The organism is Aromatoleum anaerobium, from assembly GCF_012910705.2.
Lineage (GTDB): Bacteria > Pseudomonadota > Gammaproteobacteria > Burkholderiales > Rhodocyclaceae > Aromatoleum > Aromatoleum anaerobium.
Map to the genome: position 1 here is coordinate 746,276 of NZ_WTVG02000040.1, position 57,671 is coordinate 803,946.

General features: G+C 65.2%; 51 protein-coding genes and 6 tRNA genes (2 of these 57 running past the window's edge). 9 read left to right on the top strand and 48 right to left on the bottom strand.

The features are described from left to right. The 16 genes from GO606_RS18995 to GO606_RS19070 all read right to left on the bottom strand — a co-directional run. A protein-coding gene (locus GO606_RS18995) for a 3-hydroxybutyryl-CoA dehydrogenase (RefSeq protein WP_169120758.1) crosses the window boundary here: on the bottom strand, positions 1-366 show its start. It extends 486 nt beyond the left edge of the window; only the first 366 of its 852 coding nucleotides appear in the window; its start codon is at positions 364-366; its stop codon lies off the left edge, out of view. Positions 367-657: 291 nt separating this feature from the next. Then, positions 658-996: a group II intron maturase-specific domain-containing protein gene (locus tag GO606_RS19000; RefSeq protein WP_169120970.1), complete on the bottom strand. Its 339-nt coding sequence runs from the start codon at positions 994-996 to the stop codon at positions 658-660. Continuing rightward, positions 993-1,478 carry a reverse transcriptase family protein gene (locus GO606_RS19005; protein ID WP_211166488.1) on the bottom strand — a complete coding sequence of 162 codons (486 nt, stop codon included), beginning with the start codon at positions 1,476-1,478 and terminating at the stop codon, positions 993-995. The genes GO606_RS19000 and GO606_RS19005 overlap by 4 nt, the downstream gene beginning before the upstream one ends. 414 nt (positions 1,479-1,892) lie before the next feature. Continuing rightward, positions 1,893-1,969: transfer RNA gene (locus tag GO606_RS19010), tRNA-Asp, on the bottom strand. 66 nt (positions 1,970-2,035) lie between these two features. Beyond that, positions 2,036-2,111 (bottom strand) — tRNA-Glu (locus GO606_RS19015). Positions 2,112-2,129: 18 nt separating this feature from the next. Continuing rightward, positions 2,130-2,205, bottom strand: a tRNA-Ala gene (locus tag GO606_RS19020). Between the two features lie 113 nt (positions 2,206-2,318). Continuing rightward, a tRNA-Asp gene (locus tag GO606_RS19025) sits at positions 2,319-2,395 on the bottom strand. Between the two features lie 66 nt (positions 2,396-2,461). Beyond that, positions 2,462-2,537, bottom strand: a tRNA-Glu gene (locus tag GO606_RS19030). Positions 2,538-2,555: 18 nt separating this feature from the next. After that, positions 2,556-2,631, bottom strand: a tRNA-Ala gene (locus GO606_RS19035). Between the two features lie 73 nt (positions 2,632-2,704). Next, on the bottom strand, positions 2,705-4,111 hold the full coding sequence (locus GO606_RS19040) for an FAD-binding oxidoreductase (protein WP_169119672.1): 1,407 nt from the start codon (positions 4,109-4,111) through the stop codon (positions 2,705-2,707). 16 nt (positions 4,112-4,127) lie between these two features. After that, the gene (gene rssA / locus GO606_RS19045; RefSeq protein WP_169119657.1) at positions 4,128-5,072 is read right to left on the bottom strand and encodes a patatin-like phospholipase RssA; all 945 of its coding nucleotides are present in this window, start codon (positions 5,070-5,072) and stop codon (positions 4,128-4,130) included. A gap of 15 nt (positions 5,073-5,087) precedes the next feature. Then, a complete protein-coding gene (gene rimO / locus GO606_RS19050; RefSeq protein ID WP_169119658.1) occupies positions 5,088-6,419 on the bottom strand; it encodes a 30S ribosomal protein S12 methylthiotransferase RimO in 1,332 nt (443 codons plus the stop codon). Between the two features lie 55 nt (positions 6,420-6,474). Then, on the bottom strand, positions 6,475-7,107 hold the full coding sequence (phaR, locus tag GO606_RS19055) for a polyhydroxyalkanoate synthesis repressor PhaR (RefSeq protein ID WP_169119659.1): 633 nt from the start codon (positions 7,105-7,107) through the stop codon (positions 6,475-6,477). Between the two features lie 121 nt (positions 7,108-7,228). Beyond that, positions 7,229-7,969, bottom strand: coding sequence for a beta-ketoacyl-ACP reductase (gene phbB, locus GO606_RS19060; protein ID WP_169119660.1), 741 nt, complete (start codon positions 7,967-7,969; stop codon positions 7,229-7,231). Between the two features lie 299 nt (positions 7,970-8,268). Then, positions 8,269-9,009 carry an acetoacetyl-CoA reductase gene (phbB, locus tag GO606_RS19065; protein WP_169119661.1) on the bottom strand — a complete coding sequence of 247 codons (741 nt, stop codon included), beginning with the start codon at positions 9,007-9,009 and terminating at the stop codon, positions 8,269-8,271. A 105-nt stretch (positions 9,010-9,114) separates the two neighbouring features. Next, positions 9,115-10,857, bottom strand: a complete 1,743-nt coding sequence (locus tag GO606_RS19070) for a PHA/PHB synthase family protein (RefSeq protein ID WP_169119662.1) — start codon at positions 10,855-10,857, stop codon at positions 9,115-9,117. A 128-nt stretch (positions 10,858-10,985) separates the two neighbouring features. Between GO606_RS19070 and GO606_RS19075 the strand changes: the two genes are divergently transcribed. Further along, complete coding sequence (locus GO606_RS19075) at positions 10,986-11,210, top strand: hypothetical protein (protein ID WP_169119663.1); 225 nt, start codon at positions 10,986-10,988, stop codon at positions 11,208-11,210. Between the two features lie 19 nt (positions 11,211-11,229). Here the strand turns inward: GO606_RS19075 and pgeF are convergent, their stop codons facing one another. Together pgeF and rluD are read right to left on the bottom strand one after the other, a co-directional pair. After that, the gene (gene pgeF, locus GO606_RS19080) at positions 11,230-11,970 is read right to left on the bottom strand and encodes a peptidoglycan editing factor PgeF (RefSeq protein ID WP_169119664.1); all 741 of its coding nucleotides are present in this window, start codon (positions 11,968-11,970) and stop codon (positions 11,230-11,232) included. Beyond that, positions 11,967-12,929: a 23S rRNA pseudouridine(1911/1915/1917) synthase RluD gene (gene rluD, locus GO606_RS19085; protein WP_246979745.1), complete on the bottom strand. Its 963-nt coding sequence runs from the start codon at positions 12,927-12,929 to the stop codon at positions 11,967-11,969. Before rluD ends, pgeF begins: the two co-directional genes overlap by 4 nt. Positions 12,930-12,942: 13 nt before the next feature. Between rluD and GO606_RS19090 the strand changes: the two genes are divergently transcribed. Then, the gene (locus GO606_RS19090) at positions 12,943-13,740 is read left to right on the top strand and encodes an outer membrane protein assembly factor BamD (protein WP_169119666.1); all 798 of its coding nucleotides are present in this window, start codon (positions 12,943-12,945) and stop codon (positions 13,738-13,740) included. Positions 13,741-13,795: 55 nt separating this feature from the next. On the opposite strand, the gene GO606_RS19095 is transcribed toward GO606_RS19090, so the two are convergent. The 13 genes from GO606_RS19095 to GO606_RS19155 all read right to left on the bottom strand — a co-directional run bounded on the left by GO606_RS19095 (position 13,796) and on the right by GO606_RS19155 (position 33,885). Next, the gene (locus GO606_RS19095; protein WP_169119667.1) at positions 13,796-15,241 is read right to left on the bottom strand and encodes a mannose-1-phosphate guanylyltransferase/mannose-6-phosphate isomerase; all 1,446 of its coding nucleotides are present in this window, start codon (positions 15,239-15,241) and stop codon (positions 13,796-13,798) included. 217 nt (positions 15,242-15,458) lie between these two features. After that, positions 15,459-17,501 carry a sigma-54-dependent Fis family transcriptional regulator gene (locus tag GO606_RS19100; RefSeq protein WP_211166749.1) on the bottom strand — a complete coding sequence of 681 codons (2,043 nt, stop codon included), beginning with the start codon at positions 17,499-17,501 and terminating at the stop codon, positions 15,459-15,461. Positions 17,502-17,914: 413 nt separating this feature from the next. Beyond that, on the bottom strand, positions 17,915-18,562 hold the full coding sequence (locus GO606_RS19105; protein WP_169119668.1) for a CoA transferase subunit B: 648 nt from the start codon (positions 18,560-18,562) through the stop codon (positions 17,915-17,917). Between the two features lie 2 nt (positions 18,563-18,564). Then, positions 18,565-19,263: a CoA transferase subunit A gene (locus GO606_RS19110; RefSeq protein ID WP_169119669.1), complete on the bottom strand. Its 699-nt coding sequence runs from the start codon at positions 19,261-19,263 to the stop codon at positions 18,565-18,567. A gap of 19 nt (positions 19,264-19,282) precedes the next feature. Then, complete coding sequence (locus GO606_RS19115) at positions 19,283-21,277, bottom strand: AMP-binding protein (protein ID WP_169119670.1); 1,995 nt, start codon at positions 21,275-21,277, stop codon at positions 19,283-19,285. A gap of 147 nt (positions 21,278-21,424) precedes the next feature. After that, on the bottom strand, positions 21,425-22,753 hold the full coding sequence (locus GO606_RS19120; protein WP_246979747.1) for a DUF1329 domain-containing protein: 1,329 nt from the start codon (positions 22,751-22,753) through the stop codon (positions 21,425-21,427). 16 nt (positions 22,754-22,769) lie between these two features. After that, a complete protein-coding gene (locus GO606_RS19125) occupies positions 22,770-24,236 on the bottom strand; it encodes a DUF1302 family protein (RefSeq protein WP_246979749.1) in 1,467 nt (488 codons plus the stop codon). 180 nt (positions 24,237-24,416) lie between these two features. Beyond that, a complete protein-coding gene (locus tag GO606_RS19130) occupies positions 24,417-26,792 on the bottom strand; it encodes an efflux RND transporter permease subunit (protein ID WP_169116821.1) in 2,376 nt (791 codons plus the stop codon). A gap of 10 nt (positions 26,793-26,802) precedes the next feature. Continuing rightward, the gene (locus GO606_RS19135) at positions 26,803-27,822 is read right to left on the bottom strand and encodes a WD40/YVTN/BNR-like repeat-containing protein (RefSeq protein ID WP_169116820.1); all 1,020 of its coding nucleotides are present in this window, start codon (positions 27,820-27,822) and stop codon (positions 26,803-26,805) included. Between the two features lie 198 nt (positions 27,823-28,020). After that, the gene (locus GO606_RS19140; RefSeq protein WP_169116819.1) at positions 28,021-28,527 is read right to left on the bottom strand and encodes an acetone carboxylase subunit gamma; all 507 of its coding nucleotides are present in this window, start codon (positions 28,525-28,527) and stop codon (positions 28,021-28,023) included. 86 nt (positions 28,528-28,613) lie between these two features. After that, positions 28,614-30,941: a hydantoinase B/oxoprolinase family protein gene (locus tag GO606_RS19145; protein WP_169116818.1), complete on the bottom strand. Its 2,328-nt coding sequence runs from the start codon at positions 30,939-30,941 to the stop codon at positions 28,614-28,616. A 12-nt stretch (positions 30,942-30,953) separates the two neighbouring features. Beyond that, positions 30,954-33,104, bottom strand: a complete 2,151-nt coding sequence (locus GO606_RS19150) for a hydantoinase/oxoprolinase family protein (RefSeq protein ID WP_169116817.1) — start codon at positions 33,102-33,104, stop codon at positions 30,954-30,956. Positions 33,105-33,711: 607 nt separating this feature from the next. Continuing rightward, positions 33,712-33,885, bottom strand: coding sequence for a hypothetical protein (locus tag GO606_RS19155; RefSeq protein ID WP_169116816.1), 174 nt, complete (start codon positions 33,883-33,885; stop codon positions 33,712-33,714). Between the two features lie 364 nt (positions 33,886-34,249). Here GO606_RS19155 and GO606_RS19160 point away from each other — a divergent pair, with 364 nt between their 5' ends. Next, entirely contained in the window at positions 34,250-35,593 is a 1,344-nt protein-coding gene (locus tag GO606_RS19160; RefSeq protein ID WP_169116815.1) for a sigma-54 dependent transcriptional regulator, read from the top strand. A gap of 48 nt (positions 35,594-35,641) precedes the next feature. Next, a complete protein-coding gene (locus tag GO606_RS19165; RefSeq protein ID WP_169116814.1) occupies positions 35,642-36,967 on the top strand; it encodes an acetate kinase in 1,326 nt (441 codons plus the stop codon). 42 nt (positions 36,968-37,009) lie between these two features. On the opposite strand, the gene GO606_RS19170 is transcribed toward GO606_RS19165, so the two are convergent. The 4 genes from GO606_RS19170 to GO606_RS19185 all read right to left on the bottom strand — a co-directional run bounded on the left by GO606_RS19170 (position 37,010) and on the right by GO606_RS19185 (position 40,510). Then, positions 37,010-37,984, bottom strand: a complete 975-nt coding sequence (locus GO606_RS19170) for a hypothetical protein (protein ID WP_169116813.1) — start codon at positions 37,982-37,984, stop codon at positions 37,010-37,012. A 45-nt stretch (positions 37,985-38,029) separates the two neighbouring features. Then, on the bottom strand, positions 38,030-38,722 hold the full coding sequence (locus GO606_RS19175; protein ID WP_169116812.1) for a C39 family peptidase: 693 nt from the start codon (positions 38,720-38,722) through the stop codon (positions 38,030-38,032). A 10-nt stretch (positions 38,723-38,732) separates the two neighbouring features. Further along, positions 38,733-39,119, bottom strand: coding sequence for a hypothetical protein (locus tag GO606_RS19180; RefSeq protein ID WP_169116811.1), 387 nt, complete (start codon positions 39,117-39,119; stop codon positions 38,733-38,735). A gap of 65 nt (positions 39,120-39,184) precedes the next feature. Then, positions 39,185-40,510 carry a hypothetical protein gene (locus tag GO606_RS19185; protein ID WP_246979865.1) on the bottom strand — a complete coding sequence of 442 codons (1,326 nt, stop codon included), beginning with the start codon at positions 40,508-40,510 and terminating at the stop codon, positions 39,185-39,187. Between the two features lie 507 nt (positions 40,511-41,017). Here GO606_RS19185 and cysK point away from each other — a divergent pair. Beyond that, on the top strand, positions 41,018-41,995 hold the full coding sequence (cysK, locus tag GO606_RS19190) for a cysteine synthase A (RefSeq protein ID WP_169116810.1): 978 nt from the start codon (positions 41,018-41,020) through the stop codon (positions 41,993-41,995). A gap of 187 nt (positions 41,996-42,182) precedes the next feature. Then, entirely contained in the window at positions 42,183-43,262 is a 1,080-nt protein-coding gene (gene tal / locus GO606_RS19195; protein WP_169116809.1) for a transaldolase, read from the top strand. Here the strand turns inward: tal and GO606_RS19200 are convergent. The 12 genes from GO606_RS19200 to flhD form a co-directional block, all read right to left on the bottom strand. Next, positions 43,252-43,584, bottom strand: a complete 333-nt coding sequence (locus tag GO606_RS19200; RefSeq protein ID WP_169116808.1) for a DUF3135 domain-containing protein — start codon at positions 43,582-43,584, stop codon at positions 43,252-43,254. The genes tal and GO606_RS19200 overlap by 11 nt on opposite strands. A 121-nt stretch (positions 43,585-43,705) precedes the next feature. Further along, a complete protein-coding gene (locus GO606_RS19205; protein ID WP_211166442.1) occupies positions 43,706-45,592 on the bottom strand; it encodes a chemotaxis protein CheA in 1,887 nt (628 codons plus the stop codon). A 105-nt stretch (positions 45,593-45,697) separates the two neighbouring features. Further along, positions 45,698-46,546: a protein phosphatase CheZ gene (gene cheZ / locus GO606_RS19210; protein ID WP_169116807.1), complete on the bottom strand. Its 849-nt coding sequence runs from the start codon at positions 46,544-46,546 to the stop codon at positions 45,698-45,700. Positions 46,547-46,579: 33 nt separating this feature from the next. Further along, entirely contained in the window at positions 46,580-46,981 is a 402-nt protein-coding gene (gene cheY, locus GO606_RS19215; RefSeq protein WP_169116806.1) for a chemotaxis response regulator CheY, read from the bottom strand. A gap of 35 nt (positions 46,982-47,016) precedes the next feature. Then, positions 47,017-47,967, bottom strand: coding sequence for a chemotaxis protein (locus tag GO606_RS19220; RefSeq protein ID WP_169116805.1), 951 nt, complete (start codon positions 47,965-47,967; stop codon positions 47,017-47,019). 14 nt (positions 47,968-47,981) lie between these two features. Then, complete coding sequence (locus GO606_RS19225) at positions 47,982-48,950, bottom strand: chemotaxis protein (RefSeq protein WP_169116804.1); 969 nt, start codon at positions 48,948-48,950, stop codon at positions 47,982-47,984. A gap of 108 nt (positions 48,951-49,058) precedes the next feature. Further along, positions 49,059-49,685: a chemotaxis protein CheB gene (locus tag GO606_RS19230; RefSeq protein ID WP_244857148.1), complete on the bottom strand. Its 627-nt coding sequence runs from the start codon at positions 49,683-49,685 to the stop codon at positions 49,059-49,061. Further along, positions 49,669-50,496: a CheR family methyltransferase gene (locus GO606_RS19235; protein ID WP_169116802.1), complete on the bottom strand. Its 828-nt coding sequence runs from the start codon at positions 50,494-50,496 to the stop codon at positions 49,669-49,671. The genes GO606_RS19230 and GO606_RS19235 overlap by 17 nt, the downstream gene beginning before the upstream one ends. A 17-nt stretch (positions 50,497-50,513) precedes the next feature. Next, positions 50,514-51,524: a flagellar motor protein MotB gene (gene motB, locus GO606_RS19240; RefSeq protein WP_169116801.1), complete on the bottom strand. Its 1,011-nt coding sequence runs from the start codon at positions 51,522-51,524 to the stop codon at positions 50,514-50,516. Positions 51,525-51,594: 70 nt separating this feature from the next. Further along, positions 51,595-52,449, bottom strand: a complete 855-nt coding sequence (motA, locus tag GO606_RS19245) for a flagellar motor stator protein MotA (protein ID WP_169116800.1) — start codon at positions 52,447-52,449, stop codon at positions 51,595-51,597. A 151-nt stretch (positions 52,450-52,600) separates the two neighbouring features. Beyond that, positions 52,601-53,146 carry a flagellar transcriptional regulator FlhC gene (gene flhC, locus GO606_RS19250; RefSeq protein ID WP_169116799.1) on the bottom strand — a complete coding sequence of 182 codons (546 nt, stop codon included), beginning with the start codon at positions 53,144-53,146 and terminating at the stop codon, positions 52,601-52,603. A gap of 20 nt (positions 53,147-53,166) precedes the next feature. Then, positions 53,167-53,487, bottom strand: a complete 321-nt coding sequence (gene flhD / locus GO606_RS19255; RefSeq protein ID WP_169116798.1) for a flagellar transcriptional regulator FlhD — start codon at positions 53,485-53,487, stop codon at positions 53,167-53,169. Between the two features lie 261 nt (positions 53,488-53,748). On the opposite strand from flhD, the gene GO606_RS19260 reads away from it, so the two are divergent. The 3 genes from GO606_RS19260 to guaD all read left to right on the top strand — a co-directional run bounded on the left by GO606_RS19260 (position 53,749) and on the right by guaD (position 56,467). Next, the gene (locus tag GO606_RS19260) at positions 53,749-54,300 is read left to right on the top strand and encodes an NUDIX hydrolase (protein WP_169116797.1); all 552 of its coding nucleotides are present in this window, start codon (positions 53,749-53,751) and stop codon (positions 54,298-54,300) included. 202 nt (positions 54,301-54,502) lie between these two features. Further along, positions 54,503-55,075, top strand: a complete 573-nt coding sequence (locus GO606_RS19265) for an HNH endonuclease (protein ID WP_246979752.1) — start codon at positions 54,503-54,505, stop codon at positions 55,073-55,075. 90 nt (positions 55,076-55,165) lie between these two features. After that, positions 55,166-56,467: a guanine deaminase gene (guaD, locus tag GO606_RS19270; protein ID WP_169116796.1), complete on the top strand. Its 1,302-nt coding sequence runs from the start codon at positions 55,166-55,168 to the stop codon at positions 56,465-56,467. Between the two features lie 162 nt (positions 56,468-56,629). Here the strand turns inward: guaD and GO606_RS19275 are convergent, their stop codons facing one another. Further along, a protein-coding gene (locus GO606_RS19275) for an acetoacetate--CoA ligase (RefSeq protein ID WP_169116795.1) crosses the window boundary here: on the bottom strand, positions 56,630-57,671 show its 3' portion. It continues 959 nt past the right edge of the window; 1,042 of the gene's 2,001 nt are visible here — the last part of the coding sequence; its start codon lies off the right edge, out of view — the gene reads right to left on this strand; its stop codon occupies positions 56,630-56,632.

Genomic DNA, 57,671 nt, shown 5'->3' on the forward strand with positions numbered 1-57,671 from the left:
CGAGATCGATGACGTATTGCTCGCGATGATCGCTTCGGGTTTTGCAATGGCGTCGAGTTGCTCGAAGATTTTCAGCTTCAGTGCGAGGTTTTCGGTTGCCGCCTCGATGATGAGGTCGCAGTCGCTCATCGCGCCAAGCTCCGTCGATCCGCTCACCCGCGCAATCGCCTCAGCCTTCTGCGCTTCGGTCATCTTGTCTTTCTTGACGAGCCGATCGAGGCTGCTGCTCAGGGTCGCCAGACCGCGCTGCAACGCGGCTTCCGCGACGTCGCTCATCACGACGTCGAATCCTGCCACCGCGAACGCCTGGGTTATGCCGTTTCCCATCGTTCCGGCACCGACGATCCCGATTTTCTTCATATTCATTGTATGTCCCGCTCCTGTCGTTTAACGAACACATCGGCATTGCCATCGAGGATCCCGTACCGAAGCGTATGGGAAAACTCTAGCGCAATTTACCTTGCTGATGCCAGCGCCGCGAACGCCCGCCATCGCAGCCATCCCTTACTCACGGCGGCCCGTACCCAATTCTGGATGATCGCTTTCCGATGACACTCGCTTGACGGGATCGGGATAGGGGCGGCCAGAGTACCTGACCGTTCCCCTCCCACACCACCCGGCATGCGGGTCCGCACCGGGCGGTTCGAGCAGTTGAGGTCATGAGAGCCGGGGTACGCCGAGCCGGTCGAAGTAGGCAATCGGCATCACACGATTGAGCGCGAGGCGGCTGTTATGCCACCATCGGCGACTGTTTGCGGCGATCCGCTGAGCGTCCGTCTTCGAGGCGCCCAGCGCCAACAACTCCCGATACATCGTTGTCCCCCGACGCCAGTGCTTGAGCTGCAGCGCACGCAGCCGATGACGTAACCACTCGTCGAGTTCGCGGAACACCTTGGGCGTCTGCGCAAGCTGGAAGTATGTCTTCCAGCCCGGCATGTAAGTCCGCAGTCGTTCGGCGACCTCCGGCAGGCTGCGCCCGCCCGAGCGTCGCGTCATTTCTCGGATGCGTTGCTTGAAGGTTTCCAAAGCCTTTCTTGCGACGGCGCATTTGATTCGATCACCCGCACTGCGCCACAGCTCGTAGCCCAGAAACTTGCGATCGTCGGTATCCCCAACTCACGCACCCCGCTACCGGGCTTCGGGATCTGGACGCGCCGCACGGCTTGAGGCCGGTAACTGCCGTCCAGTAACGCTTCCCGAAGCCGGGGCCAGTGCGTCTTCAGGTACGCCGCCGTCTCGGCGATCGACAACCCATCCACCCCGGCACTGCCGCGATTGGCTTTGACGCGTTTCCACGCCAGCACCATGTTCTCTCTCGCGAGCGCCTGCGCGAGCAGGTCGTCTCGCCCTGAGCCTTCGGTTTCATGCCGCGCCGGACGTGCTTCATCACGCATCGCTTCGGGTCTGGCTTCACCTCGCCCTCCCGCGTTGCGCCCCGGTTGCCCGGGCTTCTGATGCACTGCACTTCCGAGCGACATGGCCTTCGGCCCTCCTACTCGTTCGGCCCTTCGCCCCGTACCGGCAGCTAATACGGCCTTTGCTGACTTCTCGCTCCGGCTTGTCACCGTCGGCCTTTCAGCCACAAGGCGAGATCTCCCCAGGTAAGAACGCACTCCTTCGCTGCACAACCGCCGGATCTACGCCACTTCGCCTTGATCACGAGAGCTTCGCGGTTTTCGGCCCGCTCGCCCTGCTCGGCAGCGCCTTTTATCCGATTCTTGTCCATCGGCTCGCAGCTTCGATCCACGCTTCCTTCCCACACTCGGTCGCCCTCATGCAGTTGCGCTTCACTTCGTTCGCTGTGATCAACTTACGGCGGGACTTGCACCCGCAAGAGTGCGCCCATGCTGGGCGCACCGAAAAAAAGGGAGCCCGAAGGCTCCCTTGTCTGTTGGCGGAGTGGACGGGGCTCGAACCCGCGACCCCCGGCGTGACAGGCCGGTATTCTAACCAACTGAACTACCACTCCGCGCTGACCTGCTACCGGCAGTTTCCTGCCGGTTTGCGCGTCGCCTCACGGCGACCCACGTCGTTTTGGCGTCCCCACGGGGATTCGAACCCCGGTTACCGCCGTGAAAGGGCGATGTCCTAGGCCTCTAGACGATGGGGACATCGTCGCTTTCTTCGGTTGGTGGAGGTAAGCGGGATCGAACCGCTGACCTCTTGCATGCCATGCAAGCGCTCTCCCAGCTGAGCTATACCCCCACGACAGAGCAGAGAACTATAGCGCTCGATTGAACGCACTGCAAGCACAGCTTGTTCGCCGGTCAGAATCGACTGCACCAGCGAACGACACACCAACACAGCTGCTATGAAACTGGCGGAGTGGACGGGACTCGAACCCGCGACCCCCGGCGTGACAGGCCGGTATTCTAACCAACTGAACTACCACTCCGCGCTGACCTGCTACCGGCAGTATCCTGCCGGTTTGCGCGCCGCCTCACGGCGACCCGCCTTGTTCTGGCGTCCCCACGGGGATTCGAACCCCGGTTACCGCCGTGAAAGGGCGATGTCCTAGGCCTCTAGACGATGGGGACATCGTCGCTTTCTCCGGTTGGTGGAGGTAAGCGGGATCGAACCGCTGACCTCTTGCATGCCATGCAAGCGCTCTCCCAGCTGAGCTATACCCCCTGACCCGAAAGAGCGCGCATTATAGGGCTACCCAATCACACTGTAAACCCCGAATTGCGATTATCTTTGCATCTCACAAAACCTTGCCGGGATTCATCAATCCGCGCGGATCGATGCTTTCCTTTATCGCCCGCATCAACTCCAGTTCGACTTCCGATTTGTAGCGCCGGACCTCGATGCGCTTGAGCTGACCGAGGCCGTGCTCCGCGGATATCGAGCCCCCGAGCTGGTCGACGACATCGTGAACGATGCGATTGACTTCCTCTGTTCTGGCGATGAAATGGGCGTTTTCCTGCGCGTCCGGCTTCGACAAGTTGTAGTGGAGGTTCCCGTCGCCAATGTGGCCGAAGGCAATGATGCGCGCATCCGGCCATACCGCCAGAAGGGCAGCGTCGGCCCGTTCGAGAAATTCCGGAATCCTGCTTACCGGAACCGAGATGTCGTGCTTGATGCTGACGCCTTCCAGCCGTTGCGCCTCGGAGACGTTTTCGCGCAACGCCCAGAGGGTTTCGGCCTGCGCCAGGCTCGAGGCGACCGCAGCATCGAGTACCAGTCCCGCATCCATCGATTCGGCCAGCGTCCGCTCGAGCATTTCGTCCAGCGGCGCATCGGCAAAAGCGTCCATCAACTCCACGAGCACAGCCCATGCGCCCGGGTCGGCAAGTGGCGGCCGGGCGCCGGAAAAGTGCTTCAATACCAGGTCGAGCGCCGGGCGGCCGACGATTTCGAACGCCGTCACCCGATCGCCGCCTGCATTCCTCAGCCGGGCGAGAAGCGTCACGGCTGCTGCCGGATCAGGTATCGCGACCCAGGCGGTGGCACGGCTGCGCATGCGGGGAAAGAGCTTCAGTGCCGCCGCGGTGACGATACCGAGCGTGCCCTCCGCACCGATGAACAATTGCTTCAGGTCATAGCCGGTGTTGTCCTTGCGCAATGTCCTCAGCCCGTCCCATACGCGGCCGTCGGGCAGGACGACTTCGACGCCAAGCACCAGGTCTCGCATGTTGCCGTAACGCAGGACATGGACGCCGCCGGCGTTCGTGGATAAATTCCCGCCGATCTCGCAACTCCCCTCCGAAGCGAGCGACAGCGGGAAAAGCCGATCGACCGATGTCGCCTCCTGCTGGACGGCCGCAAGGGTGCAGCCCGCCTCGGCGATCAACGCATTGTTGGCGGGATCGACCGCGCGAATGCGATTCATGCGTGACAGATTGATCACCACCGTCTGCCCGTCCGGCAATGGGGTGGCACCGCCGCACAGGCCGGTATTTCCGCCTTGCGGGACCATCGCCACGTCCGCCGCCGCACAGGCGCGTACGACTGCCGCAACTTCGGCCGTCCCGGCGGGCTTGACGACCGCCAGCGCGGTTCCCGTATAGCGCCCGCGCCAGTCGGTGAGGTGGGGCGCCATCGACTCAGGGTCGGTGAGCACATGCGGCGCCCCGACGGCCCCCGCAAGCGTGCGTAGCAACTCGTTCATATCGGGCAACTCCGGTTCAACCATGCCCCAGGCAGTATCGCAACGTCGGCAGCATCCGTTCGACCGCCGCCTCTCCTTCGGCAATGGCCTCCGCAGCGCGATGAAAATCCATCGGCCCCAAGTGGCCCAGGCGCGGAGAGATCTGCACATCGGCCGGCTCGCCGGCAAGCCGGCTGCGCGCGATACGAACCTGCATGATGTTGATGCTGCTCGTGAGGACGGTCAGAAGCGAGGGCAGGTTTGCCTCACGCAACGGATTCTGACCGTTTCCCGGCTCACCGTTCCCGCCGCTGGCGAAAAAGCCCAGGCGTCCGAACAGGCGCTCCGTCCAGCCGATACCGGTTTCGGCCTCGGCCGGCACCGGACGCCAGGATTTTCCGATCATGTCCGACCCCAGATCGACCGCGATCACGACATCGGCTCCCATCGCGCGGCACAGGGAAACCGGCACCGGGTTGACGAGGCCGCCGTCGACGAGAAGGCGGCCATTGTGGATGACCGGTGTGAACAGCCCGGGAAGCGCGATCGAGGCGCGCACGGCGGCCGAAACGCTTCCTTCCCGCAGCCAGATCTCCCGCCCGGTTTCCAGTTCGGTGGCGACGCACGCAAAGGAGCGCTGGAGTTCGGAAAAATCCCGATCGACGAAATTGCGTTCGAAAAACTGGATGAGTTTCTGTCCGCGGATCAGCCCGCCCCTCAGGCTGACGTCGAGCAGCGAAACGACGTCTTGCCATTTCAGGGACTGCGCCCATTCGGCGAGCTTCGTGAGGTCCCCCGCTGCCATCGCCGCGCCGACGAACGCTCCGATCGAACATCCGCAGATCACCTGGGGCTCGATTCCTTCGCGAGCCAGCGCCTGCAGGACGCCCAGGTGGGCCCAGCCTCGCGCCGCACCGCTGCCCAGAGCCAGGCCGATGACCGGGCTGCTGCGGGGCACGCACGGGAGCGCCGTTTCGTACATGGCGCTAGCGGGACATCACGGGAGCGGCCTGGCGTAAAGATCGTGCACGTCGCAGTCGGTGACGCGCACCTTCGCGAATTCGCCGGGTACCAGCCCGTCGCCATCCGGGATGATGACCAGCCCGTCCACTTCGGGGGCATCGCTGCCCGAACGGGCAACCGCGCCTTCATCGTCGACTTCCTCGACGAGCACGGTGATGTCGCGCCCGATCCAGCGTTCGAGGCGCTGCGTCGAGATGTCTTCCTGGAAATCCATCAGACGCATCCGCCGTTCCTCGCGAACCTCATCCGGCACCGGGTCGGCCAGCAGATTGGCCGCGGCGCCTTCGACAGGCGAATACGCGAATGCACCGACGCGATCGAGCTGCGCCTCTTCGAGGAAATGGAGCAGCTGCTCGAAATCTTCATCGGTTTCACCGGGGAAGCCGGTGATGAACGTCGAGCGGATCGTCAGATCGGGACAAATGCTGCGCCACTTGCGGATTCGTTCCAGGACGTTTTCGACATTCCCGGGGCGCTTCATCGCCTTGAGGATGCGCGGACTCGCGTGCTGGAACGGCACATCCAGATACGGCAGGATCTTGCCTTCGGCCATCAGTGGAATCAGTTCGTCGACGCTCGGATACGGATAGACGTAGTGCATCCGCACCCATACCCCGAGCTCGCCGAGCGCCTTCGCCAGGTCGATCAGTCTGGTCTTGAGCGGACGGCCGTTCCAGAAGCCGGTGCGATATTTCAGGTCGACACCATAAGCGCTGGTGTCCTGCGAGATCACGAGGAGTTCCTTCACGCCCGAATCGACGAGCGATTCGGCCTCGCGCATGACGTCGTGGATCGGACGGCTGACGAGGTCGCCGCGCATCGACGGAATGATGCAGAAGCTGCAGCGATGGTTGCAGCCCTCGGATATCTTGAGGTAAGCGTAATGCGCCGGGGTCAGCCGGATTCCCTGAGGCGGAATGAGATCGGTAAAAGGATCGTGCGGCTTGGGCAAATGCTGGTGCACGGCCTTCATTACCGCGTCGGTGGCATGCGGGCCCGTCACCGCCAGCACCTGGGGGTGGGCCGCAAGGATGACATCGTCCCTGGCGCCGAGGCATCCCGTCACGATAACCTTGCCGTTTTCGGCGAGCGCCTCGCCGATTGCGTCGAGCGACTCCTCGACTGCTGCATCGATGAAACCGCAGGTATTGACAACGACAATATCCGCGTCATCGTAGCTGCCGGAAATGTCGTAGCCTTCTGCACGCAAGCGGGTCAGGATATGTTCGGAATCGACCGTGGCCTTGGGGCAGCCGAGGGACACGAAGCCGACGCGCGGTACGCTGTGGGGTTTCTGCTGGGTCATGCTCTCTGTTGGAACCCTCTGCGACACACCTTCGTGGCCGCGGGCGGGGTTCTCCTTATTTCTGGGTGGCGCGGCCGCCCTTGCCCGTGGTGTTTTCTGCCGGTGCATCGGTACCGATGGCCGTTTTCCCAGCCGTCTCGTCCTTGCCCGCAGGGGTGTAATTGGGGAACGGGAATCCGGTGAAGATGTTGCGGGTCTGGCTCTCGATCTGTTCCTGCATCTGGGAGAACATCTTCTTGCTCTGCTCGACGTAGGTGCCCATCACGCTTTGCAGCGCAGGGCCCTGGAAATTCAGGAACTGCGCCCACAGGTCCTGGCTGATCGGACTGTTCTCGCCATAGATGGCCTGCGCCTGTTCCTGCAGCTTTCCCTGCATTTCGGTAAAGGCCTTGATGTTGTTCTCAAGGTACTTCCCCATCATTCCCTGCGTTGCGTTGCCGTAGAAGCGGATCATGTGGGCAAGAAGATCGCTGGTGAACATCGGCGCGCCGCCGGCTTCTTCTTCGAGGATGATCTGGAGCAGGATGCTGCGCGTCAGGTCCTCAGTGGTTTTTGCGTCGACTACCTGGAATTCTTCGCGGCTGAGCACCAATTCCTTGACGTCCGCCAGGGTGATGTACGAACTGGTCCGGGTGTCGTACAAACGGCGATTCGGGTACTTCTTGATCAGGCGCGCTTGCTCGGCCATATTCGCTTTTCTCCTCGACGGCGGTCGATTCCGCTCTGTAAAAAATTATACCGCGCCGCCAAAAGAAAAACCCCGCCATTCGGCGGGGGTTCGCAATCGTCGACAGGCTGCGGATGCTGCATCAGCACATGTGGAGGCCGCCGTTGATGTTGATCGTCGCGCCGGTGACATAGCCGGCCAGGTCGGAAGACAGGTAGGAGCACAGGGCGCCGATTTCTTCCGGCTTGCCCAGGCGCTTCATCGGGACGCTGTCGATGATGCCCTGGCGGATGTCTTCGCGAATCGCCATCACCATCTCGGTGCCGACATAGCCCGGCGCGATCGCATTGACGGTCACGCCCTTCGTCGCGAGTTCCGCGGCCAGCGCTTTTGTGAAGCCGAGCACGCCCGCCTTGGCGGTCGAGTAGTTGGCCTGGCCGGCCTGGCCCTTTATGCCGTTCACCGAAGAAATATTGATGATCCGGCCGTAGCCCCGTTCTGCCATCTTCGGCGAGATGTGATGGGTGACGTTGAAGAGGCTGTTGAGATTGGTGTTGATGACCGCATCCCACTGCGCCTTTTCCATCTTCGGAAAGAACTTGTCGCGCGTGATGCCGGCGTTGTTCACCAGCACGTCGATCGCTCCGACGTCAGCCTCGATCTTCGCAACCATCAGCCGACAGGATTCGTAATCGGACACGTCGCCTTCGGCGGCGATGAAATCGAAACCGAGTTCCTTCTGCCGTCCCAGCCACTCATCCTTCTGCGGGAAACCCGGCAGACAATTGGCCACAACCTTCATTCCGTCCTTTGCCAGCGCCTGGCAGATCGCGGTACCCAGGCCGCCCATGGCGCCGGTGACGAGTGCGACTTTCTGGTTCATTTGCAATCCTCTTGCTGCAATTGGGTGTTGAGGAATCACAGGCAGTCGCGCCTTCGCCGGCTGCCCCGCTCTTCGGTTGGCTGACAGGCGGCACCCGAGACGCGGGTACCACGAGCGGGGAGATTATAAGCACATTTGTTGCACGATGCTGCAATGCAATAAGCAAAAACGGCGTGCTCCTGCTGCCGGAACACGCCGTCATCGCGTCTTGCGGATGTTGCTCAAGAAAACGCCGGGCCACCCCAAGTTATCTTGTCCCCCTCGGGGGGCGGAAACGGCAAAGCCGTTTCCTGGGGCGCTCAGAACATGTGCTGACCACCGTTGATCGAGATATTGGCACCGGTGACGAACGCCGCTTCCTCGGACGACAGGTAGGCCACCAGCCCCGCGATTTCTTCCGGCTTGCCCAGGCGCGCCACCGGAATCTGCGGCAGGATCTTGGTGTCGAGAATCTCCTGCGGGATCGCCATCACCATCTTGGTGCCGATGTAGCCGGGCGAGATCGTGTTGACGGTCACGCCGGAACGAGCCACTTCCAGTGCCAGCGCCTTCGTGAAGCCGTGCATCCCGGCCTTGGCCGCAGAGTAGTTGGTCTGGCCGAACGCACCCTTCTGGCCATTCACCGACGACACGTTGATGACCCGGCCCCACTTGCGCTCGACCATTCCGTCCATGACCTGCTTGGTCATGTTGAACACGCTGTCGAGGTTGGTCGAGATCACCGCATCCCAGTCCGCCTTGGTCATCTTGCGGAACGTCATGTCGCGGGTGATACCGGCGTTATTTACCAGCACGTCCACCGGGCCGACCTCCTTCGTCACAATTTCGACGCAGGTCCTGGCCGAATCGAAATCCGACACGTCGCAGGGAAAGGCGCGAAAACCGTAACCCATGTTGTTCATCGTCTGCAGCCACTCGCCGGCTTTGGCGTTACCCGGCGAATGCGTGGTCACCACCCTGTAGCCCAGCGCCGCGAGCTTGATGCAGACCGCTTCGCCCAGGCCACCCATACCTCCCGTTACCAGTGCAACTCTCGCCATGTTCTAACTCCTCTCCCGTTTCGTCTCTCGAAGGGTCTGTAACAATGCCCGGCAGCGCCCCCCGTAACCGCTGCCGCGAGCTGATTCTTCTTGTCGGCTATCGTGTCAGGCCTTTTCCTTCACGTACCGGCCCGGCGCCGGTTCGATCGGCTTGTAGGTCGCATTGCCGAGGCGCCCGCGTGCCGCAACCTGCTTGCCGCCGCGCAGCTTCAGCCACTCGATCCAGTGCAGCCACCAGCTGCCCTTGCGTTCAGCGGCACCTTCCAGCCATTCGTCGGGGTCGGCGACGGCGGAAGGATTGACCCAGAAGCTGCGGCGATTCTTCGAGGCGGGATTGATGGCTCCGGCGATATGCCCGCTCGCGCCCAACACGAAAGTCGTATCGCCTCCGAGCAGACCGCGCGACAGGTATGCGCCTTTCCACGGCACGATGTGGTCCTCGCGAGTCGCGAGCAGGTAGGCCGGCACATCGAGCTTGCCCAGATCGACCTTGACTCCGAGGACTTTGAGCTTGCCCGGCACCCGGAGGTTGTTTTCGAGGTACATGTTGCGCAGGTACCACGTCAGGAACGGTCCCGGCAGGTTCGTACTGTCCGAATTCCAGTACAGCAGGTCGAAGGGCGGCGGCGTGTTGCCCTTCAGATAGTTGCCCACGACGTACTGCCAGATCAGGTCGTTGGCACGCAGCGAAGAAAAGACGTTGGCAAGTTCCTGCCCCTTGAGCAGCCCGCCCTTGCCGATCGCCGCTTCGCGCGCGGCGACGCTCGCTTCGTCGACGAGACAGGCGAGTTCCCCGGCGTCGGCGAAATCGAGCAGCGTCGTCATCAGCGTCACGCTCTCGACCGGCTCCTCGCCGCGGCCGCGCGCGACCGCCAGGGCTGCCGACAAAATCGTGCCGCCGACGCAGAAGCCGAGCACGTTGGGCTTTTTGACGCGGGTCACCGCGCGCACAACGTCGAGCGAGGTCAGCACGCCCTTGTCGACGTAATCGTCCCACGTGAAATGCCCACCCTCCGGCCCGACGTTCTTCCACGACACGAGGAACACCGTGAAACCCTGCTCGACGGCGAAGCGCACGAGCGAGTTTTCCGGCTGCAGATCCAGCACGTAATACTTGTTGATGCTCGGCGGAACGATCAGCAGCGGGACCTGCGCGACCTTGTCGGTGAGCGGTGCGTACTGGATCAGCTGAACGAGTTCGTTCTCGTGGATGACCGCGCCCGGCGTGACGGCCAGATTGCGGCCGACTTCGAACGCCGCCTCGTCGGTCATCGAAATGCGGCCTTTTTCGAGATCCGCGATCAGGTTCTTCAGCCCCTTCGTGATGCTTTCGCCCTTGGTCTCGAGTGCCGTCTTGATGAATTCTGGATTGGTTGCGGCGAAGTTCGACGGCGCCAGCGCATCGATATACTGCCGGGTGAGAAACTGCACTCTTGACTTGGCCCGTCCATCGGCCATCGGCACCGCGTCGGAAACCTGCTGGAGGAATTCGGAGTTCAACAGGTACGCCTGCCGGACGTAATCGAACACCGGACTCGACGCCCATTCCGGCGACAAAAACCGACGGTCGCCGGGGGGCGGTTCCACGATCGGCGCCGCCTGCTCGCCGGGTTTGCGCTGCAGCAGCGCAGACCACAGCGCCGCATGCCGCTCCGCGAACTGATGTTGCATGCGCCCGAGCTCCTCGGCCTCCGGCAAGGGAAGACGCTGGACCGCTGCCCCGGAGCTGTCCTGCATCGCGGCGTGCTGACGCCCCACGGCGTCAAAGAAGTTCTGCATCATGGCCTGGCCGAACTGCAGCATTCCCTGCACTGCTGCGTTCGCCTGCTTGTCTTCCGAATCAGACATCCGCCCCTCCTGAGGCATGGGTTCGGGCCGCTTCCGGGCATATCCCGTCGACCCTGGTGGTGTGCCGTCCTTCCCCGCTGCTTGCCGGGCATACGGCCGCGGGCACAAGCCGGGTAGAATCGGCAATCATGTACATTGTCGCCATCGCGTGGTCATACGTGGTTCTGCTCGCTGCAATTTCCGACACCACGGTGATTGGCGGCGTGCTCACTTTCATATTCTGGGGGGTGGGACCGCTAGCCCTTTTCCTCTGGCTGTTCGGAACCCCGGCACGACGTCGGAGCGCACGCAAGAGCGGCGGCGACGAAGAGACAGGTGCCAACGATAGAGCCGATTCCACCCTCGATCAATAGTACCGATCATGCGGCCGGCCTAAGGCGCCAACCATACCATTGACACGAAGCGCCCCGTGATACCCTCCCTCCGGTAGGAAAAAAAACGTTCCCGACTGGCATGAGTGCAGAGGCCGCCGCCGTACGCGCGCGCGACGCCGAGCCGGGCCAGCCGCAGGCGCGCGAGCAGGAACAGATCGGCCATCCACTTGCCGGCCCCGGCGGCGGGCCGAAAGGCGATCGCGGCGGCTCGATCGGCCGCGACGAATGCCTCGCGAACCTCGTCGCCAACCTCGAAAGCAGCTGGCCCGATTGCCGGACCCAGCCATGCCATCACGGTCGCAGCGGGTACGCCCATGCGTGCCAGCGTCGCATCCAGCACCCCTGCGGCAAGACCGCGCCAGCCCGCATGGGCCGCCGCGACAACGCTGCCTTCGTCATTGCAGAAGAGCACCGGGAGACAGTCGGCCGTCATCACGGCGCATACCGCGCCGGGCCGCCTGGCGACCGACGCATCGGCGCAGGCCGGGGCGCCGCTGCGGTCGGCGTCGGCGTCGGCGACCGCCACGCCATGTACCTGCTCGAGCCACGCCGGCTCGCCGGGCAGGCACCGCCGAAGCAGGGCCCGATTATGTTGCACGTCGGCGACCGAATCGCCGACGTGCAGGCCGAGATTCATGCTCGCGTACGGCCCCGTACTGACCCCGCCGTTGCGCGTCGTCACAAGCCCGCGCACGCGCGGCGGGGCCGGCCAGTCCGGCTCGATCCAGTCCTGCGTCACGACGCGGATTCCTCGCGCAGGCTCGCCAGCAGCGCTTCGAAATCCTCAGGGAGCGGGGATTCCCAGGTCATCTCGGCGCCACTCGCCGGATGCAGCAGGCCGAGCCGGAAAGCATGCAACGCCTGCCGCGCGAACGCGTCCAGCACCGAGCTGCCGCTGCGGCGCAATCCATAGGTCGCGTCGCCGACCAGCGGATGACCGATATGCGCCATGTGGACGCGGATCTGATGCGTGCGGCCGGTTTCGAGCTGGCACTCGACGAGCGTCGCGCGTGCAAAGCGCTCCCGAGGGCGATAGCGGGTCACCGCGGCTCGCCCCGACTGCACGACCGCCATGCGCGTACGCTGGGTCGGATGGCGGCCGATCGGCGCATCGACGATTCCCGGTCCGGCGACGGCGCGGTGCACCAGCGCGAGGTAGTGGCGCCTGACGGTGCGCGCCTGCAACTGGCGCACGAGGCCGGTCTGGCTTTCCAGCGTCTTCGCGACGACCAGCAGGCCGCTGGTGTCCTTGTCGAGCCGGTGGACGATCCCGGCCCGCGGCACGGCCGCCAGTTGCGGGGCGTGATGCAGCAGCGCGTTCAGGAGCGTGCCGCTCCAGTTTCCGCTGCCGGGATGGACCACCAGCCCGACCGGTTTGTCGATGACCAGGATTTCCTCGTCTTCGTGCACCACCGCGAGCGGAATGTCTTCGGGCGCTTCTGCAACGGCTTCGGGTGACGGGGCTGCATCGACCTCGAGCGACTCCCCGCCCCAGACCTTGAACTTGGCATCGGGCTGGTCGCCGTCGAGGCTCACCCGGCCGGACTTCAGCCATCCCTGCAGGCGGCTGCGCGAGTGGGACGGAAACAGCCGCGCCAGCGCCTGGTCGAGCCGCAGCCCGGCACAGTCGGCCGGAATCGTCAATCGGTGATGCAAAGGCGCCGCATCCTGTGGGCTATAATCGTCCGGTTCATTCACGCGAGTCTTTTTGATGGCCAGGGTCACCCTTCGAAGTTTAGCGGTTATCGCCGCCCTGCTGCTTGGTGGTTGCGGTTCGATGCCCGAACAGATCGACGAGACGGCAGGCTGGAACGCGCAGCGTCTCTACTCCGAAGCCAAGACCTTCATGAACGAAGGGGCATACGAGCAGGCGATCAAGCTCTTCGAAAAGCTCGAAGCGCGCTATCCGTACGGTCGCTATGCGCAGCAGGCCCAGATCGAGGTTGCATACGCCCAGTACAAGTCAGGCGAGCCGGCGCTGGCGATCGCCGCCGCAGACCGCTTCATCAAGCTTCATCCGAATCACCCGAATGCCGATTACGCCTACTATCTGAAAGGCCTCGCGACGTTCAACGAAGACCTCGGGCTGCTCGCCGGATTCTCCAACCAGGATCTTTCCGAGCGCGACCCGAAGGGCGCGCAGGAGTCGTTCGACACGTTCGGCCAGCTCGTCAAGCGTTTCCCCGAAAGCCGCTACGCCGAAGACGCGGGCCAGCGGATGCAATACCTCGTCAATGCCCTCGCCGCGCATGAAGTGCACGTCGCGCGCTACTACTATCGCCGTGGCGCCTACGTCGCGGCGATCAACCGCGCCAAGACGGCGATCGAGACTTACCCGCAGGCCCCGGCCGCCGAAGAGGCGCTGTTCGTTCTGGTGAAAAGCTACGACACGCTCGGCATGACCGAGCTGCGCGACGACGCCGACCGCGTGATGCGCAAGAATTTCCCGAACAGCGTCTATTTCGCCGGCGGGCCGAAGGACAACCGGCCCTGGTGGCAGCTCTGGTAAGCGCCGCGGCAGGGCGGAACAAGTTTCCACCCTGCCGCAAAGGAACATCCCCTCGTCAGCTCCGGCCGTACGTATCCTCGAAGCGCACGATGTCGTCTTCGCCGAGGTAACTTCCCGACTGCACCTCGATCATCTCCAGCAGCATCTTCCCCGGGTTTTCGAGGCGATGCGTGACGCCCAGCGGGATGTAGGTCGACTGGTTCTCGGACAGCAGGAAAGTCTCGTCGCCGCGCGTGACTCTCGCGGTGCCGCGCACGACGATCCAGTGTTCGGCCCGGTGATGGTGCATCTGCAGGCTCAGCGAGGCGCCCGGCTTGACCTCGATGTGCTTGACCTGGAAACGGCCGCCGGTGTCGATCGAATCGTAGCAGCCCCACGGCCGGTGTATCTTGCGGTGCGCCAGCGCCTGCGGGCGGCTGTCGGACTTGAGCCGCGCGACGATCTTCTTGACATCCTGCGTCTGGTCCTTGCGCGCGACCATCACCGCGTCGGGCGTTTCGACGATCACCAGTCCCTCGACCCCGAGGCAGACGACCATCCGGCTCGTCGCATGGACGAGGCTCCCCGTCGTGCCCTCGAACATCACGTCGCCGCGACCGGAATTGCCGTCGTCGTCCTTGTCGGCAAGCGTCCACAGCGCGTCCCAGGCGCCGACATCCGACCAGCCGACGGACATCGGCACGACCTGGGCCGCGATGCCGAGTTCCGGCGTCGCGGCGAGCTTCTCCATCACCGCGTAGTCGATCGAATCCGACGGGCAGGCCTGGAACGCCTCGCGACCGACCCTGACGAAGTCGGCGTCACGGCCGGCCGACTCGAGCGCCGATTCGCACGCTGCCAGCATTTCCGGATTGAAATGCCCGAGCGCCTTCAGCCACACGCCGGCCTTGACCATGAACAGGCCGCTGTTCCACAGGTACGCGCCGCTCGCGACATACTCGGCCGCAGTCTCGGCGTCGGGTTTCTCGACGAAGGACGCGACCGCGTGAATGCCGGGGCTCGCCTCGTCGCCGACGCGGATGTAGCCGTAACCCGTTTCGGCGCGCTCCGGCACGATGCCGAACGTCACCATCGCGCCGGCCAGCGCGGCTTCGATACCAAGGTCGACCGCCCGGTGGAAAGCCTCGCGGTCGCGGATGACGTGATCGGCCGGCATCACGAGCAGCACCCCGTCGTCGCTGTCGCGCCGCACCGTCAGCGCGGCAAGCGTCAGTGCCGGCGCGGTGTTGCGTCCGACCGGTTCGAGCAGGATGTGGTTCGTCGGGCAGCCGGCCGCGCGCATCTGCTCGGCCGTGATGAAGCGGTATTCCTCGTTGCACACGACGAGCGGCTGCTCGGAAACCTGCAGGCGCCCGGAAAAACCGGCGAGGCGAAGCGCGGTCTGCTGCAGCATCGTTTCGTCGCCGATCAGCGCCAGCAGCTGTTTCGGATATTGCTCGCGGGATAACGGCCACAGACGCGTGCCGGAGCCGCCGGACAGGATAACGGGGTGAAGTTTCATTGCTGGATCCGTCGAGATTCGGTAGGGACCGGCGTTCGCGCACGCCGGAGTCGGGCGCAGGCGCCGCCCGGCACGCGCGAGGATACGATAAAAACCCGTTTGCCATTTCGACCGACTGCAAGAGAGTGTGATCGCGGGCACTGAAACCTGCCCGTTCACTGCGCTGCCCGACTTCCCCCTACAGCTCCGGCCCCGGCGGGCGGCAGGGGGAACGCCCTCAACTTCCCCGCATGCGGCCGATCTCGCTTTCGAGTCCGTAGAGCTTGACCTTCTGGTACAGCGTGCTCTTCGCGATATCGAGCTCGCGCGCGGCGCGCGTGAGGTTGCCGTGCGTCGTGGCGATCGCACGACGGATCAGCTCCGCTTCGCCTTGCGCGATGCTGCTCACGGACGCAACAGCAGGGGCCACGCGTCCCGCCGGGCGCGGGAAACCCGTCGTGTCGGCGTCCGGGCCGGACATCAGCTCCGGCGGCAGTGCGTCGAGGCCGACGCATTCCTGGTCGCTCATCAGCAGCATGCTCTCGATGACGTTGCGCAGCTCCCGCACGTTGCCCGGCCAGGCATAGTTTTCGAGATGCACGAGCAGTTCGTCGTCGAGCCGCCGCGGTCCGAGGTCGTGCTGCTTGCAGAAGCGCTCGACGAAATGCTCCGCCAGCGCACGCACGTCGCCGCAGCGCTCGCGCAGCGGCGGAATACGGACCGACGTCACTGCGACGCGATAGTAGAAGTCCATGCGGAAGCGCCCGTCGGCGACCTCCTTGCGCAGGTCGCGGTGAGTCGCCGCGACGAGGCGGAAATTGACCTTGCGCGGCACGTTCTCGCCGAGCCGGTAGATTTCGCTCTGTTCGAGCACGCGCAACAGGTGCGGCTGCAGGTCAAGCGGCATCTCGCCGATCTCGTCGAGGAACAGCGTGCCGCCGTTCGCAGCCTCGATCTTGCCGACCAGACCACCACGGCGCGCACCGGTGAACGCGCCCTCGACATAACCGAACAGTTCGCTCGCGAGCAGTTCGCGCGTCAGCCCGCCGCAGTTCAGCGCGACGTAAGGGCCGTCGCGGAAGGGGCTGGCCTTGTGCAGCCCCTGCGCGAACTCCTCCTTGCCGACGCCGGTCTCGCCGAGCAGCAGCACCGGCACTTTCGAGCGTGCCAGCTGGTCGGCCTTGCGCACCGCCTCGCGCAGCCCCGGGTCGCGCGTGACGATCGTCGCGAAGCCGGCAGGGATGTTTGCCTCCCGGCGCGCAGGCTCGCGTGACAAGTCCCGTGCGCCCTCGCCCGACACGGCGCGCCCGAGGCGCGGCAGCGGTACGACGAGCAGCGTCCCGAGCCGCTGGCCGCGACTGTCGAGCACCGGCTCGAGCCATTCCGGCTGCAGCCACGCGGGCAGACAGGAATCCTGCCGCAACTGTCCGTGCTCGTCGATCGCCAGCCCCGGCATACGGCGTGGTTTGGCGAGATCGACTTCGGCGCCCAAAGCGGACATCGCCGCCTGTGCGATCTCGTTCATCTTCACCGGATACCCGCGGCGATCGAACAGCACCAGCCCGGCCACGGCGCCCGACCAGCGCGGCAGCGACGCATCGAGCAGCACGTAGCGCCGCTCCATCTCGCACATCGCGATCTTGCTCTCGATGCGGCTGGCGGTCGTCACGACCAGCGCGAGGCTTTGCCGGCTGTAGCTTTCCGATAACCCGGACACATCCACGACGCCGATGATCTCGCCATCGTGCGGATGGCGGATCACCGTTGCCGAACAGGTCCAGCGCTTGATGCCGGCACAGTAATGCTCGGCCGAATGGATCTGCACCGGCTCCCCGACGGCAAGCGCGGTACCGATCGCGTTGGTGCCGCAGACTCGCTCGGTCCAGGACACGCCGGGGATCAGGTGGATGCTTTCGGCGACCCCGAGCGTCGGATCGTCGCCCTCCATCGACAGGATCGTGCAACTCGTGTCCGCGAGCACCATCATCGTGCCGGTTTCCGCGAGGAAGTCGCGTGCACAGGCCATGATCGGCGCGCTGGCTTCGAGCAGTTCGCTGTTGTGCTGCTTGAGCGAGAAGAGCGCCGACTCCTCGACCGGCGGCGGCGCACTGCACTTGTCCGGGTCGACATTCTGCTGCTGGCAGCGCTGCCACGATCCGTCGATGAGCGTGCGCAGCGAGTCGGCGGGTCGGCCGCCGTCGAGAAAGCGTTCCCAGGCCGCCATCACTGCAGTGTCGTTGCGAGGGTCGGAAAATATCTGCCCTTCCGGCATCCGTGTCATCAAGTCTCCTCCTCGGGCGCGCTTCGCGGCAGGCCGAGGCAAGCACGGCCAGGGGGTGAAGTCTTGTGGATTCTGCCCGCGAAGGCGCATCGAATGTGTTTTGGATGGTCAGCTCTGCGGCTGATCGAAAGCTGCGACATCAGCATCCGTCGCAGCCTTAGCAGAATAGCAAAATGGATGCCATGAGACACATCAAAGGAAACATCTCTTCACACTCTGATGGCGAGGACCCTCCGTCGCGGAGGGTCCGGGCGGCAAAACCGTCGACCGTCCGGAATCCGGACGGTCGACGTCGGACGGCGTCCGGAAATCGAACGGACGCCGGTCCGGGCAGCTGCCCGGGGACCTTCGACTTCGGCCGGCGATGAGCGCCCGATGCCACCCCCGCGGAGCGCTGCGGCGAACTCGTCCGCTCAACCGGTCACCATCTCCTCGACGTCGACCGGCGCGCCGGTTCGCGCAATGACGTCCTCGATGCTGACTCCCGGCGCGGTTTCCCGCAACCGCAGCCCGCGCGGCGTGACGTCGAGCACGCACAGGTCGGTGATGATGCGGTTCACGACCCCTGCCCCCGTCAGCGGCAGCTCGCAGCGGCGCAGGATCTTCGGCTCGCCGCCCTTGCTGCAGTGCTCCATCATCACCACCACGCGGCGCACCCCGGCCACCAGGTCCATCGCCCCGCCCATCCCTTTCACCAGCTTGCCCGGGATCATCCAGTTGGCAAGATCACCGTGCTCGCTGACCTGCATCGCGCCGAGGATCGCCAGATCGATGTGGCCGCCGCGGATCATCGCGAAGGAGTCGGCGCTGCTGAAGATGCTGCTGCCGGCGAGCGTCGTGACGGTCTGCTTTCCGGCGTTGATGAGATCGGCGTCAACCTCGGCATCGGTCGGAAACGGCCCGATGCCGAGCAGGCCGTTTTCCGACTGCAGCCACACGTCCACGCCGGGGGGGATATGGTTCGCGACCAGCGTCGGCATGCCGATGCCGAGGTTCACGTAGTAACCGTCGCGCAGCTCCTGCGCCGCGCGGCGGGCCATCTCGTTGCGTGTCCAGGCCATGTTCATTCCTGCCTTGTCGTGCGTTGTTCGATGTGTTTCGTCGGGCGCGGATTGACGACGATGCGCTGGACGAAAACGCCGGGGGTGTGGATGTGGTCGGGATCGAGCGTGCCGGTGTCGACCAGTTCCTCGACTTCCGCAACGGTGATGCGCCCGGCAGTGGCGACCACCGGATTGAAGTTGCGCGCGGTCTTGCGATAGACGAGGTTGCCCGCCCGGTCGGCCTTCCACGCCTTGACGAGCGCGACGTCGGCCGTGAGCGAACGCTCGAGCAGGTAGCGCTTACCATCGATGTCGCGCTCCTCCTTGCCTTCCGCGACGAGGGTGCCGACGCCGGTTCGGGTGTAGAACGCGGGAATGCCGGCTCCCCCCGCGCGCAGCTTCTCGGCGAGCGTGCCCTGCGGCGTGAGCTCGACTTCGAGTTCGCCGGCGAGCAGCTGGCGCTCGAATTCGGCGTTCTCGCCGACGTAGGACGCGACCATCTTGCGAATCTGCCGCGTCTCGAGCAGCAGGCCGAGGCCGATGCCGTCGACGCCTGCGTTGTTGCTGATCACGGTCAGGTCCTTGACCTTTGCGTCGCGCAGGCCGTGGATCAGCTGCTCGGGGATGCCGCACAGGCCGAAGCCTCCGACCGCGACGGTCTGGCCGTCCCGTACGACGTCGGCCAGCGCGGAACCGGCGTCCGAATACACTTTGCTCATAAGGTTCTCCTGGTAAAAATCATGTTCCGATCGCATCCGGCACGGCTTGTGCGGATGGCCGGAGCGCGCTCACCGCATCGATCGCGGCCGGATTTTCGATCGACGACAGGTCGCCGAGGGCGGTGCCGAGGTAGGCGTTGCGCATCACCCGACGCACCGTCTTGCCGTTGCGCGTCTTCGGGATAGCATCGACGCGGTGGACGTGCGCCGGGCGCAGCGGCTTGCCGAGCTGGCGACCGACGTGGTCGACGAGTTCCGCCTCCCACGCCTGCCACGGCCGCGCCGCGAGCGCCTCGTTGTCGGCGACGGTGACGAAGCACACCGCCGTCTCGCCCTTGAGCTCGTCGGGGACGCCGACTGCCACCGCCTCGACGACCAGCGGGTGCGACACCAGCGCCGATTCGAAATCCGCCGGGCCGACCCGCTTGCCGGCGATCTTGATCGTATCGTCGCTGCGCCCCTGGACGAACCAGTAGCCGTCCGCGTCCACGCGCGCCCAGTCGCCATGCACCCACACGTCCGGCCACACCGACCAGTAGGCCTCGCGGTAACGCTCCGCATCGCGCCAGAAGCCGTGGGTCATGCCCGGCCACGGCTGACGGATCGCGAGCTCGCCGACGCTGCCGCGCACCGGGCGTCCGTCGCTGTCGAGCACCTCGACCGCCATGCCCGGAATCGGCCCGTCGAACGCGCACGGCTTCTGCGGCAATCCGGGAAAGCACGCGAGGATGCCGCCGCCGATCTCGGTGCCGCCCGAATAGTTGATGATCGGGCGTCGCGACTGCCCGACCTGCTCGAACAGCCATCGCCACGGCGCCTCGTTCCACGCCTCGCCGGTCGAGCCGAACACCCGCAGCGTATCGAGCGAGCCCGGCGCGGGCAGGCTCGCGTCGTTCGCCATCAGCAGGCGCACCAGCGTCGGCGACAGGCCGAAATGCGTGACCCCGTGGCGCTCGACCACCTGCCACAGCCGCCCGGCGTCGGGGTAATCGGGCGTGCCCTCGTAGAGCACCAGCGTCGCCCCCAGCATCAGCCCGCCATAGACCATCCACGGCCCCATCAGCCAACCCATGTCGGTGACCCACATCAGCGTGTCGTCAGCGCGCAGGTCGAAAGCCATCAGCAGGTCCTGCGCCGCCTTCACCGGGAAGCCGGCGTGGGTGTGGACGACGCCTTTCGGCTTGCCGGTGGTGCCCGACGTGTAGATCAGCATCAGCGTCTGGTCCGCCGGCCAAGCCGCAGACGCAGGACTGCGGTCAGGCGATGCGGCCTGCAACGCGCGGAAATCCACTCCGGCGAACGACTGTGCAACGCCGTCGTGCGCCGCCAGCGGTCCGAGGCCGAGGCGGTCGACGACGACGAGATGACGCAGCGACGGGCAGGCCCGCGCTGCGGCACGGGCGTCCGCGAGCATCGGCACGCGCTTGCCGCGGCGGAAGTAGCCGTTCGCGCACACCAGCACGCGCGCCTCGCAGTCGGCGACGCGCTGAGCGACCGAATCGGCGCCGTAGCCGGAAAAGAACGGGATGAAGACGGCGCCGATCCGCGTCGCCGCGAGCATCGTCACGGCGGCTTCGGCAACCATCGGCAGGTACAGCGCGATGCGCTCGCCCTCGCTCACGCCGAGCGCGCGCAATCCGGCGGCGACGCGGTCGACCTCGTCGGCGAGCGCGGCATAGCTCAGCGTGCGCAGTTCGCCGCCGTCGCCTTCCCAGCGGATCGCGATCTTCTCCGGCGTCGCGCGGGCGTGCTTGCCGACGAGGTTATCGACGAGGTCGAGCCGGCCGCCGACGAACCACTTCGGCCACATCACGCCGTCGGTGAGGTCGAGGGTCTGGCGGTACGGCGTCGCCCAGTCGAGCCCGATCGCGTCGAGCACCTGATCCCAGAACGGTTCGGGTTCGCGGGCCGCCCGCTCGCGCAGGTCGTCGAGGTCGCGGTAGCCCTGGCGCGCGATGAACTGCGCCAGGCGCGTCGTGCGCCATTCATAGCCTTGGGGCATATAGCTGTTCATATCGGAGTCCTCCTCCCCTTGTCGTCGATGCCGCGCTCCGCGCCGGTTCCGCCCTGCCCGCGCTGCGGGAAAAAATGTCCGCCCCCGAAACGGGCCAGGGGCGGACGAGGGGGAGGACAGGGTGCCGGCAGGATGCGGTGCGGGCCGTTAGCGGCCCGCGCCGGTCGCGACTTCCTCGAGGACGTTCAGCGACACGTCGGTGTCCTTCACGCCTTTCGGGTTGGATTTCATGTTCGACGACCAGTTGGTGGCATGGCCGCGCTTGACATCGATGATGTGGCCGATGACGGGCATCACCGCCTTGTAGCCGTCGTCACCGACGTCGGGCCGGTTCTGGAAGATGAACATCTTCCAGAATTCCCCCTTGCGGTCGAGCGCATAGCCGAGGTAGGGCCGCGGGAAGTCGACCTCGATGTACGCGACCTTCTTGCTGTACGGGTGCTCCGGCGGCGGCGTACCCTCGACCACATACACTTCGCGCGGCTCCCATTCGACGTCCTTGGCCGGGTTCCAGTACGGCGGCTCGCTCATGTTGATGCGCGGGAAGCGCTTCTGCGGCTCGGTCCATGCCTGCGACGTATCGACGCTCATGTCCGGGCTGTGCGCGATCGCCAGCACCCAGCGCTTTTCGATCAGCTTGTTCTCGACGTATTTCGTCGGCCAAGCGTCCCAGATGTCCCAGTCGTCGTAGAGCTGGTCGGTACCGCCGATCGGGTCCATCCACGCGCCGCCCGACAGCCGCCGCGTGCGCCGCACCGACTTCAGGTAGGCGTAGGAGTCGTCCGGCTTCTTCGAGTCGGCCTGGTTGTAGCGCACCGAGAACGTGCCCAGACCGCGGATATCCTGCGGGTAGTGGGCGACGAAGTAGGTCTTCTGCGAAATGTCGCCGTCGCCGACCGACGCCGGCCCGCCGTCGAGCCGGCCTTCCATGTAGTAGCGGCGCGACTGGAACGCCTGGACGCGCTCGTACCCTTTCTTTGCATCGAGGAACACCCACGCGATGTCGCGCAGGTCCATGGTCGCCCCGTAGGTCGCAGCGCGCAGGTTCCAGATGACCTTGTCGCCGGCGTGGGGGTCGTCGAGCTTGATCGTCTCGGGCGGGAACGGCATCCCGGCCTTCCACCCGCTGATCGTGCGGTCCGCCGCGTTGAACTTGACGTCCTTCGACCCGCTCTTCGTCGCCTCGACGTATTTCGGGTCCATCTCGATCTTCTTCGAGTGGGCCAGCTTGATCGTCAGGTCGTAGTTCTTGATCATCCATTCGAGCTTTTCCGGGACCATGCTGGCGATGGTCTTGTTCTCGAAGGTGTCGTTCTTGACGGCTTCGTAGTTGTCCTTGCCGATGACGAGCCCGGCCTCGAGCTCCTTCGCGGACACGCCGTGCGTCGGCAGCAGCAGCATCAGGCCGAGGGCGGCCGCCACGGCCGCGCGGGGAGCGGCGGGTGGGCGGGCAACGGATTGGGTAGCGTTTTGCATCGTGGTCTCCTCCTTGTCAGAACTGCCGGGTCAAGCGAAAAACGAGCTGGCTGGCGTTGTCGAAATAACCGAACAACTGCGACGACTGGTCGCTGAACTGCACCTTGTTGGATTTGTTGCCGCTCCAGAAAATGTCGGCCTCGATCCGCGCGAGCCACTGGTCGGACAGCGTCAGCGACAGGCTCGGGATGGCGAAGCCGCCGCCGTGGGTGAGATCGAATCCGATCGCGAAGCCGGGGTTGATCGTGTCGTTGCGGTAATTGAGCGTCGTGAATGCCGTCAGGATCGTGTTGTGCTCGGTCAGCGGCGTGCCGTACGCGAACAGCCGCACGAGGTCGTCGGAGCGGTCGAAGCCAAGCACCTGCGTGTTGAACAGCTGGATCGACGAGAACGACGGCCGCGACGTGCCGAACAGGCCCTGCAGGTCGAGATCCTTGTCGATGCGCAGCATCGTCGTCAGGGTGTTCTTCTTCTTCACCCCGCCCAGACCGACGCCGACATTGCCGGGCACGCGCGGCGCGAGGAAGGCGCCGGTGCCGACGTTGAAAGGCTGGTCCTCGGTGTAGGCCATCTCGGCGCTGAGCACCGCGTCGAGCGTCCCGCTGTAGCCGCTTACCGTCGCCCCGAAGACGTCGACGCGCGGATGGATCAGATCGAACACCGAGCCGCTCGGCGCCTTCTTGTAGGGCTTGAACGACGAGTTCGCGACCGGATCGGCCGAGAAGGTCGTGAGCCAGGCCAGCGAATAGCTCAGGCCGTAGGCTTCGCCCGACCAGCGCACGCCCCCGGTGAGGTCGTCGCGGTCGCCGTCCGGATGGTCGCAGTCCTTGTCGGTCACCGCGCTCAGATCGAAGCCGCGGTAGGGCTGGAAGAACCAGCGGCCGCCCTTGATATCGTAGGTGTTGCCGATATCTTCGCAGCGGTCCCAGCCCGGGCGGACGTACGCGGCGAGCATGCCGTCGGCTTCCGGAACGCGGATCTTCGTCGAGATCAGCGTCAGCGGCTTGCGCCACTCCTCGTTCTCGGGCTCGAAGAACAGGTGCCACGACAGATCGTAGCCATGCACGAGGTCCATCGCGTGGAAGAAGTCTGACTCGCCCCACACCAGTTGCTGCTTGCCGATCTTCACCGTGGTGCGCTCGCCGAGCGCCATTTCCGCCCAGAACTCGCGCAGCTCGGTGTTGTTGTAGTTGTCGAGAATGCTGCTGCTGTGCCCTCCGACGGCAGTGCCGTTGGTCTCGCGCAGCCGCTCCAGGTCGTTGAGGTAGCTGGTCTTGTGCTCACGGTCCGCGCGGCCGATCGCCTTCCACTTGACCGGCCCGGTCTTCGCGTCGGCGTCGAGCAGCAGCGAGCCCCGCACCATCGACAGCTTGCCCTTGCTGTCCTTGTCGATCGCCTCCAGCTCAGGCTGGTTCTGCAGGTTCCACCCCCAGCCAGCCGCGCGCATAGCCGGACAGGCTGGAAGCTGAAATCCTCGCCCCACGAACTCCCGCCCTCCTCGCCCTCGGCCCCTGCGCCGAGCCCCACGCGGCCCCGGCGATCGCGGCTGCGATCGCGACCGAGACCGCCTTCATCTTCGTTGCTCCCTTGCTCGTCATCTCCTCGCTCCTTCCTTGTGTTTTTGACTGCGTTGAAGTTTTCGTTGGCATGCGAGGCGCCGCGGTCAGCCGGCCATCGTCAGGTCGGCCTGCACGATCGGGCGGCGCTTGCTGCCGACGATGAATTCGGGCCGGAACACATAGACCATGGCGGGCATGATGAACAGCGCACTGAAGGCCGAGATGAACAGCCACAGCGCGATCAGCACACCCATGTCGGCCTGCAGCCGCAGCGACGAGAAGTGCCACAGCACGACGCTGGTGATCAGCGTCATCGCGGTGATCAGCACGCCCTTGCCGGGGCCCATCAGCGCATTGACGATGGCATGCTCGACGTTGCGCGAGCGGTGCAGGTTTTCGCGGATGCCATCGACGATGTAGAACGTGTAATCGACACCGAGGCCGATCCCGAGCGCCACCACCGGCAGCGTGTTGATGTTCATGCCGATGCCCGCCCACGCCATGTAGCTGAAGGTGATCGTGTTCGACAGCAGCACCGGGATCATGAAGAACACGCCGGCGACCGTGGACCGGTAGGTGACCGTGCAGCACACCACCAGCACCAGCAGCGCGAGCGCGATGGCCTCGATCTGGCCGGCGAGGATCACTTCATTGACCGCGGCGAGCACGCCGACGAGGCCGCCGGCGAGCAGATACTGCGCATCCTTGATCGGATGCTGCTCGACGTAGTCGCGCACGCGGGCGATCGCGGTGCGGATCGTCTCGCCCTGGTGGTCGCGGAAGAACAGCGTCACCGCGCCGTTCTTGGCGTCGGCGTCGGCGTAGCGGTCCATGTCGCCGGGGTCGGAGCCGGAGACGAACATGTACATCAGCTCGCCGTTCTCGTCGCTCGTCTGCCCGAGTTCCTGGTACATCGGATTGCCTTCGCGCAGCACGCGCTTGACCTGCGGCAGGATGTCGGCGAGCGAGATGCTGCCGCCGACCTCCGGCTGGGCCTCCATGTATTTCTGGAAGCGCGTCATGCTGGAGAGCACTTCGGGTTCGCGCAGCGCACCGGGCTGGTTTCCGGCGACGACGACGAACATCCGGTCCGAGCCTTGGAACTGGCGGTTGATCTCCGCCGCGTCGCGGTTGTATCGCGAGTCCGGCCACAGGATCGGCGAACCCGGATTGGCGTCGCCGACCTTCAGGTTGAACGCGTACAGGCCCGAGACCACGAAGGCCACGCCGGCCGCGCCGAGCACCGCATAGCGCCAGCGCGTCGTGACGATCGCCGAGCACAGGCCGAGGATGCGCATCAGCACCGGGTTGATGTCGATGGGGTGGATAAAGCGCTGGCGGGCGCCGAACCACGACAGCATCACCGGGGTGAGGATCAGCGCGCTGACGAGAATCGTCAGTACCCACACCGTGCCGATGAACGAGATCTTCTGCAGCAGCGGGATCGGCGTGAGCGCGACCACCAGCACGCAACCGGCGTCGGCGACGATCGCAAGCATGCTCGGCTTGAACAGGTTGCGCGCGCTGGCCCGCGCCGCGGCTGCGGCGGAGGCGATGCCGTGGCCGATCTCGTCATCGAAGCGGGCGATGAGCTGCACCGAGTTCGAGATCGCCTGCGCGGTGATCAGGAAGGCGACGACGACGACCAGCGGATCGAGGTGGAACCCCATCAGTCGCGCCGCCCCCAGCGCCCAGATCGCACTCACCATGCCGGCCAGCAGCGGCAGGATCGTGCCGTGCCAGGTGCGCGTGATCAGGCACAGCAGCACGACCAGCGCGGCCACCGCGGCGAAGAAGATCATCAGCGTCTCGTGCAGGTAGTGGTTCACCCAGCCGTAGAGCACCGGTTCGCCGACGATGCGGACCTCGACGCCGTCGCCGCTCGCCTCCTCCACCAGCGCCATCAGCTCGTTGAAAGCTCGCGTGTAGTCCATGTTGCCGTCGTTGAAATCGACGGTGACCAGCGTTGCCTTCAGGTCTGCCGACACATAGGGGCCGTAGACCAGCGGGTTGTTGAGCACCGAGGCTTTCAGCGCCGCGAACTCGGCCGCGCTGCGCGGCAGCTCGGGCCACATCAGCGGCCGCGATTCGACGCCCTCGGTCGAGGCGCGCACCTCCTTGATCTTCTTCGACGCGAGCGAAATGATCTGGTAGGTATCGACGCCTTCGACCTGCTGCAGATCGACGGTGAGCTTCTGCACCTTGCCCAGCACCGCCGGGTTGAAGATGTCGCCGTCCCTGGCCTCGATCATGATGCTGACCATGTTCGAACCGCCGAAGGTCTGCTTGAAGCGCTGGTTCACCGCGACGTACGGATGGTCGCGCGGCAACAGGTCGCTGAAGATCGTCTTCACCTCGATCTGGCTCGCCTGGTAGCCCATCGCCAGCGTCACCAGCGCGACCGCCGCGACCACGAGCGCGCGAAAGCGGATCAGGAAGGCGAAGGCCTGATCGACCTTGCCGAATGTCGTGTTTTTCATCCTCGTCCCCTCACATCCGCTTGTGGCCGGCGACGCTCAGCGTGCCGTTGTCGAGCACCGCGAGATTGCTGCCGGCAAGGAAATAGCGAGTTCCCGCACGGGCGACGCCGGTGCGCCAGGACACGTCGCCTTCGGCCACGCGCCCGAGCTGCCATTGCTGCGCATCGGCTTGCGCCGTGGCCATCTCGCCCTTGTCGCCGACGGCGAGCCAGTGGTCCTCGTCCCACATCACCGCGTAGAGGTGTTCGCGAGTGAAGGCCGGCACCTGCTGCCACGACGCTCCGCCGTCTTCGGTGACGAGCAGCGTTCCGGCGAGTCCGACGGCGACGCCGTGCTCGGCGTCGCGGAACGCGACGCTCATCAGGCTCACCTCGTTCGGCGTTGCCACCGACTCCCAGGTCGCGCCGCCGTCGGCCGTGCGCATCAGCGCGCCGAATTCGCCCACGAGCCAGCCCGCGTCGCCGACGAAGGTGATGTCGTTCCACGCACGGTCCTCTTCCGGCAGCACGCGCGACCAGTTCGCGCCGCGGTCGGTCGAGCGCAGCACGGCGCCGAATTCGCCGACGGCCCATGCCGCCTCGCCCGCGATGCGCACGCGGAACAGCTTGTTCGGATTGGTGCTCGGAGGAATTTCGGCGCGCGTCCAGCTGTGCCCGGCGTCCGCTGTCACGATCACGACGCCGTCATTGCCGACGGCCATCGCGTTATCGCTGTCCCAGGCTGCGATACCCTGCAGATTGGCCTCGGTATTCGAGGCCTGGCGCACCCACGACTGACCGGCATCCTCGCTGCGGACGATCTTGCCGCCCGTACCGGCCGCCCACACCACGCGGCTGTCGGGGGCGGCGACGGCGTAGAACGTGTCGCGCCGCTCGATCGGCGGCGGCTCGACTTTCTGCACGACCGCCTCGGCCTTGACGAACAGGCCGGCGTAAAGGAGCCCGCCGACAATCACCACGGGCGCGGACGAACTCATCAACGTCACGACGCCGCGGGCGCCGCCTCCATATTTTCTCAACCGACGCAGCATCACTGTCTCCTTCACGCCCCGGAACGGCGCAAGTTTCGTTTTTTTGGCATGCCGGAACCCTGCAGGGCATTCGCCTCGCATGGCTCGTTGCTTGAAGAGGGAGAAACGGCGCGAAGCGGAGCGCGGGCCCCGGCCGGCGCTCCCGTCGCGGGAAGCGCCGGCCCGCAGGCGCCGGGCGCCCCGCCCGGCCGGGGCGGATCAGGCTGCGCGTTCGGGAACCGGCAGGCCGATCCAGTCCTTGTAGAAGGCTTCGATGTCCGGCTCGAAGTCGTGGATCACCGGGTACCACGGCGTCGGCGCCTCGATGTCGTGCATCACGCCGCAGCTCGGGCAGTAGTACTCGCGGTACACCTGCCAGTTGGTGTCGGGCGCCATCAGCTTCGGATACACCTCGTTCATCGCCTCCTCGGTGTCGCGCACATACACCACGGCGTTGAGCTTCCAGTTCTCGCGGTAGTCGCCGAGCTCATGGCCGCATTCGCACTTCGTCACCCACTGTTTGGTCTTGGCCGACTGCGCAATGTAGAGGTGCGGCCCGAGCGGCAGGACGATCTTGTCCTTCCACTGCACCTTCTTCTGCAGCGCCTCCAGGTACAGCGCGAAGCGCTCGTTGTCCTTCGGCATCGACAGCATCCGCATCGTCGTGTCCCAGTCGAGCTTGCCATCGACCAGGCTCGCAACCTGTTCCTTCGTGTAGGTCGTCATGTTCCGTCTCCTCGTTTTCCTGAATGCCGCCGAACCTCGCCGGCGGCACCGATTCACATTGACTCAGCTATGGGGCGCAGCCGCGGTCACTCTTCCACCAGCACCACGGTCTTGACGTCCGGCATCTTCGACAGGTCCATGCGGAACTTCGAACCGTAGGACGGCACGCCGAGCTCGTTTTCGCGCACGATCCAGTCTTCGGGCAGGTTCCAGAAGGTCCTGAACTCGTTGAGGAACTTCTCCGACAGGTCGAAGCTCGTCGCGAACATGTGCTGCACCGCCTGGCTCGCGTGCTTGGTCAGGATGCGTTCGCGCTCCTCCTTCATCCAGTCGCGCGTCGGCACTGCGCGCTCGAGGCGTTCCTTGCGGACCTCGACCCGACGGATCGCGGTCTTGGCCGCATCGACCGACCACACGCCCTTGGCGTCCTGCCCGATCACCGCGCCGTACACTTTCCGCGCGTACTCCGGCAGCAGCCACGCGTTGTTGAGGTCGCGCGCGATCGCTTCCGGCTCGCGGTCGAGCGGGTCGCCGTAGCCCGGACCACCGCGCAGGTAGTTCAGGTACAGGTCGTAGTTCTCGTAGCAGTCCTCCGTCGTCATGCACTGCTGGTCGCGCTTGATGCGCGACGAGGCGTTGATGTGCTGCTCGTAGTCGGGCGAGGCCGGGTTCGCGTCGCCGCCCAGCGGCAGGCTGTCGCCGAGCGCGATGCGCTCCTTCAGGCCGGTGTTGTGCGCTTCGAAGCGGTAGCCGGTCGCCGACGGGTAGCCTCCCATCAGGCCCCAGTCCGAGTTCATGTAGCCGTTGCCCATGAAGAACATCGTCCAGTCTTCAGCTTTCCAGACCATGCGCAGCGTCTCGAAACCGTTGCCGCCGCGATACTTGCCGTAGCCGCCGGAGTTCGCCTTGACGTTGCGGCCCATGTACAGCAGCGGCTCGGCCATCTCCCAGATCTCGATGTCGCCCATGTCGCCTTCCGGGTTCCAGATCGCGGCGGCGTGGTTCAGGCCGTCCTTGATCGCGCCGGCGCCGGTGCCGCAGCTCGAGGCTTCGAAGCTGTTGACCGCATGGATCTCGCCGTCCTGGTTGATGCCGCCGCCCTGCAGCCAGTTCGAGGTGTTGGCGTTGCCGGCGTTGACTTCTTCGAGGTAGCCGCGGCTGAAGTAGGCCTGCGAGAGCCCGCGCCACATCGCGCTCCAGCCCGAGACGAGGAAGTGCCAGGCGTAGGCGTGGCCGGTGCGCCGGTCGTCCGGGTTCATCCACGTGCCTTTCGGCAGATGGAACTCGGTGCCGAAATACGCGCCGTCGTTGATGCGCTGCGTCGGCACCAGGGTCTGGGTCATCATCACCCAGATGCCGCTGGTGAAGGCGACCTGGTGCGCGTTGTAGGAATGCCAGCCCCAGCGGCTCGCACCCTCGAAGTCGAGCCGCCACGTGCCGTCGGCGCGGATCTCCATCTCGACCGGCGAGTGCATGATCGAGTCGAGCTTCGCGAACGCATTCGACGTCTGCACATCTTCATGCGCGTACGGCACATCGACGAACGCGACCTTGCGGTACTTGCCCGGCAGCGTCATCGCCTTGATGCGCGTCTGCAGCCCGCGGCGGCCTTCCTCGATGACCTCATACGAAAACTTCTCGTACGCCTCGAGCCCTTCCTCGTTGATCACTTCCTCGATCAGGTCGCGCACCATGTGGCAGCCGGCGATGCGGGTCTTCTCGTCGAGAATCCAGTACTTCGGCGTGCGTACCGAGCGCTGCGACTCGTGCAGCCAGTCGCGCAGCGGCTGGTCATTCACGCCGGTCTTGCGGCAGGTGATCATGTAGCCGTCGCCGAAGCGCTGCGTCTGGCCGGTGGACATCGAGCCCGGCGTCACCGCGCCGGTGTCGATCACGTGCGTCACGCCGCCGACCCAGCCGACGAGCTTGCCGTGCGCGAAGATCGGCACGATCGTCGCGATGTCGCACGGGTGCACGTTGCCGATCGAGCAATCGTTGTTCGTGAACATGTCACCGGGATTGATGCCGGGGTTGCCTTCCCAGTTATTCTCGATCATGTACTTGATCGCCGCGCCCATCGTGCCGACGTGGATGATGATGCCGGTCGAAGTCAGCACGCAGTCGCCCGCGGCGTTGTACAGCGTGAAACACAGTTCGCCTTCCTGCTCGACGATCGGGCTCGCGGCGATCTTCTTCGCCGTTTCCCGCGCATGCACGAGGCCGCCACGCAGCTTCGAGAACATCTTCTCGTAGCGGATCGGATCAGACTCGCGCAGCTCGAGCTTCGTCAGGCCGTTGTAATGGCCGCCACTTTCCTTGGTGCGCGCGAGGATGTCGTCGCGAAAAGCTTTCAGCGTCTGGCCGTTGCCGAGCAGGTTGGCGAAACCCACTTCCTTGTTGGTCATCATGTTCATGGTGGTGTCTCCTTATTTCACTTCGGCCAGGTGGAACAGGCGGTGCTTGTCGAGCCGCGTCTCGAAACCGTCGGGCACGACGAAAGTCGTCGCGTCGGATTCGATGATCGCGGGGCCGGTGATGTGGTTGCCGGGCTTGAGCGCTTCCATCTTCCACAGCACGGCATCGACCCACTTCTTGCCGCGGTAGAACGGACGCGTGCCCAGCCGCGCTTCGGCCGGCGGCGTCTCGCCCTCTTCCGGGTCTTCCGGCAGCACCGGCTTCTGGGTCGCGACCAGCCCGCGCATGATCGCGCCGGTCACCGAGAAGCCCAGTTCCGGCGAACGCGCCGAGCTTGCATAGACGCGCGAGTAGGTGTTCTCGAACGCCTCGACGATGCGGTTCCAGTCGTCCGGGCTGGCAGCCGAGCCGATCGGCGAAGTGATCTCGAGATCATTCAGCTGGCCCATGTACTGCATGCGGTAGCCGGGGCGCAGCATCACGTCCTCGGGCTTGAAGCCGTTGATGACGAATTCCTCGACGACTTTCGCCGCGAGCTCTTGCCAGGCTTCCTGGATCGTGTTGCACGCCGCGGCCTTCTGCGAGTCGGGGGCGATCTGCGGCACCGCGATATCGACGCTCTTGTCGTAGCGGTATTCGAAGTCCGCGCACGCGCAGCCGAACGCCGAGAAGCCCGCCGCCCACGCCGGCACGACGACGTCCTTGAAACCGGCGCCTTCGGTGTAGCCGTAGGTATGCACCGGTCCGGCGCCGCCGTACGAGAAGCACACGAAGTCGGCCGCGTTGTAGCCCTTGGCGCTGATGTTGGCGCGCAGGTACTCGCGCAGGTTCTGGTCGAGCAGCTCGATGACGCCGGCCGCCGCATCCTCGACCGACAATCCCAGCGGATCGGCGAGCTGCACCTTGATGTGGCTCCGCGCGCGCTCGACGTCGAGCTTGATCGCGCCGCCGAGGAAGTTGTGCGGGTTCAGGTAGCCCAGCACGACGTGGCAGTCGGACACCGACACTGTGTCGAGGCCGCTTTCGGGCCAGCAGGTGCCGACGCGGTAGCCGGCGGAATCCGGTCCGAGCTTGATCGCGCCGCTGTACGGGTCGAGCCGCACGAAGCTGCCGGCGCCGGCGCCGACCGAGTCCATCGCGACCAGCGGCAAGGACAGCACCAGGCGCGCCATGTCCGGATCGGACACGATCGCGAAGTTGCCCTTCGTGATCAGCGCCATGTCGAACGACGTGCCACCGATGTCCGAGCACGCGACGTTCTCATAGCCGAGCGCCTCGCCGAGGAGCTTCGAGCCGATGACGCCGCCGATCGGGCCGGAGACGATCGTGCGCGCGAGTTCCTTCGCCTTCCACGAGATCGTGCCGCCGTGCGTCGCCATCACGCGCAGGTCGAACTTCGCGCCGTGCTTGCGGAAGCGGTCGCTGACTTTTTTGAGCGTCTGGCGCGACGGCTCGGCGGCGTAGGCCTCGAGCACCGTCGTGTTCATGCGGTGGCTTTCCTTGCGCGACGGGTAGTAATCGACCGACGCGAACACCGGAATGTCGATGTCCAGCTCCGCAAGTTCGTCGCGGCACACGTCGCGCGCGCGCTTCTCGCTCGTCCCGTTCTTGTGCGACTGCAGCAGGCAGATCACGATCGCCTTGGCGCCGGCCTGGACGAGTTCGCGCGTCGCCTGGCGCACTTCAGCCTCGCGCAGCGGGATCACGATCTCGCCCTGCACGTCGGTGCGCTCGGTGACGCCGCGGGTGCGCGACAGCGGCACCAGCGGCTCGTCGTAGCGGTGCGTGTTCAGGTGGATGCGGTCCTCGAGCGCATAGCCGAGGTAGCTCTGGATCGCGCGGCCCATCGAATGCACCTGCTCGAAGCCGCGGTTGCAGATCAGCCCCACATCGAGCCCCTTGCGCTGCACGACGCGGTTGAGCATCGCGGTGCCCGAATAGACGCAGGTGACGAGTTCCGGATAGACCTCGTCGACGTCGCGCTCCCAATGGGCCAGTGCGTCCTGCGACGAGTTGAAGATCGCGAGGGACTCGTCGGCCGGATTGCTCTGTGCCTTGCCAACAACGAAGCGCCCGTCTTCGCGGACGAAGAACGTGTCGGTCATCGTGCCGCCGGCATCGATGCCCATGACCTGTACCTGTGATGCCTGTAGGACTTCCATGTTTATCTCCATCTCCTCTTGATTAGCGAGTCGCCGATGTTGCCGGCCCCCGGATGTCCTTTTGCACCGTCCGTGCCAGCATCTTCTTGTCGCATTGCAGCAACCGCAAAAGCCATGATGGAAGACCACCCTGACACTCTCTTCGCCGCATCGCAGCAATCCCGGACAACCGGAGCGGACGGTCGGAAAACGGAGGAACGTACGAAAATCGAACGTGCTGCGACGTTTGGTCGGAAGCGGGACGCGGGCGGGGGCGAACCGCGCGATGGGGCAGCGGAAAATTGCCTTGCGAGGGCGGGACGGGTGACAGCGACCGAAGCGCAAATCCGGGCTCTCAGCCGGCGCCACCGCGATATCGGTCACGCCTGGGTGATGGTCCGGCACCACGCACCGTCGGGAATCTTTACACCGATCTCCATTTTTCCGCCGCGCCCGCGGCGGTACACCGCAAGATTGATCGCTGACCCCGGCCAAGCGGCCCCTGCTGCGCGCGCTCCCCGCGCTGGCGGCCCCGTTCCGCCGCAGCTTCTTCGAGCCGCGGGTCCGGGGCGCTGTCGGCATTTCTTACAACCGGCTGCGCTGCCGCCGGACAGCGAGCCGTCAGGGATCACCCCAGGCGCATTTGCGTCACGATGAAATGCGGGTAGCCGGCGACGGCGAAAAACGCGACAGGAAACGCGCGCCGATTTCCTGAAGCCACCGCTGGGGGCACTTTTGTTGCGCTTCCATCTGTATTGCCATGCGGTTTCGCCGTTCGAATTTCCACAAAATTGGCGCGCATTCAGGGCTTTCTACCGGGGTCTTTGGAACCAAAAACCCCCTGGAAAGGTATTCACAACCAGCTGTTCCGAACGTGGCATTCCCGGCCTCGACGGGTATTGCCCGATCATGAACCGGCCGTTTTCACGCAGCGGTTGCGATTGATATGGAATATGCAGCCCTCGCTGCCGGCGCCCTCTGCCCGTCTCGATGGAGGTCGTTTGCATTTCTTCGGAGGCAATTCACTCGTTTTTCGCATGCTTTTTGCTTGATAGGTCACGTTCATTCCGGGACTGAAATGCATGAGCACGGACGTCGGGCGTATCTCGATTCGGTGCGAAACACAATGAAGGTCGATATCTCCGGAGCGGAAAGGGACACCCTTGATGGCGAAACGTAAAGGTTTGCTGCTGGATCAGACCGGCGAAGTAGCCGCCGGCCTGAAGAGTATGGGATTGACCGGCTGGGAATTTCAGGTGGTTTCATCCATCGACGAGGCCCGCAAAACGTTGACTGCCGGCTCACCGCTGGTCGGTCTGGTGGCTTTCAGCTCGGCGCACCCCTGGCCACCGCGCGAAATGGAAGCGCTGATCTCTGTCAACGACGTCGAATGGATCGCGATCCTCGGCAAGGATCTGCTGCGCAACCAGGAGCATGGGCCGATGGTGCTGCGCAATTTCCACGACTTTCACACGCTGCCGCTCGACTGCGAACGCCTGATGGTGACGCTGGGCCATGCTTACGGCAAGGCATTGATGCTGCAGAGCATCGAGGGCTGCTCGCCGCGAACCGGGGACGGCGACAGCCGGTTCGGCATGGTCGGACGCCACGCGAGGATGCTTCAGCTCTTCAACCAGATCGACAAAATCGTCGGGGTCGACGCACCGGTGCTGATCGGCGGCGAATCGGGCACCGGCAAGGAACTCGTGGCAAACGCGATCCATCGGTATTCCTCCCGGGCGGAATGGCCGTTCGTCACGATGAACTGCGGTGCGATTGCGCCGAATCTCATCCAGTCCGAGCTTTTCGGTCATGAGCGCGGCGCGTTCACGGGGGCACACCAGCGCAAGATCGGAAACATCGAAGCCGCCCATCGCGGCGTCCTGTTCCTCGACGAAATCAGCGACCTGCCCCTCGATCTGCAGGTGAACCTGCTGCGCTTCCTGCAGGAAAAGACGATCGTCCGCGTCGGCTCCACGCAGCGCATCCGCGTCGACGTGCGGGTGATCGCGGCGACGCACGTCGACCTCGAGCGCGCCGTCGAGCAGGGCCGGTTCCGCGAAGATCTTTTCTATCGGCTCAACGTCCTGCACCTCAAGGTGCCGCCACTGCGCGAACGCACCAGCGACATTCCGCTGCTCGCCAATTCGATCTTCGCCCAGAACCGGCACCAGAAGAGTTCGCAGGTGAAGGGTTTCAGCTCGGAGGCGGTCCATGCGATGTGGGAATACCCGTGGCCGGGCAACGTGCGCGAACTGATCAACCGCGTTCAGTACGCCATGATCATGACCGAGTCCAAGCTCATCGCCGCCGCCGACCTGGGCATCGCCGTGCCCGAGATGCACGGCGTCAGCCCGACGCTCGACGAAGTGCGCGCGACGGTCGAAAAGGAAGTCATCGTCAGCAGTCTCCATAAGTACCGCAACAACGTTTCGGAAGTCGCCCGGCAACTCGGCATTTCGCGCGTGACGCTGTATCGCATGATCGATCGTCTGAAAATCGTTCTTTAGCCGTGCCCGGCCGGCCACATCGAAGACAGGAAATACAAGGGGATAACCATGAAAACCTCGGGACGCCGGTCCGGCGCCGTCGTGGGCTGCAGCGTGGCCGGGCTGGTGCTGGCCGCATCGAGCCCGTTCCTCCACGCTGCCGATGACGCGGCTTTCGACGGCAGCGTCGATACACTTAGACAGCGGATCGAGGAACAGAGCCGGCAGATCGAATCGCTGAAGCAGGATCTGTCGCGCCAGCAGGCAGTACTGCACGACATGCGCCGTGCGCTGGACATCAGCGGCATCAGCGGCCGAGGTCCTGCGCCCGCCGTGCCCGCCACGGTCGCCGCGCCGCCGCCCCCGACAGGCAGCACACCCGCGCAACAGGTCGCCCAGGCACCGGTGCAGCGTCCTGTCGGCGAGGCGCCGACCCGCACCGACAACCGCCCGCCACCGGTCGCGCCGATCTTCGAGCAGCCGGGCGTGCTGACGCCGCGGGGGACGTGGATCCTCGAGCCTTCGCTGCAGTATGCGTATTCATCGAGCAATCGCATTGCACTGATCGGCTACACGATCATCCCCGCACTCCTGATCGGTCTGATCGATGTTCGGGAGGTCAAGAGCAACTCACTGACCGCGGCGCTGACCGTGCGGCGCGGCATTACGAACCGCTTCGAACTCGAAGCGAAAATTCCGTACGTCTATCGCTGGGATTCGAGCGTGAGCCGGGAAGTGGCAGCAGGAAGTGCCAATCCCGAGGTATTCGACACGGACGGGAACGACATCGGCGACATCGAGTTGACAGGCCGGTACCAGCTCAACGACGGCGGGGCCGACCAGCCGTACTACATCGCGTCGCTGCGCTTCAAGTCGCGCACCGGTACGGATCCGTTCGAAGTCGAAATCGACAGAACGATCAGATCGACGACCGGGGGCGTGGGTCTTCAGACCGAAATTCCCACCGGCTCGGGTTTCTACTCTCTCCAGCCGGGCCTGACGGTGCTGATTCCTTCCGACCCCGTTGTCTTTTTCGGCGGCATCAGCTACCAGTACAGCTTCAAGCGGGACAACGTGAAGCAGAAGACGAACGAGGGCGACATCGAACTCGGCGAGGTCCAGCCGGGTGGTGCTTTCGGTTTCAACTTCGGCATGGGTCTCGCACTGAACGAGCGCTCATCGTTCAGCATCGGCTACGACCACCTGTCGGTCGGAAAGGTCAAGCAGAACGGCGAGACCGCGGCGACTTCGGTACGCATTCAGCTCGGTACCCTGCTGCTCGGCTACTCCTACCGTATGGCGCCGAACCGGACTTTGAACCTGTCGGTCGGCGCCGGTCTCACGGAGGATACGCCGGACCTGCAACTGACCTTGCGGATGCCGATCACGCTGTAGAGCACGTTCGCCGGCGCGGTGCCGGGCACCCAAGCCGGCCTTTCACCTCAGCAGCGAGCTGTTCAAGGCATCCCTCAACGACTCCCCGAGCCGGTGGGCTCGCAGCAGATCCATGCTGTTGGCCTGCGCGTTGATCGTCGTGACCGTCTGAATCTTCTGATTGTCCAGGCTGTTCTGGATCACCGTCGCGAAGGAGCCGGAGGCGAGCACGCCCGGATCGAAGCTGTTGTCCGCTCCGATCTGGATCACGCCCACGCTGGTGCCGACGGGCAGCACCTGCGGGCCTGCCGCCCCCCCGGCCAGCTGGCTCAGATCCGCGACGTTCAGCGTCGTCGTGCTCGACAGCACGCCGTTGATGAGGACCACGCGCTCGATACCGAACGAAAGCATCAGTCCGCCCGGCGTCTCGAAGCCGCCGCGCAGGCCGCCGAGCGTGTCGTCATCGACCAGCAGACCGGCGAACAACATCTTCTCGCCCTCGGGCGGGCGGCCTTCTGCGAGTGCCTGAGGGACCGGTTCCAGATCGTGGTCGCGCCCCGCTACGGTTGACGGCACCGGCGACGGGAGCGGTTCGCCGAGCGCGGCGAGCGGCACGGGCTGGTACGAATCCGGCGTCGACACGGCGAAAGGCGTGGCGCCCGCAGCACCGGGAAGCCTTTCGTCCGCGCCGTTCGCGACCGGGACCGGCGCGGACTCCGGCAGCGCACCCTCTTCGGAGGCTCCAGGCGGAACATCGAGTGACAGGACGTATTCGGCCAGGAGCCGCGATATCGTTCCCGGCCGACTCCCGTCGTCCGACGTCGCAGCCAGCGCGTCGAGCACCCCGGGGTGTGGCCGGCAGCCGATCCCTTCGGCATCCAGCGGCCAGTCGGCGAGCGCGAGGAGTTCGGCGGGCGGCATGTCGCCGGCACACAGTGCGGGGAAGAAGCCCTCGACCACGTCGTCCGTCGCATATGCATGCTCCAGCAACCGGAACGGAATTTCCGGGATTCCCGCACCCACGACGAGCATCGCCATGAGCCCGGCCACGCGTTTGTTCCGCAAAGTGATCATCGAAGAGACTCAAAAATCCATCGGCCCGCGCCGCAGCAGCAGGACATCCGTTGCATTGCCGCCGATCCCCTGCCCGATCGGCGCCGGGGGCCGGACTCGCCAGTCCTCGTCCCGGTCGAAGCGGGCACGCTCGGGCTTGTCGTTGATGACGAGCAGGATACCGTTGGTCCAGAAGCGTTCGAAGTCGGCGCGATCGAGAACGCGCGTCCCCATTGCCGGATCGCCGATGACCACCCGCTTCGCCCGCAGGCCCTTGACCACGACGAAGTGCGCGTAGCCGTTTTCCCTGATCAGCGCAATCGCCGGGACACGTGCCGCAGAAAGCTGGTCGAGCGACGCGCGCACGCCCTCGGCACGAAAACCGCTGCCGTCGAGATAGAGTTTCATGTCGAGCATCGAAAATCCCTCACGCCGGATCTTCGCCTGGTCACCGCGCTCGAACATGTGCTTGAACACCTCGACTTCGTCGACCTTGCGGTCGTAATGATGCGTGAGCAGCGTTGCGACCGCTGCGGAGCCGCAACTGAAGTCGTATTGCTGACGCAGCGTCGACACGAAGCGCGCCCCTTTCAGGCTCGTCACGGGCACTGCATAACTGCTCCCTGACGGCCCCAGAATCCTCGCCGAGTCGGACTGCGCCCCCGCGGGCTGGCACACCGACGCGCCCAGCAGGGCGATGAAAAACAGCGTGCGGACTTTCATGACAGCCTCGTCATTTCACCTCGAGATTGAGGATCACCGCGTTCTGGATCAGGACACCGTTTCCGCTGTTCTGGACCACGGTTCCCAGCACATTCGCATTGGCGAATGCGCCCTCGGTGATCAGGTTGTACCCGGTGACGGCATCCGACACGGAAACCTCGCTCATCGAACCGACCGCGCGTATTTCGCTGATGTGCGTATCGGCGCCGCCGCGTTGACCCGAAAGCACCGCGTCATCCACCGTAGCCCCATCCATCAGTCTCTGCACCGGCCGCTGCAGCGCGAAGGATTCCGCATCCCCGAGCATCACGACGTCGTCGGCATGCACGAGGCGGGTGCCGCCGGCCAGGACGGCCAGCGCGATACCGAGAGTCAGCAGGGGCAGTACCTGTCTCATGGCTTCACTCCTCGACTGCAAAGGTGAAGCCGGGGGAAGCTTCTCCCCCGGCTCGATCGTGCTGCTTACTGCACCGTCAGGTTGGCCTGCACGTTTGCGCTTTGCTGCACGAGTGCACCGATGCCGCTGTTCAGCGAGGTCATCGAGATGCCCGCCGAGTTGGCCAGGCTGCCGCCACCGACGGTGTTGGACATGTTGAAGGCGCCGGCATCGGCATACGCCGTGCCGCCCGCCCCGCCCGCAGCGCCGGCGCCGCCGGTACCCGCACCACCGGTCCCGGCACCCGCAGTGTTCGTGCCGCCGTCACCGCCGGTCCCGGCCGTATTGCTGCCGCCGTTGCCACCGTTGCCGCCGTTGCCGGCGGTGCCGTTGCCCGCGGTGGCCGTGCCGCTGGTCGCCGCGCCGCCATTGCCGCCATTGCCCGCGGTGTTGGTCGCCGTGCCGCCGTTGCCGCCGGTCCCGCTGCCGCCACTGGCGGTCGCACTCGAGTTGCCCGAACTACCCGCACCTCCGGCTACGCCGCCGGCACCGTCCGGGATGCCCGAGCCTCCGCTCGAACCGTTGCTGGCACTGCCCGAACCGCCGCCACCGCTGCCCTCGCCACCATTCGCGTGTGCCGTGTCGGCATTTCCGCCGGTCGAGCCGGTGGCGCCGTCCGCCGTGCCGCTCGCCGCGGACCCGCCGGTGCCGTCGCCGCCGTTGCTGCCATGGCCGCCTTCCGCACCGCCCGCTGCGCCGCCGGCGCCGCCCGCGCTATTGGCATTGCCGCCGATCCCGTCGCCGCCGTTGCCGGCACCGCCGGCCGCGCCGTTGCCGCCGTATGCGTTGCCGTGGTTCGTCGCGACGTTGCCGATGTTGCTCACGGACACGCCGGTGACCGTGCCGCTGAGCGATGCCGACGCGGTTACGTAGGTCTGGTTGAAGGCGTTGGTGAACGTAGCCGTCGAGCTCGAGCCGTTGTTCGCGGCTGCCGTGCCATAGCCTTCGGCGCGCGCCGTTCCGTCGTTGTTGCGGTTGTCGCCGGCGCTCTTGTCGTTGGCTTGATCGGAGTTGTTCGAGTTGTCGGAATTGTCGGTGAGCGAGTTGTCCGAGTTATCGGAGTTGTCGGAGTTGTCCGAGTTATCGGTCGCCGAATTGTTCGAGTTGTCCGAATTGTCCGAATTATCCGAATTGTTCGAGTTGTCGGAGTTGTTCGAACTGTCGGCGAAGCTGCTGTTGTCCTGCGTTGCGGTCGAAAACTCGTTCGCCTGCGGGCTGGTGTCGCCGCTCTGCGTCGCTGTGGCCGTTGCGGTTTGCGTGTTGTCGTTGGTAACGTCCGTGACATTATTCTCCGGATTCGCCCAAGCCTGCCCGGCAAGACCAAAGGCAAGTCCGATCGCGGCTGAAATCAATGTTTTTCTCATTGCACTTCCCCTTCGAGAGCCAGGGCCAGCCCCATGCCAGGCCCGGTGCCGACGTCGCGCAAGAGCTGTGCCATTGATGCGGAGTGTCGCCAAGCTACTGATTAAACGTCGACTATTTTGTCGCGACGGCGTCGGCCTCGACGAGGCACATGCCTGACTGTTCAGAGCTTGTACAACTTTGCGGGCGCAAAATCCGGTTCTTTCGCCCGCTTCAAAGCCAAGCCTTTGTATGGCCTGGTTTTTTACGGAAATCCGAGTCATGGCGAAGTGTTTCGCCGGTGAAACACTTCGCGCCGCATGCTGCGGCCACATCGTGCGCCGGCTGCAGTGCCGCAAGCAGGGAGTGCGCTCGCCCGCCCCTTCGCGCGCGACTGCCCCCGCAGTCACGGGTCATCGAAGAGGTTCTTCGCTAAACCGGCGCCAACTGTCGTAATCTTCCTGTCCGAGGCTGCTCTCGTTCATTCATTTATTCCGCCCCTTTCATGGAGCCCGCTTATGTCGAACTGGTATTCCGACAACGCCTTGTCGATCGGCAAGACGCCCCTGGTCAAACTGAACCGCGTCACCGACGGCGCCCCGGCAACCGTCCTGGCGAAGATCGAAGGCCGCAACCCGGCCTATTCGGTGAAGTGCCGTATCGGCGCCGCGATGATCTGGGACGCCGAGCAACGCGGCCTGCTCGGTCCCGGCAAGGAAATCGTCGAGCCGACGAGCGGCAACACCGGCATCGCGCTGGCGTTCGTCGCCGCCGCGCGCGGCATCCCGATCACGCTGACGATGCCCGAGACGATGAGCGTCGAGCGGCGCAAGCTCCTCGTCGCGTACGGCGCGAAGCTGGTGCTGACCGAAGGGGCCAAGGGCATGAACGGCGCGATCGCGAAAGCCGAGGAAATCGCCGCCTCCGCCCCGGGTCGCTACGTGCTGCTGCAACAGTTCAACAACCCCGCCAATCCAGCGATCCACGCGTCGACGACGGGCCCGGAGATCTGGAACGACACCGACGGCAACGTCGACATCTTCATTTCCGGCGTCGGCACCGGCGGGACGATCACCGGCGTGTCGCGTTACTTCAAAGAGACGCGCGGCAAGCCGATCGTGTCGGTCGCCGTCGAACCGGAAGCCAGCCCGGTGCTGACGCAGACGCGCGCCGGGGAGCCGCTCAAACCCGGGCCGCACAAGATCCAGGGACTCGGCGCCGGTTTCGTGCCGCAGGTGCTCGACCTGTCGCTGATCGATGCGGTCGAGACGGTCAGCAACGAAGACGCGGTCCTCTACGCACGCCGGCTCGCGCGCGAGGAAGGCATCCTCTCCGGCATCTCCTGCGGGGCAGCCGTGGCGGTGGCGGCGCGCGTCGCCCAGCGCCCGGAGAACGCCGGCAAGACGATCGTCGTGGTGCTGCCGGACTCGGGCGAGCGCTACCTCAGCTCGATCCTGTTCGAAGGCCTTTTCGACGCTTCGGGCGTGGCGATCTGAACGCCCCGGCGCGCGGCCGGGCCCGACCGGAACACGGCATGCAATCGGGCGGTCGACTGCCGGAATCGCGCCCTGGCGGCCCCGACGCGGGGGTCGCCAGGCGAGCCGCGCGCCGGTCGCGCAAGCTTTCGGCGACCGGCGATTCATAGCACAATGAATCCTTGAGCAACCCTCACCGCAGCCCTCCATGAATCCTCTGCTCCGCGTACGCGCCGAAGGCCAGCAGGTCTGGCTCGACAACCTTTCCCGCACCCTTCTCAACGAAGGCCACCTCGCCCGGCTGATCGCCGCGGACGGCATCGCCGGCGTCACGACCAATCCGGCGATCTTCCACAAGGCAATCGCCGGCGGGCGCTACTACGAAGAAGACCTCGCCCGTCTCAAGGGCGAAGCGATCGACGCCGAAACCCGCTACGAGCGGCTCGTGATCCCGGACGTGCAGCGCGCCTGCGACCTGCTGCGCCCGCTGTTCGACGAGAGCGGCGGCAACGCCGGCTACGTGAGTCTCGAAGTGTCCCCGGCGCTCGCGCACGACGCGGCACGGACCGTCGCCGCCGGGATGCGCCTGAAACACGCGGTCGGGCGCGACAACGTGCTGATCAAGGTGCCCGCAACCCCCGCCGGCATCGAAGCCATCGAGCAGCTGACCGCACACGGAGTGAGCGTGAACGTGACGCTGATGTTCTCGCTGGCGCATGTCGACGCGGTCGCCGAAGCCTACCTGCGCGGCCTCGCGGCCTGGCAGCAGGCGGGAGGCGAGGTGGGCCGCGTGATGTCGGTCGCGAGCCTGTTCCTGAGCCGCGTGGACACGCTGCTCGACAGGCAGCTCGGCGAGATCGGCAGCGACGCGGCGCTCGCGCTGCGCGGAAAATCCGCCGTCGCGATGGCGAAGCTCGCGTACCTGCGTTATCGCGAACGCTTCCACGGTGCGGCGTTCGCCAAGCTGCGCAGCGCCGGCGCGCGGCCGCAGTTGATGCTTTGGGCGAGCACCGGGACGAAGAACCCCGCTTACAGCGACCTCATGTATGTCGAGCCGCTGATCGGGCCGGAGACGGTCAACACGCTGCCCGACGCGACGCTCGCTGCGCTGGGCGACCACGGCACTGTCGCCCGCACGCTCGACCGGGATGTGGATGCGGCGCGGGTGCAGTTCGCCGCGCTGGAAGGGCTGGGCATCGACATGACGGCAGCGGGGAAGCGCCTGCAGGACGAAGGACTGCGCCAGTTCGAAGAAGCCTTTGCCGGGCTTCTCGAGCTCACTGCCTGAGCTTCGGGCTTCGCCCGTTCGCCCCGCCGTCCGGCCGCGCCGCTTTCGGTACCTCGCCGAGCGCCCGCAGCCGTTCGCATTGCAGCTGGAGCAGTTCCAGCCGCTCCCTCATCATCGCGCACAGCATGCCGGTTGCCCGCAACGGGCCACCGGCGCTCGCCCGGATGCAGTCGATCCTGCGCTGAAGCTCCCGCAGCCGGTCGCGTTCGGCCGCCGGATGGGCCGCGATGAACTGCTCGATGACCTCGGAGCGGGCGCGAAAGAACGCTTCCGGATCCCGTTGCGCGAGACTGCTCCAGTGCCCGAAATCGAAGCCGGCCATGACGCCCCTCCGGCACGGCGATGGCCATGCGTGTTTCATCGTAGGCAGCAGGAAGGGGTGGCGCAAGCGCAGTTGCGTCCGGCCGGCGCGTCTGGCCGCGCCGGCGAAAAACGGCCTCGGCTCAGGCAGCGGCGGCGTGCTGCGGGGTCAGCGCCAGACGGGCCATGCCGCGGAAATCTCCGGAACCGCCGAGCAGTTCCTTCATGTCGAGGATCAGCACGATCTGGCCGTTCGAAAGCGTCGTCACGCCGGCGACACCTTTCGGCCTGAAACCGTCGAGCGACTTGATGACGGCGTCTTCGCGGCCGGCGAAGCTGTCGATCGCGAGAATGAACGACAGTTCGGCGGCCTGCATCAGCACGCCATACCCGGGCGCCCGCTCCAGCGGCCAGCCGAGCATGCCGGCCAGCGGCAGGATCGGCAGCACTTCGCCGCGCACCACCATCGTCGCGCGTCCGCCCACTTCCTGGACCTCGCGCATGTCGATCGGCAGGATTTCCCTGACCATCGACAACGGCACCGCGAACGGCTGCTCGCCGAGCCGCACCAGCAGGACCGGCAGGATCGCCAGCGTCAGCGGCAGGCTGATGACGAAAGTGGTGCCCTTGCCGAGCTGCGACTTGATGTCGATGCTGCCGTTGAGCTTCTGGATGTTCGTGCGCACGACGTCCATCCCGACCCCGCGCCCCGAAACGTCGGACACCTGCGACGCCATCGAGAACCCGGGCAGGAACACCAGGTTGAAACTCTGGCGCTCGTCCATCCCGTTCGATTCCTCATCGGTGATGAGACCTTTCTCGAGCGCCTTCGCACGCAGTCGCTCGGCGTTCATGCCGCGCCCGTCGTCGGCGACGAGCAGGATGATGTGATCGCCCTCCTGGCGCGCCTCCAGACGCACCACCGACTTTTCCGGCTTGCCGTTCGCGATGCGTTCAGCCGGATCCTCGACGCCGTGGTCGACGGCGTTGCGGATCAGATGGATGATCGGGTCGGCCAGATCCTCGATCATCGTCTTGTCGATTTCGGTTTCCTCGCCGTCGAGCACCAGTTCGACGTCCTTGCCCATGTTCCGGGCCAGATCGCGCGCAATCCGCGGATATTTCTGGAACAGCCGGCCGACCGGCTGCATGCGGGTTTTCATCACCGCGTTCTGCAGGTCCGAGACGAGCAGATCGAGCTGGCTGACCGCGAGATCGAGCGAATGCAGCGTCTCGGTATCGTTGCGGCCGCTCAGGATGTCGCTGCGCAGCGCGTTGAGCCTGTTCTTCGTCAGGCCGATCTCGCCCGACAGGTTCAGCACCTGGTCGAGCCGGGTGGTATCGACGCGAATCGAGTTGTCGCGCTGCTTCTCGATGTCGCGTCGCCCGACCGGAGCCGCTGTATCGGGCTTGTCGTTCCCGCGCCGGCCGATCGCGGCCTGGATGACTTCCTCCGGTGGCCTGGCCGGCTGCGGGGGGACGATCACCGCCGGTTTGACCGCCACGGGCGTGCGGGCCGGCAAACCGGTGACCACACCGTGCAGCGCTTCCCAGTCCGGCTCCCCGCGCTGCGAGACGTCCGCACGCCCCGCCCGCGCCGGCTCAACAGCGGGAGCCCGCGGCGCCGTGGCCGAAAGGTCTCCCGCGATCGCCTGCTTCAGGCGCGCGATCAGCGCCGGCTCCGCCGCAGCGGGCCGGGCATGGTGCTCGAGGTGCGAAAACATCGTCCGCACGGTTCCCGTGGCTTCGAGGATCACGTCCATGACTTCGGGGGTGACCTGCACCGCGCCAGTGCGAAGATTGTCGAACAGGTTCTCGGTCAGGTGGCACAGCGTCACCAGTTCGGCGGCATTGAGGAAGCCCGCCCCGCCCTTGATCGTGTGGAAGCCGCGGAATATCTCGTTCAGCAAGCCGCGGTCGTCGGGTGCCCGCTCCAGATCGACGAGCTTGTTATCGACGCCGGACAGCAGGTCCCCGGCCTCGATCAGGAAATCCTGCAGGAGATCTTCCATTCCCGCGAAGTCACTCATGACGTTCTCGCATTATCGTTGCAGACTGCCGGGACGAAAGTCGCGGCGCGGCATATCGCCGCATCAAACGGCGTTTGGGCGGTTGCCCGGCGCCCCCTTTGGTTTTCAGAAGCCGAGGCTGTCGAGCAGGTCGTCGACCTGCTCCTGGGTCGTCACGACGTCGTCGCGCCCCGCGGAACTGATCACGGGACCGTTGAGCAGGTCGCCGTGCCGGTCGCTCCGCATCTGTGGCGGGGTCACCTCCAGCAACACCTGGAGCAGTTCGGTTTCGAGTTTCTGCGCAAGATCCACGACCTTCTTGATGACCTGCCCGGTCAGGTCCTGGAAATCCTGGGCCATCATGATTTCCATCAGCTGTTCGTTCGTCGCCCGGCTGTTCCTGACGACTTCGCCGAGGAAATCCCGCGTGCTGCCCGACAGGGCCTTGAACTCGTCGACCGACAGTTCGTTTGCGAACAGCTTGTCCCACTGCGCCTCCAGGTTTCGCGCATCGGCATGCATCTTGTTCTGTATCGGCTGCGCGATGTCGGTCGCGTTCAACACCCGGCTTGCCGCCTGTTCGGTCATTTGCGCGATATAACTGAGCCGCTCGCGGGCGTCCGGAATCGCCTGCACGGCGTCCTGGAGCAGGCCGTCCGAACCCAGCGCGCGCAGCGTGTTGTGCACCTGGCGCGTCATCTGGCCAATCCGTGTGAATACGGCATCGCAGCTGTGCTCGGGAAGTACGGGCGGCGGGTCGGTCCTTTTCGGCGCCGGCTCGCAGCTGACGGCAGCATCGAACTGCGCGGCGACCGCATCGAACAGGGACTGCAGTTCGTCGTCGTCACCGCTCGATGCGCCGGGATCGGCAACGACCTTGAATTCCGATTTCGCCGGGCCGGATGCGATGCTGTCGAACAAGGCCTGGAGATCATCAGAATCACCGGTCTCGTCGAGCTTCAGCTTTTTCGCCATTATCGGATTCCCTATTCGTTCAGGCGGGGCCATTCAGGCAACCGCTTTCTTGCCAATTTTTTCGAAGATCTTTTCGAGCTTTTCGGCCATCGTCGCCGCCGTGAACGGTTTCACGATGTAGCCGCTCGCGCCCGCCTGTGCGGCCGCGATAATGTTTTCCTTTTTCGCCTCGGCGGTGACCATCAGCACCGGCAGGTGCCGCAGATGGGGCGTCTGGCGGATCGTCTGCAGCAGCGTCAGGCCGTCCATGTTCGGCATGTTCCAGTCGGTGACGACGAAGTCGAACGACGCGTTGTTGAGCTTCTGCAGCGCGGCCGCACCGTCCTCGGCCTCGTCCACGTTCGTGAATCCGAGTTCCTTGAGGAGGTTGCGCACGATGCGGCGCATGGTCGAAAAATCGTCGACGACGAGAAATTTCATCTTGGGGTCGGACATCCTGTTCTCCGTATTCGTCTCGCAGCCGGCCCGGCCTAGTGCCCCTTCGACAACAGGGGGCGCAGCGTATCGGCCAGCGCGTCAGCGTCGAATTTTGCCACGTATGCATCGACACCGACCTGTTTTCCCATGGCGCGATTCGCCTCCGATGACAACGACGAATGCATGACGACGGGAATGCCGTTGAAGCGCGCGTCGGCCTTGATGTTGCGCGTCAGCACATACCCGTCCATCTCCGGCATTTCGGCATCCACCAGTATGAGGTCGAGTTCTTCCCCCACCTGGTGCCCGCACTGCTGCGCGTGGCTCGCGATGCCCTGCAGCCGTGTCCAGGCCTCGAGCCCATTGACCGCATGCTTGTGCTTGACGCCGAGCTTGTCGAGGACCTCGGCGATCTTGCGCCGCGCCACGCCCGAGTCGTCGACGAAGAAAATGTCGTATTCATGGCCGCCAGCGATCGGCGAAATATTCCCGACGACCGCGTCGCCGAACGTCGTCGCCAGCACCGTCTCGACGTCGACGATCGAAACGAGCTTGCCGTCGGGCGACTCGGTGATCGCGGTGATGTAGCTTTGCACATTGCTCGACACGTTGTCGGGCGCGCGGACCTTGTCCCATTCGACACGAATGATGCGATCCACGCTGTCGACGAGGAATCCGAGCGTGCGCTTGCTGTATTCGGTCACCATCATCGAGCCGCCGAGCGGCGCGCCGGGCCGGGCAAGGCCGAGGATCTTTGCCAGTGACAGAACCGGGATGACGTTGCCTCGCAGCGAGATCAGCCCTTCGACGCCGACGGGCATGTTCGGCGTGCGCGTGATGAAGGGCGCGGTGCAGACCTCGCGGACCTTGAACACGTTGATGCCGAAGGTTTCGCCGGTTCCCAGCGAAAACAGCAGGATTTCCATGCGGTTCGAACCGGCGAGGCTGGTGCGCCCATCGACGACGTTCAGCAGGCCGCTCTCGTCGGAATTGAAACTCGACATATCGGTGCTCCCTCTCAGCATGCCCGGGACGAGGCGCTGCTCTCGACCAGCAGGCGTCGCAGCGTCTGCGCGAGGCGCCGGGGTTCGAATTTGGCCACGTATTCATCCACCCCGACGGATTTCCCGAGTTGCTGGTTGGACATGCCCGACAACGACGAATGCATGAGAACCGGGATGCCGTTGAAGCGCGAGTCGGATTTGATCATCTTGGTCAGGATGTAGCCGTCCATTTCGGGCATTTCGACATCGGTCAGCACGAGGCCGACCAGTTCGTTGACCTTGCGTCCGGTCGCTTCGGCATGCATTGCAATCTTCTGCAGCTCCTGCCACGCCGCCCGGCCGTTGATCGATCCGACATAGGGCACGCCGAGCGCATCGAGCGTGCGTTCGATCTGTTTGCGGGCGACCGACGAGTCGTCGGCGAAATAAACCGCCTGCGCCGCGTCGTCGAGCGGTTCGATGCCCCGGAACAACAGCGGATCGTCCTGGGTCGTCGTTTCCGACAGCACTTTCTCGACGTCGAGCATCATCACCAGCCTCTCGCCGGGCAGCTCGGTCACGGCAGTGACCAGACCGCCGAGGTTCGCGGTCAGCATGTCCGGCGGAACCCTCATCTGCCCCCAGTCGAGCCGCAGGATCGTATCGACGGCCTCGACGAGGAAGCCCTGGGTGTGGCCGTTGTATTCAGTCACGATCATGATGTCGCGCCGCGCCTCGGCGCCTATCCCGGCATATCTGGCGAGATCGACGACCGGCACCAGTACGCCGCGCAGGCTCACCATCCCCTCGACCGACGCGGGCATCTCGGGCGCGGCGGTGATGGCCGGCGTGCGCATGACTTCCCGCACCTTGAACACGTTGATGCCGAAAGTTTCCCGACGGCCGGTACGCGCGTCGGTCCCCAGCGTGAACAACAGGATCTCCAGCTTGTTCGTGCCGGCGAGCCGTGTGCGCGCTTCGATATTCCTGAATAGTTCGGACATTTGGCTCTCCGCAAGATGCGGGTATATGTTCCGGCAACGGGTTCGTGCCGCGGGGTTGGGATGGATAACGTCAATGGCGGCCGATTCTTGAGGGCTGATGCGCGCGGTTTATTGCGGCGCCGTGTTCGGCCCGGCGCGCTGCAGGATGTGCAGCGCGATGGCCTTGAGCGGGACGACTTCGCGTGCGGCGCCAATACTCGCTGCCTCCCGCGGCATGCCGTACACGACGCACGAGTCGTGATCCTGGGCGATCGTCCATGCCCCCGCGTGGCGCATCTGCAGCAACCCCTGTGCGCCGTCCTTGCCCATCCCCGTGAGCAGGACTCCGATCGCCGCGGTGCCGACTTGCGCCGCTGCCGAGCGGAACAGCACGTCGACCGAGGGGCGGTGGCGATTGACGGCTTCGTCCCGCGACAGCACGCACTGGAAGCCGCCCCCGGTACGCCGGATCGCGAGATGGGAATGGCCCGGCGACAGATACACGTTTCCCGCCAGCACGGGCTCGCCGTCCTCGGCCTCCTTCACGGTCGGCGCGCACAGTCCGTCGAGCCGGCGGGCGAAGGAAGAGGTGAAGATTTCCGGCATGTGCTGCACGATCAGGATCGGCGGCGAGCGTTCGGGCAGCCCGACAAGGATCTCCTTGATGGCTTCGGTGCCCCCCGTCGAGGCCCCGATGAAGACGATGCGCGCCGCGCCACTGCGCATTGCCGTGCCGGCCTCAGGCGCGGCTTGCATCGACGCACTGATAGACCGTACGGCCCATCGAACGGAACAGGTCGACCGCGTGCAGGAAGCTCTCGGAGTGGCCGGCGAAGAGCGCTCCATCCTGGCGCAGCAAAGGCACAAAGCGCTTGAGGATCGTGTACTGCGTCGGCTTGTCGAAGTAGATCATGACGTTGCGGCAAAAAATCGCGTCGAGCGGCCCCTGCACGAGCCAGTTGGCTTCGAGCAGGTTGATGCGGCGGAAACTCAGCAGGCGCTGCAACTCCGGGCGCACCTGCAGTTCCCCGGGCAGTCCGTCGGCCGGGCGGACGAAGTAGCGCCGCAACCGCTCCGCCGACAGGCGTTCGAGGCGATCCTGTCGATACCGGCCGCGCTGCGCCTGGGCGAGCACGCTGGTATCGATGTCGCTCGCGAGGATCTGCACCGGAGGGCTCAGCGTGTCGAACGCCTCGCATGCGGTGATCGCGAGCGAATACGGCTCCTCGCCGGTGGAAGCGGCGTTGCACCAGATCCTGATCGTGCGCTTTTCCTCGATGCCGCGCAGCCGCTGGGCAAGCAGGTCGAAATGGTGGGGTTCGCGGAAGAACGAGGTGAGGTTCGTCGTCAGCGAATTGACGAAGACCTCCCATTCCGGGCGATCGCGCTCGAGCCGGACGAGATATTCCGCGAAAGTCCGGTCGCCGCACGCCCGCAGGCGCCGGGCGAGGCGGCTGTACACCATGTCATGCTTGGCCGGCGACAGCGCGATGCCGGCGTGGCTGTGGATCAGCGCCCGGATGCGGTCGAAATCCGTCGTCGTGAACAGGAATTCGCGGTCGCGCATGCTTGTCGTCGATGGGCTCAGGGTTGCAGGGCGGCACGCGCCCGTCCGGCCGGCATCGCGGAGGCCGCCCCGATATCGCGGCGGAGCTTCTCGTCGTCGACGGGCATTGTCGCGCCGACGTCGAGCAAACCGCGCTGCGCCCGCACCGCCTCTTCGGTCTTCCGGTTCATGACGACGATGCTGATACGGCGGTTGGTTGGATCAAACAGGTCGTCCTCCTTCATGGGCACCGTCTCGGCCAGGCCGACTACCCGGATCACCTTCCCCGGCTCCAGTCCGCCGGCGACCAGTTCCCGGCGCGACGCGTTCGCACGGTTGCTCGACAGCTCCCAGTTCGAGAAGCCGCGCTCGCCACCGGCGTATTTCGCGGCATCGGTATGGCCGGAGAGGCTGAGCCGGTTCTGCACGTCATTGAGCGCCCGTCCGATCGCCCGCAACAGGTCGCGGGTGTAAGGCTGCAGCGCATCGCTCGCGGTATTGAACATCGGCCGATTCTGCTCGTCAACGAGCTGGATGCGCAGCCCTTCGGACGTGATGTCCATCAGGATCTGGTTGCGAAAGCTGCGCAGCTTCGGGTCGGCCTCGACGATCGCCTCGATGCGGCCTTTCAGGTCGATCAGCCGCGCCCGCTCGCGCATTGCTTCCGCCCCTTCGTTATCGCCCTCCAGTCGCTGGATCTCGCGTCCCTTCGCCGCATCGAGGTTGATCGAACGGCGCTCGTCGACGTCGCCGCGCTTGCGCTGTCCGAGGGAACGGGAGAGGTCTTCGCCGCCGCCCTTGATGACGCTTGAACTGTCGCCCGATCCGCTTCCGCCCTGCATCGCGATTTTCAGCGGATTCTGGAAATGGTCAGCGATCCCCTCGAGGTCGCCCTGCGCGGTCGAGCCGAGGAGCCACATCAGCAGGAAGAAAGCCATCATCGCGGTGACGAAGTCCGCGTACGCGACCTTCCATGCGCCGCCGTGCGCTGCCGCCGCGACCTTGTTGATGCGCTTGACGACGATAGGTTGTTGCGTATCGTCGCTCACGGCCGGGCGCCTCCACGTCGCGCAGAGGCCGGGCGAGGCGTGAGGCGCGGCAAGCTCGTCATTGCGGCCGTCAGCCCTTGCGGTTCTTGATGTCCTGCTCGAGCTCGGCGAAGCCCGGACGCTCCGTCGAATACAGCACCTTGCGCCCGAACTCGATCGCCACCTGCGGCGCATACCCGTTCATGCTCGCCAGCAGCACCACCTTGATGCACTCGAAGACTTTCCCGCCCTCTTCGACGCGCTGCTCCAGCTGGCTCGCGATGGGCTGGACGAAACCGTAGGAAATGAGGATGCCGAGGAAGGTGCCGACCAGCGCGCCGCCGATCATCTTGCCGAGCACCGCCGGCGGCTGGCCGACCGAACCCATGACGTTCACCACCCCCATCACCGCGACGACGATACCGAACGCGGGGAGCGCATCGCCAACTTTCGCCACGACGTGCGGTGCGGTGTGCGCCTCCTGGTGATGAGTATCGATTTCCTTGTCCATCAAGCTTTCGAGCTCGAACGCGTTGAGGTTTCCGCCGACCATCATGCGCAGATAATCGGTGAGGAACTCGATCGCGTGGTGGTTGGCCATCACGCTCGGATACTTCGTGAAGATCGGGCTGGATGCGGCATTGTCGACATCGTTCTCGATCGACATGAGGCCTTCCTTGCGCACTTTCGCGAGCACCTCGTACAACAGGCCCAGCAGGTCCATGTACATCGCCTTGTTGTACGGCGAGCCCTTCACGACCCCCGGCAGGGCCGCCAGCGTCGCCTTCAGCGCCTTGCTGCCGTTGCCGGCAACGAAACCGCCGATCATCAGGCCGACGATCGCGAGGTATTCGAGCGGCACCCACAGGGCCATGAGGCTGCCATGAATCGAATAGGTCCCGATCGACGCGAGAAGGATGATCACATAGCCAACGATCAGAAACACCGCGGAACCCCTGTCGATTCATGCGCGAAGGCGCTCCGGCGCCTCGCGGAAATACTGGCCACTGTAACGACTCCGGCACGCCGGACTTGAGCGCCGACAAACAAAAAGGCCGCCGGCAGGCGCGGCGGCCTCGAGCACGGCGATCCGTTGCTCAGTCCGCTTCGGCGAATGCCGCCTTGGCGGCCCGCTTGGTCTTTCCGGCCCGCGAAGGCATATTGCACAGACCGCATACGAAGTGGTGGGTCGGATCATAGGCGTGGGCGACGAAGCGTCCGCCGCAGCTCGTGCAGGGGGCGAACTGGAGCAGGTCGGCGTCGAAGAACCGCACCAGCGTCCAGGCGCGCGTCAGGCTGAGCACCGGGTCCATCGCTTCGGCCTCGACGTGATCGAGATACAGATGGTAGGCCTTGATGATCGCATCCAGCCCCTTGAGGCCGGCCTTGTCCTGGAAGAAACTGAAGAAGGCCATGAACAGCGACGCGTGCATGTTCGGCTGCCACGTCATGAACCAGTCGGTCGAGAACGGCAGCATCCCTTTCGGCGGCGACATGCCGCGCACTTCCTTGTAGATCTTCAGAAGGCGCTCGCGGCTCAGCTTCGTCTCGGCTTCCAGCATCTGCATGCGGGCGCCGAGGCGGACCATTTCCGCTGCGCGCTGGATGTCTTCGGCTTCGCCGATGATGCTCTTGTTTTTCAATTTGCTCTCCTCCGGCCGGGCTATCCGGCCAGTTCCTGCACGGGCTTGCCGGCGGCGATGATCGCGGCGTGCAGGCTGGACGTCGCGGCATCCCGCCCGTTGCCGGCGATCAGGCCCGCCAGCATCGCATCGTCGAAGCGGAAACCCGGCAGCACCATCTGGCTGCTCGCCATTTTCACCAGCCGGGCACTGGTCAACCCCTCGATGAGCTCGGCAACGCCATGGCCGATCCCCAGTCGCAGCATCGCCGTCTCACGGTCGGCGCGCAGCATCTGCTGCGCCAGCATCATGTAAGCGAGGTTGAGTTCCTGGATTTCGGACTGAAAATCTTGGCGTTTCATCGTTTGGTCATTACCGTGAATAAGGTAGCCAAAATTAGAGTCAATTGTTAGCAATTGCAAGCGCGATCCACGGCAGGAGCGGCAAGATTACACACTTCACGGGCTATCTGTTGTATCGACGCCACGTCTGTGGGAACTGCTGTTCCGCATGTTAGACGAATACGTTTTGCGCAAGGTCGACGGGTCCTTTTGCGACCCTCGCCACCGACACCCCACCGTTCCGGGCTAGAATCCAGCGACCCCAAGCCTTCAGCCAATGCCATGAAGTTCTGCTCGAACTGCGGCGCGACCGTCGAGTTGCGCATTCCTCCCGGAGATTCGCTGCCGCGCCATGTGTGTGCGAACTGCGGCAGCATTCATTACGTGAATCCGAAGATCGTCGTCGGCGCGATCCCGGAATGGGAAGACCGCATCCTGTTGTGCCGGCGCGCGATCGAACCGCGCCACGGCTTCTGGACGCTGCCGGCGGGCTTCATGGAAAATGCCGAGACGACGGCACAGGCCGCGGCGCGCGAGACGCTCGAAGAAGCCTGCGCGCGGATCGAGGTCGGCGAAATATTCACGCTGATCAACGTCCCGCACATCAGCCAGGTCCACATCGTCTATCGCGCGCGCCTGCTCGACCTGGACTTCGGACCGGGCGAGGAATCGCTGGAGGTCGGATTGTTTGCGGAACATGAAATCCCGTGGGACGAGATTGCTTTCCGGACGATCGCGCTGACGCTGCGGCATTATTTCGACGACCGCCGCCACGGCACTTTCTGCTTCCGCACCAGCGATCTCGCCCTGCCCCCACCGGTCGGCACTGCCTGAACCACTGCTGCCGCCGCCGATCGAATGACAATAAGGCCGGCCGACACTGCCGCCGGTCCGCATCACCGGTCCGGCAGGACCGTGCCGGCGCCGCCCGCGCCGGCAGAACAGAAGCGCAGGAGGTATCGTGCCGACAGCGGCTCATGACAACGCAATCAAATCCGAACGACGGCCAGGCCAGCCGCGGGCAAGGTCCCCTGTCGTGCAACACCCCTGGATCCTCACGCTCGACAGCCGCGGCCTGCCCCACCGCTGGATAAGCTGGCAGGCGGCGTGTCACTACTATGCCCTGGACATGGTGGCGTGGGTCGTCGGAAACCGGCAGTTCCGCTTCGTCGGGGGAATCTGCCGGGCTACCGGGTTGCGCTCCGAAATCACCGCGAACAGCATCATCGCGATCAAGGGGCGCAACTTCCGTCCCGAAAGCCACAGCCAGGTCCCGCCGCTGAACAACCGCGAACTGTTTCACCGCGACCGCTATATCTGCGCCTATTGCGGCGACCGCTTCTCGGGCCACATCCTGACGCGCGAGCACATCGTCCCGGTTTCACAGGGCGGCCGCGACGTGTGGATGAACGTCGTGACCTCGTGCCGGCCCTGCAACCAGCGCAAGAGCGGGCGCACGCCGGAACAGGCGCGAATGGCGTTGCTGTATGCACCGTATGTGCCGAACAAGGCCGAATACCTGATTTTGTGCAACCGCAGCATCCTCGCCGACCAGATGGATTTCCTCGCCCGCCACGTGCCGCGCCAGAGCCGGCTCCACGTTCCGTGAAAACGTGAGCGCACCCTTCCAGCATCTCCCCACCGGCTTGCCTGAGCCGGCGCGTTCTTGCCTGTCGCAACACGCTGACGGAGGCGGGCAATGAGCGGGCTGCGGGCAATCCGCGGCGAGATCGTGCACTTCCTCGGCGACCCGGCCGACCTGGGGAGCGATGCGCTGGCGCACTTTCCGGACGGGTTGCTGATCGTGCGCGACGGGCTCGTCGCCGAACTCGGCCCCGCGGGCGAGCTGCTGCCCCGGCTACCCGCCGGCACGGCGGTCGACGACTACCGTGGCAAGCTGGTCCTGCCCGGCTTCATCGACACGCACATCCATTACGCGCAGACCGACATCGTCGCCAGCTACGGCGAACAGGTGCTCGCGTGGCTCGAGAAATATACCTACCCGACCGAACGGCGTTTCGCCGATCCGGCTCACGCGGCGGCGGTCGCGGAGTTCTTCTGCGACGAGCTGCTGCGGAACGGCACGACGACCGCGATGGCGTTTGCGACCGTGCATCCGGCCTCCGTCGACGCGCTGTTCGCCGCGGCGCGCAAACGGCACATGCGGATGATCGCCGGCAAAGTGCTGATGGACCGCAACTGCCCGGACTTCCTGCGCGACACCGCCGACCGCGGCGACGCGGGATCGAAGGCGCTGATCGAGCGCTGGCACGGCCGCGACCGCCTGCTGTATGCGGTGACGCCGCGCTTCGCCCCGACCTCGACACCTGAGCAGATGGCGCTCGCCGGGCGCCTCTTCGCCGATCATCCGGGCGTGTATCTGCAGTCCCACCTTGCCGAGAACGAGCGCGAAGTCGCATGGGTCGCGAGGCTCTACCCGGAAGCGCGCAGCTACCTCGACGTCTATGAACGCTACGGCCAGCTCGGCGCGCGCAGCGTGTTCGCGCACTGCGTGTGGCTCGACGACACCGATCGCGCCCGCATGGCCGCGACCGGCGCGACGATCAGCTTCTGCCCGACCTCGAACCTGTTCCTCGGCTCGGGCCTGTTCGATCTCGACCGCGCGCAGGCCGCGGGCGTGCGGGTCGGGCTCGGCACCGACGTCGGCGGCGGGACCAGCTTCTCGATGCTGCAGACGCTCAACGAAGCCTACAAGGTGCAGCAACTCAGGGGACAGCGGCTGCCGGTCGAGCGCGGCTTCTACCTCGCGACCCGCGGCGGCGCGCGCAGCCTGTATCTCGACGACCGCATCGGCAGTTTCGACACCGGACGCGAAGCCGACCTGGTGGTGCTGGACCCGGCCGCGACGCCATTGCTCGCCCGGCGCACGGCCGTCGCCACGACCCTCGCCGAGCGGCTGTTCGCGCTGATGCTGCTCGGCGACGACCGCGCCGTCGCGGCGACCTGGGTGATGGGCGAACCGGCGTGGCGCCGGCCGTGACGTGACGTCTTTGAGGTGAGGTTTTTCGGGCGGATGAGCCGAAGGCGTTATCCGCCAATCGAACGCCGGGAGCGGCCCCGTGCCGTTTTGGCGGGAGGCGCTTCGCTTTCCCGCCCTACGTTCCTGCCGGCGAAGGCAGCGCGGGTCGCCCGGCGGCGGACCTCAGGCGCGAAGTTCGGCGCGATCGCGAAACTGCTCGAGCGCGTCCGGGTTCGCCAGCGCCTCGATGTTCTTCACCGGCTGCCCGTGCACGACGTTGCGCACGGCGAGTTCGACGAGCTTGCCGCTCTTCGTGCGCGGGATGTCCGCGACCTGGACGATCTTCGCCGGCACGTGGCGCGGCGTCGCATTGTCGCGGATCGCCTGGCGGATGCGCGCGACGAGCGCGTCGTCGAGCACGACGCCTTCGGCGAGCCGCACGAACAGCACGACACGCACGTCGGTCGGCGCCTCCGGCGGCCAGTCCTGGCCAATGACGATCGATTCGAGCACCTCCGGCAGCTTCTCGACCTGGCGGTAGATTTCGGCCGTGCCGATCCTCACGCCGCCCGGGTTCAGCGTCGCATCCGAGCGGCCGTGGATGATCAGGCCGCCGTGCGCGGTGATCTCGCAGAAATCGCCGTGGCACCACACGCCCGGGAAGCGCTCGAAATACGCGGCGCGGTACTTCGCCCCGTCCGGGTCGTTCCAGAAGCCGATCGGCATGCTCGGGAACGGCTTGCGGCAGACGAGCTCGCCTTTCTCGCCGACCACCGGGCGGCCGTCGTCGTCCCACACTTCGACCGCGAGGCCGAGGCCGATGCACTGGATCTCGCCGCGCCACACCGGCAGCGTCGGGTTGCCGAGCACGAAGCACGAGATGATGTCCGTGCCGCCGGAAATCGACGCGAGCTGCATGTCGGGCTTGATCGATTCATAGACGAAGTCGAAGCTCTGCGGTGCCAAGGGGCTGCCGGTCGACAGCACCGCGCGCAGTGCGGAAAGATCGTGGGACTGCCCCGGGCGCACGTCGCCTTTCGCCAGCGTCTCGATGTATTTCGCCGACGTGCCGAAATGCGTGAAGCGCTCGGCCTGCGCGTAGTCCCACAGGAGGCGGCCCTCATTGCCCACCCCTCCCACGAAAGGATTGCCGTCGTACAGCATCAGCGTCGCGCCGCAGGCCAGGCCCGAGACCAGCCAGTTCCACATCATCCAGCCGCAGGTC

Bases quoted from the DNA above. Each gene is read 5' to 3' on its own strand.
- GO606_RS19000 (WP_169120970.1), bottom strand. From the start codon at position 996: ATGACGCGACGCTCGGGCGGGCGCAGCCTGCCGGAGGTCGCCGAACGA.
- GO606_RS19005 (WP_211166488.1), bottom strand. From the start codon at position 1,478: ATGTCGCTCGGAAGTGCAGTGCATCAGAAGCCCGGGCAACCGGGGCGC.
- GO606_RS19040 (WP_169119672.1), bottom strand. From the start codon at position 4,111: ATGAACGAGTTGCTACGCACGCTTGCGGGGGCCGTCGGGGCGCCGCAT.
- rssA (WP_169119657.1), bottom strand. From the start codon at position 5,072: ATGTACGAAACGGCGCTCCCGTGCGTGCCCCGCAGCAGCCCGGTCATC.
- rimO (WP_169119658.1), bottom strand. From the start codon at position 6,419: ATGACCCAGCAGAAACCCCACAGCGTACCGCGCGTCGGCTTCGTGTCC.
- phaR (WP_169119659.1), bottom strand. From the start codon at position 7,107: ATGGCCGAGCAAGCGCGCCTGATCAAGAAGTACCCGAATCGCCGTTTG.
- phbB (WP_169119660.1), bottom strand. From the start codon at position 7,969: ATGAACCAGAAAGTCGCACTCGTCACCGGCGCCATGGGCGGCCTGGGT.
- phbB (WP_169119661.1), bottom strand. From the start codon at position 9,009: ATGGCGAGAGTTGCACTGGTAACGGGAGGTATGGGTGGCCTGGGCGAA.
- GO606_RS19070 (WP_169119662.1), bottom strand. From the start codon at position 10,857: ATGTCTGATTCGGAAGACAAGCAGGCGAACGCAGCAGTGCAGGGAATG.
- GO606_RS19075 (WP_169119663.1), top strand. From the start codon at position 10,986: ATGTACATTGTCGCCATCGCGTGGTCATACGTGGTTCTGCTCGCTGCA.
- GO606_RS19090 (WP_169119666.1), top strand. From the start codon at position 12,943: ATGGCCAGGGTCACCCTTCGAAGTTTAGCGGTTATCGCCGCCCTGCTG.
- GO606_RS19095 (WP_169119667.1), bottom strand. From the start codon at position 15,241: ATGAAACTTCACCCCGTTATCCTGTCCGGCGGCTCCGGCACGCGTCTG.
- GO606_RS19100 (WP_211166749.1), bottom strand. From the start codon at position 17,501: ATGACACGGATGCCGGAAGGGCAGATATTTTCCGACCCTCGCAACGAC.
- GO606_RS19105 (WP_169119668.1), bottom strand. From the start codon at position 18,562: ATGGCCTGGACACGCAACGAGATGGCCCGCCGCGCGGCGCAGGAGCTG.
- GO606_RS19110 (WP_169119669.1), bottom strand. From the start codon at position 19,263: ATGAGCAAAGTGTATTCGGACGCCGGTTCCGCGCTGGCCGACGTCGTA.
- GO606_RS19115 (WP_169119670.1), bottom strand. From the start codon at position 21,277: ATGAACAGCTATATGCCCCAAGGCTATGAATGGCGCACGACGCGCCTG.
- GO606_RS19120 (WP_246979747.1), bottom strand. From the start codon at position 22,753: ATGCAAAACGCTACCCAATCCGTTGCCCGCCCACCCGCCGCTCCCCGC.
- GO606_RS19130 (WP_169116821.1), bottom strand. From the start codon at position 26,792: ATGAAAAACACGACATTCGGCAAGGTCGATCAGGCCTTCGCCTTCCTG.
- GO606_RS19135 (WP_169116820.1), bottom strand. From the start codon at position 27,822: ATGCTGCGTCGGTTGAGAAAATATGGAGGCGGCGCCCGCGGCGTCGTG.
- GO606_RS19140 (WP_169116819.1), bottom strand. From the start codon at position 28,527: ATGACGACCTACACGAAGGAACAGGTTGCGAGCCTGGTCGATGGCAAG.
- GO606_RS19145 (WP_169116818.1), bottom strand. From the start codon at position 30,941: ATGAACATGATGACCAACAAGGAAGTGGGTTTCGCCAACCTGCTCGGC.
- GO606_RS19150 (WP_169116817.1), bottom strand. From the start codon at position 33,104: ATGGAAGTCCTACAGGCATCACAGGTACAGGTCATGGGCATCGATGCC.
- GO606_RS19155 (WP_169116816.1), bottom strand. From the start codon at position 33,885: ATGCGCGCCAATTTTGTGGAAATTCGAACGGCGAAACCGCATGGCAAT.
- GO606_RS19160 (WP_169116815.1), top strand. From the start codon at position 34,250: ATGGCGAAACGTAAAGGTTTGCTGCTGGATCAGACCGGCGAAGTAGCC.
- GO606_RS19165 (WP_169116814.1), top strand. From the start codon at position 35,642: ATGAAAACCTCGGGACGCCGGTCCGGCGCCGTCGTGGGCTGCAGCGTG.
- GO606_RS19170 (WP_169116813.1), bottom strand. From the start codon at position 37,984: ATGGCGATGCTCGTCGTGGGTGCGGGAATCCCGGAAATTCCGTTCCGG.
- GO606_RS19175 (WP_169116812.1), bottom strand. From the start codon at position 38,722: ATGAAAGTCCGCACGCTGTTTTTCATCGCCCTGCTGGGCGCGTCGGTG.
- GO606_RS19180 (WP_169116811.1), bottom strand. From the start codon at position 39,119: ATGAGACAGGTACTGCCCCTGCTGACTCTCGGTATCGCGCTGGCCGTC.
- cysK (WP_169116810.1), top strand. From the start codon at position 41,018: ATGTCGAACTGGTATTCCGACAACGCCTTGTCGATCGGCAAGACGCCC.
- tal (WP_169116809.1), top strand. From the start codon at position 42,183: ATGAATCCTCTGCTCCGCGTACGCGCCGAAGGCCAGCAGGTCTGGCTC.
- GO606_RS19200 (WP_169116808.1), bottom strand. From the start codon at position 43,584: ATGGCCGGCTTCGATTTCGGGCACTGGAGCAGTCTCGCGCAACGGGAT.
- GO606_RS19205 (WP_211166442.1), bottom strand. From the start codon at position 45,592: ATGAGTGACTTCGCGGGAATGGAAGATCTCCTGCAGGATTTCCTGATC.
- cheZ (WP_169116807.1), bottom strand. From the start codon at position 46,546: ATGGCGAAAAAGCTGAAGCTCGACGAGACCGGTGATTCTGATGATCTC.
- cheY (WP_169116806.1), bottom strand. From the start codon at position 46,981: ATGTCCGACCCCAAGATGAAATTTCTCGTCGTCGACGATTTTTCGACC.
- GO606_RS19220 (WP_169116805.1), bottom strand. From the start codon at position 47,967: ATGTCGAGTTTCAATTCCGACGAGAGCGGCCTGCTGAACGTCGTCGAT.
- GO606_RS19225 (WP_169116804.1), bottom strand. From the start codon at position 48,950: ATGTCCGAACTATTCAGGAATATCGAAGCGCGCACACGGCTCGCCGGC.
- GO606_RS19230 (WP_244857148.1), bottom strand. From the start codon at position 49,685: ATGCAAGCCGCGCCTGAGGCCGGCACGGCAATGCGCAGTGGCGCGGCG.
- GO606_RS19235 (WP_169116802.1), bottom strand. From the start codon at position 50,496: ATGCGCGACCGCGAATTCCTGTTCACGACGACGGATTTCGACCGCATC.
- flhD (WP_169116798.1), bottom strand. From the start codon at position 53,487: ATGAAACGCCAAGATTTTCAGTCCGAAATCCAGGAACTCAACCTCGCT.
- GO606_RS19260 (WP_169116797.1), top strand. From the start codon at position 53,749: ATGAAGTTCTGCTCGAACTGCGGCGCGACCGTCGAGTTGCGCATTCCT.
- guaD (WP_169116796.1), top strand. From the start codon at position 55,166: ATGAGCGGGCTGCGGGCAATCCGCGGCGAGATCGTGCACTTCCTCGGC.